Origin of the sequence: Streptomyces sp. NPDC058877, from assembly GCF_042742855.1 — a bacterium.
Classification (GTDB): domain Bacteria; phylum Actinomycetota; class Actinomycetes; order Streptomycetales; family Streptomycetaceae; genus Streptomyces.
On sequence record NZ_JBHYMF010000049.1, the window covers coordinates 1 to 43,153 of the forward strand.

The 43,153-nt window shown below is 70.5% G+C and carries 49 protein-coding genes; 8 read left to right on the plus strand and 41 right to left on the minus strand.

Annotated features, from left to right (window positions below):
- Positions 1-81: 81 nt before the first annotated feature.
- Complete coding sequence (locus ACFW2Y_RS14310) at positions 82-1,527, plus strand: acyl-CoA synthetase (RefSeq protein ID WP_384877763.1); 1,446 nt, start codon at positions 82-84, stop codon at positions 1,525-1,527.
- Between the two features lie 67 nt (positions 1,528-1,594).
- Here ACFW2Y_RS14310 and ACFW2Y_RS14315 read toward each other — a convergent pair whose 3' ends face one another.
- From ACFW2Y_RS14315 to ACFW2Y_RS14325, 3 genes are all read right to left on the minus strand, one after another.
- On the minus strand, positions 1,595-2,845 hold the full coding sequence (locus ACFW2Y_RS14315; RefSeq protein WP_384877767.1) for an MFS transporter: 1,251 nt from the start codon (positions 2,843-2,845) through the stop codon (positions 1,595-1,597).
- A complete protein-coding gene (locus ACFW2Y_RS14320; RefSeq protein WP_384877770.1) occupies positions 2,842-3,294 on the minus strand; it encodes a GNAT family N-acetyltransferase in 453 nt (150 codons plus the stop codon). Before ACFW2Y_RS14320 ends, ACFW2Y_RS14315 begins: the two co-directional genes overlap by 4 nt.
- Before the next feature lie 135 nt (positions 3,295-3,429).
- The gene (locus tag ACFW2Y_RS14325) at positions 3,430-3,921 is read right to left on the minus strand and encodes a MarR family winged helix-turn-helix transcriptional regulator (RefSeq protein ID WP_384877773.1); all 492 of its coding nucleotides are present in this window, start codon (positions 3,919-3,921) and stop codon (positions 3,430-3,432) included.
- A 150-nt stretch (positions 3,922-4,071) separates the two neighbouring features.
- On the opposite strand from ACFW2Y_RS14325, the gene ACFW2Y_RS14330 reads away from it, so the two are divergent.
- From ACFW2Y_RS14330 to ACFW2Y_RS14340, 3 genes are all read left to right on the plus strand, one after another.
- A complete protein-coding gene (locus ACFW2Y_RS14330) occupies positions 4,072-4,488 on the plus strand; it encodes an organic hydroperoxide resistance protein (RefSeq protein WP_384877776.1) in 417 nt (138 codons plus the stop codon).
- A gap of 258 nt (positions 4,489-4,746) precedes the next feature.
- On the plus strand, positions 4,747-6,804 hold the full coding sequence (locus tag ACFW2Y_RS14335) for a phosphocholine-specific phospholipase C (protein WP_384877779.1): 2,058 nt from the start codon (positions 4,747-4,749) through the stop codon (positions 6,802-6,804).
- Positions 6,805-6,877: 73 nt separating this feature from the next.
- Positions 6,878-7,372 (plus strand): hypothetical protein, encoded by a 495-nt coding sequence (locus tag ACFW2Y_RS14340; RefSeq protein ID WP_384877782.1) that lies wholly within the window; start codon positions 6,878-6,880, stop codon positions 7,370-7,372.
- Positions 7,373-8,136: 764 nt separating this feature from the next.
- On the opposite strand, the gene ACFW2Y_RS14345 is transcribed toward ACFW2Y_RS14340, so the two are convergent.
- The 21 genes from ACFW2Y_RS14345 to ACFW2Y_RS14445 all read right to left on the minus strand — a co-directional run bounded on the left by ACFW2Y_RS14345 (position 8,137) and on the right by ACFW2Y_RS14445 (position 22,675).
- Positions 8,137-8,934 carry a hypothetical protein gene (locus tag ACFW2Y_RS14345; RefSeq protein WP_384877784.1) on the minus strand — a complete coding sequence of 266 codons (798 nt, stop codon included), beginning with the start codon at positions 8,932-8,934 and terminating at the stop codon, positions 8,137-8,139.
- Between the two features lie 90 nt (positions 8,935-9,024).
- Complete coding sequence (locus ACFW2Y_RS14350) at positions 9,025-9,852, minus strand: hypothetical protein (protein WP_384877787.1); 828 nt, start codon at positions 9,850-9,852, stop codon at positions 9,025-9,027.
- A gap of 88 nt (positions 9,853-9,940) precedes the next feature.
- A complete protein-coding gene (locus tag ACFW2Y_RS14355) occupies positions 9,941-10,264 on the minus strand; it encodes a hypothetical protein (protein WP_384877790.1) in 324 nt (107 codons plus the stop codon).
- Complete coding sequence (locus ACFW2Y_RS14360; protein ID WP_384877792.1) at positions 10,251-10,751, minus strand: hypothetical protein; 501 nt, start codon at positions 10,749-10,751, stop codon at positions 10,251-10,253. The genes ACFW2Y_RS14355 and ACFW2Y_RS14360 overlap by 14 nt, the downstream gene beginning before the upstream one ends.
- Before the next feature lie 72 nt (positions 10,752-10,823).
- Positions 10,824-11,522 carry a hypothetical protein gene (locus ACFW2Y_RS14365; protein ID WP_384877795.1) on the minus strand — a complete coding sequence of 233 codons (699 nt, stop codon included), beginning with the start codon at positions 11,520-11,522 and terminating at the stop codon, positions 10,824-10,826.
- Entirely contained in the window at positions 11,519-12,514 is a 996-nt protein-coding gene (locus tag ACFW2Y_RS14370) for an N-6 DNA methylase (RefSeq protein WP_384877798.1), read from the minus strand. The genes ACFW2Y_RS14365 and ACFW2Y_RS14370 overlap by 4 nt, the downstream gene beginning before the upstream one ends.
- Positions 12,511-13,164 (minus strand): hypothetical protein, encoded by a 654-nt coding sequence (locus ACFW2Y_RS14375; RefSeq protein WP_384877802.1) that lies wholly within the window; start codon positions 13,162-13,164, stop codon positions 12,511-12,513. The genes ACFW2Y_RS14370 and ACFW2Y_RS14375 overlap by 4 nt, the downstream gene beginning before the upstream one ends.
- Positions 13,165-13,228: 64 nt before the next feature.
- On the minus strand, positions 13,229-13,672 hold the full coding sequence (locus tag ACFW2Y_RS14380) for a hypothetical protein (RefSeq protein WP_384877805.1): 444 nt from the start codon (positions 13,670-13,672) through the stop codon (positions 13,229-13,231).
- An 83-nt stretch (positions 13,673-13,755) separates the two neighbouring features.
- Complete coding sequence (locus ACFW2Y_RS14385; RefSeq protein WP_384877808.1) at positions 13,756-14,298, minus strand: hypothetical protein; 543 nt, start codon at positions 14,296-14,298, stop codon at positions 13,756-13,758.
- Between the two features lie 5 nt (positions 14,299-14,303).
- A complete protein-coding gene (locus tag ACFW2Y_RS14390; RefSeq protein ID WP_384877811.1) occupies positions 14,304-15,029 on the minus strand; it encodes a hypothetical protein in 726 nt (241 codons plus the stop codon).
- A 26-nt stretch (positions 15,030-15,055) separates the two neighbouring features.
- Positions 15,056-15,805 carry a hypothetical protein gene (locus ACFW2Y_RS14395; protein WP_384877814.1) on the minus strand — a complete coding sequence of 250 codons (750 nt, stop codon included), beginning with the start codon at positions 15,803-15,805 and terminating at the stop codon, positions 15,056-15,058.
- A 34-nt stretch (positions 15,806-15,839) separates the two neighbouring features.
- Complete coding sequence (locus ACFW2Y_RS14400; RefSeq protein ID WP_384877817.1) at positions 15,840-16,523, minus strand: PP2C family protein-serine/threonine phosphatase; 684 nt, start codon at positions 16,521-16,523, stop codon at positions 15,840-15,842.
- Positions 16,524-16,614: 91 nt separating this feature from the next.
- On the minus strand, positions 16,615-17,310 hold the full coding sequence (locus tag ACFW2Y_RS14405; protein ID WP_384877821.1) for a hypothetical protein: 696 nt from the start codon (positions 17,308-17,310) through the stop codon (positions 16,615-16,617).
- 59 nt (positions 17,311-17,369) lie between these two features.
- Entirely contained in the window at positions 17,370-17,684 is a 315-nt protein-coding gene (locus tag ACFW2Y_RS14410; RefSeq protein WP_384877824.1) for a hypothetical protein, read from the minus strand.
- Between the two features lie 98 nt (positions 17,685-17,782).
- Entirely contained in the window at positions 17,783-18,052 is a 270-nt protein-coding gene (locus ACFW2Y_RS14415; RefSeq protein ID WP_384877827.1) for a hypothetical protein, read from the minus strand.
- A gap of 78 nt (positions 18,053-18,130) precedes the next feature.
- Positions 18,131-18,916 (minus strand): helix-turn-helix domain-containing protein, encoded by a 786-nt coding sequence (locus tag ACFW2Y_RS14420; RefSeq protein WP_384877830.1) that lies wholly within the window; start codon positions 18,914-18,916, stop codon positions 18,131-18,133.
- Positions 18,913-19,248, minus strand: coding sequence for a helix-turn-helix domain-containing protein (locus ACFW2Y_RS14425; RefSeq protein ID WP_384877833.1), 336 nt, complete (start codon positions 19,246-19,248; stop codon positions 18,913-18,915). Before ACFW2Y_RS14425 ends, ACFW2Y_RS14420 begins: the two co-directional genes overlap by 4 nt.
- Before the next feature lie 2 nt (positions 19,249-19,250).
- Complete coding sequence (locus ACFW2Y_RS14430) at positions 19,251-19,862, minus strand: hypothetical protein (RefSeq protein ID WP_384877836.1); 612 nt, start codon at positions 19,860-19,862, stop codon at positions 19,251-19,253.
- Positions 19,863-19,949: 87 nt separating this feature from the next.
- Complete coding sequence (locus tag ACFW2Y_RS14435; RefSeq protein ID WP_384877839.1) at positions 19,950-21,044, minus strand: PD-(D/E)XK nuclease family protein; 1,095 nt, start codon at positions 21,042-21,044, stop codon at positions 19,950-19,952.
- A 35-nt stretch (positions 21,045-21,079) separates the two neighbouring features.
- Complete coding sequence (locus ACFW2Y_RS14440) at positions 21,080-22,198, minus strand: recombinase RecT (RefSeq protein ID WP_384877842.1); 1,119 nt, start codon at positions 22,196-22,198, stop codon at positions 21,080-21,082.
- Between the two features lie 81 nt (positions 22,199-22,279).
- The gene (locus ACFW2Y_RS14445) at positions 22,280-22,675 is read right to left on the minus strand and encodes a hypothetical protein (protein WP_384877845.1); all 396 of its coding nucleotides are present in this window, start codon (positions 22,673-22,675) and stop codon (positions 22,280-22,282) included.
- Positions 22,676-22,875: 200 nt separating this feature from the next.
- Between ACFW2Y_RS14445 and ACFW2Y_RS14450 the strand changes: the two genes are divergently transcribed.
- The gene (locus ACFW2Y_RS14450) at positions 22,876-23,184 is read left to right on the plus strand and encodes a hypothetical protein (protein ID WP_384877848.1); all 309 of its coding nucleotides are present in this window, start codon (positions 22,876-22,878) and stop codon (positions 23,182-23,184) included.
- Between the two features lie 3 nt (positions 23,185-23,187).
- Here the strand turns inward: ACFW2Y_RS14450 and ACFW2Y_RS14455 are convergent, their stop codons facing one another.
- Positions 23,188-23,838 (minus strand): hypothetical protein, encoded by a 651-nt coding sequence (locus ACFW2Y_RS14455; protein ID WP_384877851.1) that lies wholly within the window; start codon positions 23,836-23,838, stop codon positions 23,188-23,190.
- Positions 23,839-23,924: 86 nt separating this feature from the next.
- Positions 23,925-24,461, minus strand: coding sequence for a hypothetical protein (locus ACFW2Y_RS14460; protein ID WP_384877854.1), 537 nt, complete (start codon positions 24,459-24,461; stop codon positions 23,925-23,927).
- 349 nt (positions 24,462-24,810) lie between these two features.
- On the opposite strand from ACFW2Y_RS14460, the gene ACFW2Y_RS14465 reads away from it, so the two are divergent.
- Positions 24,811-25,422 carry a hypothetical protein gene (locus tag ACFW2Y_RS14465; protein ID WP_384877857.1) on the plus strand — a complete coding sequence of 204 codons (612 nt, stop codon included), beginning with the start codon at positions 24,811-24,813 and terminating at the stop codon, positions 25,420-25,422.
- Between the two features lie 129 nt (positions 25,423-25,551).
- On the opposite strand, the gene ACFW2Y_RS14470 is transcribed toward ACFW2Y_RS14465, so the two are convergent.
- The 3 genes from ACFW2Y_RS14470 to ACFW2Y_RS14480 are packed head-to-tail and all read right to left on the minus strand — an operon-like array spanning position 25,552 to position 26,990.
- A complete protein-coding gene (locus ACFW2Y_RS14470) occupies positions 25,552-25,797 on the minus strand; it encodes a hypothetical protein (RefSeq protein WP_384877859.1) in 246 nt (81 codons plus the stop codon).
- Between the two features lie 17 nt (positions 25,798-25,814).
- Positions 25,815-26,081, minus strand: a complete 267-nt coding sequence (locus ACFW2Y_RS14475; RefSeq protein WP_384877862.1) for a hypothetical protein — start codon at positions 26,079-26,081, stop codon at positions 25,815-25,817.
- Between the two features lie 33 nt (positions 26,082-26,114).
- A complete protein-coding gene (locus ACFW2Y_RS14480; protein ID WP_384877865.1) occupies positions 26,115-26,990 on the minus strand; it encodes a peptidoglycan-binding protein in 876 nt (291 codons plus the stop codon).
- Between the two features lie 503 nt (positions 26,991-27,493).
- On the opposite strand from ACFW2Y_RS14480, the gene ACFW2Y_RS14485 reads away from it, so the two are divergent.
- Entirely contained in the window at positions 27,494-27,979 is a 486-nt protein-coding gene (locus tag ACFW2Y_RS14485) for a hypothetical protein (protein ID WP_384877868.1), read from the plus strand.
- 24 nt (positions 27,980-28,003) lie between these two features.
- Here the strand turns inward: ACFW2Y_RS14485 and ACFW2Y_RS14490 are convergent, their stop codons facing one another.
- From ACFW2Y_RS14490 to ACFW2Y_RS14545, 12 genes are all read right to left on the minus strand, one after another.
- Positions 28,004-30,193: a hypothetical protein gene (locus tag ACFW2Y_RS14490; RefSeq protein ID WP_384877871.1), complete on the minus strand. Its 2,190-nt coding sequence runs from the start codon at positions 30,191-30,193 to the stop codon at positions 28,004-28,006.
- An 8-nt stretch (positions 30,194-30,201) separates the two neighbouring features.
- A complete protein-coding gene (locus ACFW2Y_RS14495) occupies positions 30,202-31,290 on the minus strand; it encodes a hypothetical protein (protein ID WP_384877874.1) in 1,089 nt (362 codons plus the stop codon).
- Positions 31,291-32,223 carry a hypothetical protein gene (locus ACFW2Y_RS14500; RefSeq protein WP_384877877.1) on the minus strand — a complete coding sequence of 311 codons (933 nt, stop codon included), beginning with the start codon at positions 32,221-32,223 and terminating at the stop codon, positions 31,291-31,293.
- 23 nt (positions 32,224-32,246) lie between these two features.
- Positions 32,247-33,140: a phage distal tail protein gene (locus ACFW2Y_RS14505; protein ID WP_384877880.1), complete on the minus strand. Its 894-nt coding sequence runs from the start codon at positions 33,138-33,140 to the stop codon at positions 32,247-32,249.
- Positions 33,140-38,194, minus strand: a complete 5,055-nt coding sequence (locus ACFW2Y_RS14510; protein WP_384877883.1) for a phage tail tape measure protein — start codon at positions 38,192-38,194, stop codon at positions 33,140-33,142. Before ACFW2Y_RS14510 ends, ACFW2Y_RS14505 begins: the two co-directional genes overlap by 1 nt.
- A 9-nt stretch (positions 38,195-38,203) precedes the next feature.
- Positions 38,204-38,635, minus strand: coding sequence for a hypothetical protein (locus ACFW2Y_RS14515; protein WP_384877886.1), 432 nt, complete (start codon positions 38,633-38,635; stop codon positions 38,204-38,206).
- On the minus strand, positions 38,566-39,090 hold the full coding sequence (locus ACFW2Y_RS14520; RefSeq protein ID WP_384877889.1) for a hypothetical protein: 525 nt from the start codon (positions 39,088-39,090) through the stop codon (positions 38,566-38,568). The genes ACFW2Y_RS14515 and ACFW2Y_RS14520 overlap by 70 nt, the downstream gene beginning before the upstream one ends.
- The gene (locus tag ACFW2Y_RS14525; RefSeq protein WP_384877892.1) at positions 39,090-39,596 is read right to left on the minus strand and encodes a hypothetical protein; all 507 of its coding nucleotides are present in this window, start codon (positions 39,594-39,596) and stop codon (positions 39,090-39,092) included. Before ACFW2Y_RS14525 ends, ACFW2Y_RS14520 begins: the two co-directional genes overlap by 1 nt.
- 76 nt (positions 39,597-39,672) lie before the next feature.
- Positions 39,673-40,098 carry a hypothetical protein gene (locus tag ACFW2Y_RS14530; protein ID WP_384877895.1) on the minus strand — a complete coding sequence of 142 codons (426 nt, stop codon included), beginning with the start codon at positions 40,096-40,098 and terminating at the stop codon, positions 39,673-39,675.
- Positions 40,095-40,523 (minus strand): HK97 gp10 family phage protein, encoded by a 429-nt coding sequence (locus ACFW2Y_RS14535; protein WP_384877898.1) that lies wholly within the window; start codon positions 40,521-40,523, stop codon positions 40,095-40,097. Before ACFW2Y_RS14535 ends, ACFW2Y_RS14530 begins: the two co-directional genes overlap by 4 nt.
- A complete protein-coding gene (locus tag ACFW2Y_RS14540; RefSeq protein ID WP_384877901.1) occupies positions 40,523-40,939 on the minus strand; it encodes a DUF6093 family protein in 417 nt (138 codons plus the stop codon). The genes ACFW2Y_RS14535 and ACFW2Y_RS14540 overlap by 1 nt, the downstream gene beginning before the upstream one ends.
- Positions 40,929-41,291, minus strand: coding sequence for a hypothetical protein (locus ACFW2Y_RS14545; protein ID WP_384877904.1), 363 nt, complete (start codon positions 41,289-41,291; stop codon positions 40,929-40,931). Before ACFW2Y_RS14545 ends, ACFW2Y_RS14540 begins: the two co-directional genes overlap by 11 nt.
- Before the next feature lie 206 nt (positions 41,292-41,497).
- On the opposite strand from ACFW2Y_RS14545, the gene ACFW2Y_RS14550 reads away from it, so the two are divergent.
- Positions 41,498-43,090, plus strand: a complete 1,593-nt coding sequence (locus tag ACFW2Y_RS14550; protein WP_384877907.1) for a hypothetical protein — start codon at positions 41,498-41,500, stop codon at positions 43,088-43,090.
- Positions 43,091-43,153 lie beyond the last annotated feature (63 nt).

The following is a 43,153-nucleotide window of genomic DNA, read 5'->3' on the forward strand; positions in this document are numbered from 1 at the left end:
GGGCCCGACGCTCCCCGGACGGGACGCGGGGCAGAATGCGTCCCGGCAGGTCCACCCCCGACGCCCCCAGGAGTACGCCCGGTGAGTGCGCTCTTCCCCGCCCTGACGAACCCGTCCGACCGGCCCGCGCTGCGCTTCGGTCCGGACGTCCTGACCTACGCGGAGCTGGGCCGTGCCGCCGGCGCCCTCGCGGACCGCATCGGCGGCGCCGGCCGGGTGGCCGTGTGGGCGACGCCGACCGTCCGTACGGCGGTGGCGGTGGTCGCCGCCCTGCTCGCCGGGGTCCCCGCCGTGCCGCTCAATCCGCGCACCGGCGAGCGGGAACTGGCGCACGTCCTCGGCGACAGCACGCCCGACGCGGTGCTCGCCGGCCCGGAGGACGAACTGCCCGCCGGGCTCGCGGGGCTGCCCCGGATCGCCGTGGAGCTCACCGGGTCCGCCGCCTGCCCGCCGCCCGCACCGGTCGATCCGGAGACCCCCGCCCTGGTCGTCTACACCTCGGGCACCACCGGCGCCCCGAAGGGCGTCCTGCTCTCGCACCGGGCCGTCGCCGCTTCCCTCGACGCCCTGGCCGAGGCCTGGTCCTGGACGGCGGACGACGTCCTCGTGCACGCCCTCCCGCTGTTCCACGTCCACGGGCTGGTGCTCGGCGTCCTGGGCCCGCTGCGGCGGGGCGGCGAGCTGCGGCACCTGGGCACGTTCTCGACGGCGGGCGTGGCGCGGGAGCTCGGGGACGGCGGCACCCTGCTGTTCGGCGTTCCGACCATGTACCACCGGCTCGCGGACGCGCTCGCCGGGGACGAGCCCCTGGTGCGGGCCCTGGCGGGAGCCCGGCTCCTCGTCTCGGGGTCGGCCGCGCTGCCCTTGCACGACCACGAGCGGATCACGGCCGCGACGGGCCGGACGGTGGTGGAACGGTACGGGATGACCGAGACCCTGATGAACACGAGCGTCCTGCCGGGCGCGGAACCGCGCCCGGGGACCGTCGGCGTCCCGCTGGCGGGCGTGGAGCTGCGACTGGTGGACGAGGACGGTTCCGTACGGGCGGAGCGCGACGGGGAGACGGTCGGCGAGGTGCAGGTGCGCGGGCCGAACCTCTTCTCCGGATACCTGAACCGGCCGGAGGCGACGGCCGCCGCCTTCGACGGCGACTGGTTCCGCACCGGTGACATGGCGGTCCGCGAGGAGGACGGCGGGGTGCGTCTGGTGGGGCGGAAGGCGACGGACCTCATCAAGAGCGGCGGCTACAAGATCGGCGCGGGAGAGATCGAGAACGCGCTGCTCGACCACCCCGGGGTGCGGGAGGCCGCCGTCACGGGAGAGGCGGACCCGGACCTGGGCGAGCGGATCGTGGCCTGGGTGGTGCCGCTGGAGGGGCGGAAACCGCCCGCCGAGTCGGAGCTCGTCGACCACGTGGCGGGGTTGCTCGCCCCGCACAAGCGCCCCCGGGTGGTCCGCTACCTCGACGCGCTGCCCCGCAACGACATGGGCAAGGTGATGAAGAAGGCGCTGCCGACGACGGGATGAGTGCACGGCGGGCGCCGTCGGGAGCGGCGGTGCCCGGGGCGGGGGTCCGCACCCGTCGCACCGCGGTTCACGGGGTCGGATCGAGTGCGTCGTAGCGGCGGAACCCCCGGCCGTACAGGGCGAGCAACCCGACCGCGAGGACACAGGCTGCTCCGCCCCCGACGACGGCGACCGCCGGAGAGGTCAGGTTCGCGACGGAGCCCGCGAGGAAGTCGCCGAGCCGGGGCCCGCCCGCGACGACCACGATGAAGACGCCCTGGAGCCGGCCGCGCATCTCGTCCGGCGCGGCGACCTGCATCATCGTGTTCCGGAAGATCATCGAGACGGTGTCGCAGTAGCCCGCGAGGGCCAGCAGCAGCAGCCCGAGCCAGAGGTTCCGGGTCAGCCCGAAGACGGTGATGGCGGTGCCCCAGCCGGCGACGGCGAGCAGGATCGCCTGCCCGTGGTGGCGGATGCGCCCCTGCCAGCCGGACAGGACGCCGCCGAGGAGCGCGCCGAAGGCGGGTGCCGCGACCAGGAGTCCGGCGGTCTTCGCGTCTCCGCCGTACCAGAGGACGGCGAGGGCCGGGAACAGGGCGCGGGGGTGGGCGAGGATCATCGCGCAGAAGTCCGAGAAGAACGTCATGCGGAGGTTGGGGCGGGTGGCCAGGAACCGCAGTCCGTCGAGGACCGAGGCCCGCTTGCCCCCGGCCCGCTCGGGCAGCATGGCCGGCAGCCGCCACATCGCGTAGAGGCTCGCGGAGAAGGCGACGGCGTCCACGAGATAGGCGGTCTGGTAACCCGCGAGGCCGACGATCAGACCGCCGAGGCTGGGCCCGACGAGCGTGCCGAAGGTCATGACCATCGAGTTGAGCGCGTTGGCCGCGCGCAGCTGCTCGGGCGGGAGGAGCCGGGGGATCATCGAGCTGCGGGCGGGCGAGTTGAGTGCGGCGCACACGGCCTGGAGGGCGACGGTCCCGTACAGGAACCAGACGTGGTGGAAGCCGGCGAACGCGGCGGCGGCCAGGGCCGCGGACAGCACGGCGGAGCCGCTCGCACTGACGAGGCCCAGTTTGCGGCGGTCGACGGTGTCGGCGATGGCGCCGCCGTACAGGCCGAAGACGACCAGCGGGACGAGGGAGAAGAGCCCGACGAGGCCGACCGAGAAGGACGAGCGGGTGATGTCGTACACCTGGAGGGAGACGGCGAGCGCCGTCATCCCCTGCCCGACCCAGGAGACGGTGCTCCCGAACCAGAGGCGGCGGTAGTGCGCGGAGGTGCGCAGCGGGGTGAGGTCGGCCAGGACCTTGCGACGGTCCTGCTCCTGGGCTGCGGTCACGCGAGGTCGTACCGCAGCTCGGGGCGCTCCCAGTGGATGCCCCCGGCGGCCGGCACGGTTCCGGTGCGCACGGCGCCGGTCCGCAGGTAGAACTCCTCGGCGGGCGGGTGGGCGACGACCCGGACGGATCGGAGCCCGGCGGCCTTGGCCTGTGCGGTCATGTGCTCCATGAGGAGCCGTCCTATGCCGAGGCCCTGGGCGCCGTCGGCGACGAAGGCGAGGTCGAGCTCGGCCTCGTCGACGAGGAGCGCGTAGAAGCCGAGGACACGGCCGTCGTCGGCGTCGTCCGCGGCGACGAAGACGGGGTGGTGCTCGATGTACGGACCGCCGACCTGGTACCCGGCGACCATGGCGGCGTAGTCCCCCCGATAGGCGCCGGATTTCCGGACGAGCCGGGTGAGCCGCTGCGAGTCGACGGCGGTGGCGCGTCGGATGGTGATGTCGGGCATGGAGCGAGTATAGGGGCGGGCCTGGCTAGTGGTCCTTACCCCCCCTTGAGGGGCATTCGCCCGTCCGGGGCCGCGCGGCGCGCCGGACGTCCGCCCCCCTTGCGACACCCCCGGGGACGGGTGCGCCGCGGCGGGTCAGCGGGGGGTGGCGCAGGAGGCGAGGTCCTCCGGCGTGACGCCGTCGAGGCGGGCGGCGAGGGCGTCGAGCCTCGCCCGCAGTGCGCGGATCTCGTCCAGGCCGAGGCCGGTCGCCGCAGCGATCCGGCGCGGAACCCCGAGCGCCGCCCCTCGCAGGGCGGCCCCGTCGCCGGTGAGGCGCACGGTGACCGACCGCTCGTCCTCGGGACTGCGGTGCCGCTCGACGTATCCGGCCGCCTCAAGGCGCTTGAGCAGCGGCGACAGGGTTCCCGAGTCGAGCCGGAGCCGCTCGCCGATGCCCTTCACGGACAGTTCGCGGTGCTCCCAGAGCACGAGCATGACGAGGTACTGGGGATACGTGAGCCCGAGTTCCTTGAGGGCCTCGCGATAGACGCCGTTGAAGGCACGGGTCGCCGCGTGGAGCGAGAAGCAGATCTGGTGGTCGAGCCGGAGGAAGTCCTCGTCCGGGACCGTGTCGAGCGTCTCCATGGCTCCAGGATACGCGAGCCCCTTGATGCGCGATTAAGTTGTGCACAATCAAATTGTGCGCTATCAATGAACGCAGCCGCACCGGACCCCGGCGCGGCCACACCGGGACGCCTCGGGACCGGGACCCAGAAGCCAGGAGGACGGAAGACCATGGACGCGATCTACACCGCTGTCGCCACCGCCAACGGACGCGAGGGCCGCGCCGTCAGCTCCGACGGCCACATCGACCTCCCCCTCGCCCACCCGCAGGCCCTCGGCGGCAACGGCCAGGGCACCAACCCGGAGCAGCTCTTCGCCGCCGGGTACGCGGCCTGCTTCACCAGCGCCATGGGCCTGGTCGCCCGCCAGGAGAAGATCGACATCTCGGAAGCCTCCGTCACCGCCGAGGTCTCCATCGGCAAGGACCCCGCGGACGGCGGTTTCGGCCTGGCCGTCGTGATGCGCGCCGAGTTCCCCGACCACCTCCAGGGCGAGGCGGGCCTCGCCCTGCTGGAGAAGACCCACGCGTTCTGCCCGTACTCGAAGGCGACCCGCGGCAACATCCGGGTCGAGCTCGTCGTGGAGTAGTTTTCTGTTGGTTCTCATCCGCCCCTGGGGGTCATCGACCCACCAGGGGCGTTCGGTTGTGAGTTTTCACGTTCGGGCACGGGGGATTCGTCTGCCGTACGACGGGCAGTCATGGGACGGCCGCCGAGCAGTGGTCCACGGGCGCTCTCCTTGGGGCGCCCGTCGGCCGGTCCGGCCGGCCACCGCGCGACCGCACCCGCACGGCACAGGCACCCGCACGTCCACCGCCCGTACTCACACCGGAGGAGAAATCCCCCCATGGTCGACCTCAATCGCCGCCGGTTCCTTCAACTGACCGGCGGCGCCGCCGCGCTCACCCTCCTCTCGGAGAGCATCGCCCGCGCCGCCGCGATACCGGCGCAGGGTTCCACCGGGACGATCCAGGACGTCGAGCACATCGTCGTCCTGATGCAGGAAAATCGTTCCTTCGACCACTACTTCGGGTCGATGAAGGGCGTACGGGGCTTCGGCGACCCGCGTCCCGTGACGCTGCCCAGCGGGAAGTCAGTCTGGAACCAGGCCGACGGCAAGAAGGTCACGCTCCCCTTCCGACCGTCGAGCGACCAGCTCGGCATGGAGTTCCTCCAGGGCCTCAACCACGACTGGGCGGGCGGCCACAGGGCCTTCAACGGCGGCAAGTACGACCAGTGGGTGCCGGCCAAGACCAAGGCCACGATGGCGTACCTCACCCGCGAGGACATCCCCTTCCACTACGCACTCGCCGACGCCTTCACCATCTGCGACGCGTACCACTGCTCGTTCATCGGCTCCACCGACCCCAACCGCTACTACCTGTGGAGCGGGCACACCGGCAACGACGGCACCGGCGGCGGCCCCGTCCTCAACAACGCCGAGGCGGGCTACGGCTGGACCACCTACCCGGAGCGCCTGGAGTCGGCCGGGATCTCCTGGAAGATCTACCAGGACATCGGCGACGGCCTGAACGCCGCCGGTTCCTGGGGATGGATCAACGACGCCTACCGGGGCAACTACGGCGACAACTCGCTCCTCTACTTCAACGCCTACCGCAACGCCCAGCCCGGCAACCCCCTGTACGACAAGGCCCGCACCGGCACCAACGCCAAGGCCGGCGAGGGCTTCTTCGACATCCTGCGCGCCGACGTCCAGGCCGACCGGCTGCCCAGGATCTCCTGGATCGCGTCCCCGGAGGCCTTCACGGAGCACTCCAACTGGCCCTCCAACTACGGCGCCTGGTACATCTCCCAGGTCCTGGACGCACTGACCTCGAACCCGGACGTGTGGGCGCGGACCGCCCTGTTCGTCACCTACGACGAGAACGACGGCTTCTTCGACCACGTGGTCCCGCCGTACGTGCCCGGTTCGGCGGCCCAGGGCCTCTCCACCGTCCCGACCGCACTCGACCACTTCCCCGGCAGCATCGGGTACACCGCTGGTCCGTACGGCCTCGGCCCCCGCGTCCCGATGATCGTCGTCTCCCCGTGGTCCACCGGCGGCTACACCTGCTCCGAGACCTTCGACCACACCTCGGTCATCCGCTTCATGGAGAGCCGCTTCGGGGTGCACGAGCCCCAGATCTCCCCCTGGCGGCGGGCCGTCTGCGGCGACCTGACCTCGGCCTTCGACTTCACCCGCAGCCAGACCCAGCCGGCAGCGCTGCCCTCGACCGACGGGTACTACCCGCCGGACCGCAACCGCCACCCCGACTTCCCGGCCACCGCACCCAAGGTCGGCACGATGCCGCGCCAGGAGCCCGGCGCCAAGCCCACCAGGCCGCTGCCGTACGCCCCGTACGTGGACGGCGCCGCCGACACCTCGGCCGGCACCTTCCGCCTCTCCTTCAGCGGCGGCCCCGACGCGGGCGCCCAGTTCTACGTGACCTCGGCGAACCGCACGGACGTCCCCTGGACCTACACGACGGAGGCGGGCACGTCGATCGCCGACACCTGGAACACCAAGTACTCCAAGGGCCTCACCGACCTCACGGTCCACGGCCCCAACGGCTTCCTCCGCCACTTCCGCTCCCCCGGCAGGACCGCGGTCCCCGAGGTGACGGCCCGCCACGACGCGGCCACCGGAAACCTGGACCTCGTCCTCACCAACGCGACGAACACGAGCGCCGCACTCACCCTGACCCACGCCTACGGGGCCGCCCCCCGGGCGATCACCGTCCCGCCGGGCGCCACCGTCACCCACACGATCGAGCTGACGGCCTCGGCCCGCTGGTACGACGTGACGATCACGACCTCCTCGCACGGCGACTACCTCCGCCGCCTCGCGGGCCACGTGGAAACGGGCGCACCTGGCATCACGGACCCGGGCATCCTGACCTACTGAGCCCCCGTCCGGTCCCGGCCCTCCCCGGGGCGGCCGGGACCGGACGGCACGGAGCCCCCTAGGGTGGAGCACCGTGAGCACCTGGCAGATATCCGAGGCAGAGGGCGGCGGCCTGGCCGCACGGTGGTGGCAGTGGGCCCTGTCCGCCCCCGACGACGCGAGCCCGGTCGCCGACCTGACCGGCGAACACGCGGGCTGGCGGCAGGCCGAGGACGTGTGGTTCCTCGCCGGCACCTACGGCGGGCAGGTCGTCCGCCGCTGCGAGATCCCCTCCGACCGCCCGGTCTTCTTCCCGATCGTCAACGTCCAGCACACCAAGCTGCACTCCCGCACACCGCTGACCCTCGGCGTGGCACGGGCCGACGCCCATCTGAACGGCGTGCCCCTCCCCCTGCGCGAGTTCACCGCCCCGCCGTTCCGCGTGGGCCTGCGCATGCACCTCGCCTGGGGCATCTGGACGGGCTTGGGCCCCCTGACCCCGGGCCAGTACGTGCTGGAGATCAAGGCCAGGACTACGAGCGGCTTCTGGGTGGACACGACCTACCACCTCACGGCGGTGACCGGCTGACCCGGCACCACCGAAAAGCCCCGAACCGCCGGGCCGCCGGGTCGGCCCGGCGAGCAAGTGTGCCCTGCTCCTCCGCCGTCATCGACCGCCCCAAAGGCCAGCCCGGCCTCGAACTGCACGACGGCAGAACCCCCGCCGGAGTCTTCGCCCGCACCGGACGACGACTCCTCGCCCTCGGCACGAAGGAGCGGTCCAGGCAGGGGATCGACGGAGGGAACGGCAGCCGTGCGCCCGATGTGATGCGCTCGGGTGACCTCGGCGTGTCGTTCCCCTGCCGTAGGTCCCACCGGCTGCACCGTGGAGGCGATCGAGGGAAGACAAAACCTTCCTGCCTCCACGGCACCGTGGTGGGGCGGGTGGGACTCGAACCCACGGCCGACGGATTATGAGCCCGATCAAGATCGCGGGGCGCGCACGCTGGGTGACCAGTGGTGGAGCGGGTCGCGGGGCCGGCGGGTGGCGAATGGCGTTCGACCTGTGCTGTTTCTCGTGTCAGGTTGTGTCACTCCATGCGTGGACCATGCCGGACGGTTACAGACAGTCCTTCCCCAGAGCTTCCTCGGGACGCCCGAATCGGCCCGGTTTCCTCGCCGCTTCCTCGGGCTCCCGCCCTGAGCGCGGCTGGGCGGAGCAACGTCGATTCTGGTCGAGGCGGATGCACACGTCACGGGCTTGAGCGCGAAAGTGGCGAGCATCGGAGTCCGCTTCCCAGGAATACGGAGAGCGGCCCTGCGGGCACTGACCCGCGACACCCTGCCGCGGGTTCAGAAGGTGATCACCGGCCGGATGGAGAAGTCCTCGTAGAGATCTTCACCGTCCGGGCTGTACACGAGCTCAGCCATGGCGGGGTTGCGGTTGGCGGTAGCCAGGGGAAGCCAGGCCAGCACGCTGCCGTACCCACCGCACACCGACTCGCCGCCGTCACCGCCGTGCACCGCGGTGACGTCGCTCGTCAGCTCCGCGTCGTACGTGTCGTGAGCGATGCGCAGGCCGAAGGCGTTGAGCTGGTTCTGCGGTCCGGTGCGATCCCCGTAGGGAATGCGGTCGAGGGGGCATTCGTCGCCCCAGCGGAACAGGGTGCCGGCGGCGGCGCCGCAGGCGTGCTCCCACTCATCAGAGCTCGGCATACGCAGGCCGCGCGCCGTGAGGACGGCCGGCATGTCCGCAGGCGGCTCGGTCAGGTTCTCAGCCTCCACGGCCATGAGCACGGTAGCCAGGGTGACATTCCGGCGCGGGCTGAGTATCTGCGCGAGGTGAGCGCGCAGATCGGGGCCGTAGCCGAAACCCTGCTCCAAGCTTCTTGCGAAGTCAGCGGTCTGCTCGGGAGTCGGCTGCCACGTGTCGAGGTCGAATCCGACCGTCACAGTGCCGCCGGGAATCAGAGCGAACTCCTGACCCTCCCGCTCGATTCGGACGCGGTGCAGCGGAGCCCCAAGGTGCTCGATGGTCTCGACGGAGGTCACGTGACCCTCCACCAGGTCAGCGGCCTCCTGGGCGATGCGACGTGCGGAGGGCAGGTCGAGGGACCGCCACTGGTCGAGACTGAGATCAGCGAGAGACATGGGCCGAAGTGTTCCACCGAGGTCCGACATTCCTTCGGGCACCAACCGCTGAGCGTGCTTCGGTCTCCCCCGAAGTGGATCGACTTTCGGTCAATTGCTTCCGGTGATGGGGGCATTCCCAGTGGTGACAGGGGGTGATGAGAATGGAGCCGTACACCGCCATGCGTCCCACCAGCGGGGCGCATCGTCGTCGGGCTCGTCCGGGCTGGCGAAGTGGAAGGGAACGCCGCAGCGTTCAGCGAGGGCGCTGCCGATGGCGGAGGCTTCCTCAGCCTCGGGCCATGGCGGGACCTGCCCGTTGAAGACGCGGATGTCCGTGCCGTGCCGGTAGACATCGAGCGTGACTTCGCCCTGTGGGTTCTTCAAGATGGCCTGAAGGAGGACCATCCAGCCCGTCGTGTCGCCGTCCCAAATCGCTTCGATGGCGGCGAGGCGTCCCGGCACGCGGTGGGTCAGGGCGATGCCGAACGCCTCGACGCACACGTCACGATCGATCTCCTGGGCGGTGCGATCGCCGTACTCAAGGGTGTCGTACTCGTCATCGAGTTCGGCGAGCCGCGCCACCAGCGGCAGTCGGTGGCTGAAGACCGTGTGAACGCGCCAGGCCAGATCTCTGGGCGTCATTCGCTTCCGCAGTGCGTCAGCTACGACGGCGACTGCCGCAGCGTCGTCGCTGGCGTCGCTCTGTGGCGCGGGTTCGGGCAGACCGAGCTCCGAGGTGACTGCCGGCAGAAGTTCGCGTACCTCGTAGTCTGCCTCTCGCACCGGTACACCAGCGAGGATCTGAAGTGTTGGGCTGTCCAAGCCCTCTACGAGAGCCGTGCATGCCGCGTCCACGACCTCGGTCGCGCTGGCCTCCCCTATGCCCCACAGGGCGATGACGTCCTGGAACCGGTCGCGCGGCGAGTCTGGTATCACGACCGCATCATGGCACCTGGGATAAGCGGAAGGGCGGCCAGGACAGGGAGTCCTCGCCGCCCTCGCAGGTGGGTAGGTCAGTCGCCGCTCAGCGCCGGCGAAGCAGCCGGTCTTTCCATTTGCGGCGCCGCGCGCGGGCGAGCTGCGCACGGAGATCGGCTACCTCGTCCAGGAGGAGGTCGACGCAGGTGCGGGCCTCGGCGATGAACTGGGCGTCCGCCTCGGCGCCGGCCAGCGCTTCGGCGTCTCCCTCGTGGGCGACGTCCACGGAGGCGACACGGTCATCGTTGCTGTCGACGATGAGCAAGCTGGTCACGCCGTCCTCAATGTCGATCCTGATGACGCCCCAGGGGCCGGGGAGGGCATTGTCGCGCAGGGCGGCGATGGCGGCGAGCTGTTCAGCGGTGAGCACCGTCGGCCTCCTCGCCAGTGTCGGACGCGGTGGGCGCGACGTAGCCCCGGCAGCCGCAGTACTCGTAGCACCCGGAGTCCTCAGGGGCGGTGCGCGGAGTGGTCTGGTGGACGCCGCGGGCGTGGCCGCAGCCGGGGCGGGCGCAGTGGGGGTGGTGCTGGTTGTCGTGGCGGTGGGCGGAGAGGCCGATGTCGTGGATGGCCTCGCCGGTGGCGCGGGTGGGTTCGGTGTCGGCGTAGCAGCCGGCCCAGCCGCGGTCGTGGTTGAAGGCGAAGGTGCCAGCGAAGACGAGGGCACCGCAGCGGCCGCAGCGGTACCGAGGGTGGCCGTGTTCGTCGGGCGGGATGGGCTCGCCCGTACAGCAGTCGATCTTCAAGGACTCGCGATAGGCGGCGTGGCGGGCGGCTCGGGCGTCGCGTTCGGTCTCGCGGGCGGAGCGGCGGTCCATGGCGGCCTGCCTCTCTCCGAAGAGGTCGAGTTGTGTCATGACAGATCTTGAGCTTTCCAACAGGTCAGAGGCGCGGGGCGGTCCGTTGATCGCCCCGCGCCCCGAGGTTGATCAGTTACTGGGGGCGGCTTCGGCCGTCTTCTGCGCCTGCGTCGTCTTGACGCGGCGGGTCCGGCGTGCGGGCTCCCGCTTCTTCGGCTCGGGGGCTGTCGTGGACGGCTGGGCCTTCTTGGCCGTCCGGCTCGCGGTCCGCTTCGGCGGGGTCTCGGCAGCCGCTTCGCTCGGCGTCGCCTCGGTGGCCGCCGCGCGGTCGGGCTTCTTGGGAAAGGCGCGCAAGGCCGGGCGCTTGCCGCCGAAGGCCGACAGGAGCCGGGTGCGGATGTCCTGCGCCGTGGTCTCGGCGGGCGGCTTGTCGGTGAAGCAGACGCCGACGTTGTAGCGGATGCCGGGGGTGAGGAACGTGAGGGAGTCGGCGTACGACTCTGCGTCCCTGTCGCCCTCCTCGAACTCGCGGCGCGGCACATCCAGCGCCCAGGTCTGGACGGCCTCGCCCCGCCAGAGGTACCTGATGCCGATGCGGCGGCCGTCGGGGTGCGCGAGGTACGCGGACGGACCCGGGTCGGGCTTGCTGTCGGTGTCGACGGCCCAGTCGTCGCCGAGTCCGCCGGCGGTCGCGGCGGCGAACTCGGGGAAGTCCGTGGGAGGGAGGCGCCGCTTCTTCGGCGGCTCCGTGTCCTTGGGGTTGGTCGGCTTCGTCGAGCTCACGTGATGTCGTCCTTCCTGATGGTGTGCGGTGAGTGCGGCGTTCATGCCGCGGCTCCTTCGAGGAGCTGGTCGAGGGCGCCGAGGAGTCGGCGGGCCTTGCGCTCGAACAGGGCCTGTTCCACGACCGCGTTGCGGTGCTGGATGACGGCGGTGCGTTGGGCGAGGGCCTCGGAGAGGCCGGCGTCCTCGGTGGCGAGGGAGTTCGCGCACCAGATCGCCGTCTTGGGGCCGAGGTCCCAGACGATCGCGTTGACGGCGGCGCAGGCGGTGGCGAGGCGGTCGATATCGTTGCCGAGCCAGGTGTAGTCGTGCGGGTTGAGGCCGCGGTCGCGCAGGGCCTGGGCGACGGAGCGGAACATGCCGCCGCTGCCGAGAGCCGGTTCGCGGATGGTGAGTCCGTGGGTGGTGTCGCGGATGAGGATCTCGGCCATGAGGTCGGAGACGGACGCTGGGGTGTGGTACTCGCCGCGCCACTTCTTGTCGCTCTTGTGGCGCAGGCCCGTCAGGAGCGGGCTGAGGACGTCAGCCTCCGACCGCTCGTACGGGTCGTCGTCGGCGGTGAGGTCGAACAGCCCGTTGTAGATCGCCGTGTGGATGACGGCCTGGACGGCACGGAGCTGGTGTTCGTCAGGGTCCTCCTCAACCCAGTCGTGGAGCGGGCGCGCGACCTCGATGAGGTCGGGGCGGCTCAGCCACTGGGTGCCCCAGATCTCCCGGAGGAGCTGTGGGAGTTGGGCGAGTTCGAGGGTGAGGAGCCAGTCGGCGACGAGCGGTTCCCGGAAGAAGGACAGCGCGGCGATGGTGCCGATGGGGACGTCCATGCGGTTGCCGCCGTAGTGGCTGAACCAGGCGGCGATGACGTTCTCGGCGACTTCGACGGCGTGGCGGTGTGGGTCGCCCGGGAAGGTCTTGCGCTTGCGGCGTTGGGCGGCGGTAGTCGGGCGCGGCCGAGTAGCTTCCTGCGCGCGCTGCCTGGTGCGCTCTTGGAGCTTCTGCTCCACCTCGCCGAACAGATCGAACTGGACCACGTCGCTCACCGCCCCGCCGCGAACGGGTGCGAGGGCGCGCCAACGGGTGCGGGAACGGGGCCGGCCTGGAGGATGGTCGTGGCTCGGTCGGCGCGCTCGACGTAGAAGGCGCGGTCGGCTTCAAGGCCCCGCATGCGCTCCTCGTGCTGGGCGATGAGTTCGCCGTACCGGTGCAGGGCCTGTGGCGCGCAGAGGTGTTCGTGGGCGCGGCGCAGGTCCGGGGTCCAGGGTTGGGCGAGCCAGTGGCGGGCGAGGGCCGACACGATGGCGGTGGTCCGGCGAGCCACGCCGTTCGGTACGCGCACGGGGGCGCTGATGACGAGGCGGTACGGGCGCAGTCGTAGTGCGCGGGCGTCGAGGACGGTGCGGGTGAACGTTTCAGCGCCGGCGAGCGTGAGGCCGAGGACGATGGGGGCCTCGTCCATCCGGAAGCCGATCGATCCGGCGCCGTACGCGACATGGAGGAGCTCTTCGGTGGGGTCCTGGTCGGCGTCGGGATGGTGGTCGGGGTCCCAGCCGAGGGTGAAGGTGCCGATGTCGGTGACGCGGTAGACCGCGTGGCCGGTGTCGAAGTCGGCGTACTCGGCGACCTCGAGGGCCGGTCCGCTGCCGACGGTGAAGGTGAGCACGAGGGTGCCCTTTCTGACGGTTTCAGGCATGAGTGGGTCAGGGGCCGGCCGATGTCGTGTGCTCGGCCCCCTGGTGTGGTGCGGGTGGCTGCGGCTATCCGTGCTCGGCGCGCCAGCCGTCGACGTACGTCCCGACCTCCTCGACGAGGGGTTCGAGGGACATGTCGCCGGGCGGCTCGCCCTCGGGCGTCGTGGTGTCGTAGACGACCCGGCTGGTGCCGTAGGCGTTGTCGATGTGCACGGCCTTCCAGCCGCCGAGCTCGCCGCGGTCGTCGTGCCACGGGAGCGAGTAGCGACCGGCGATCGAGACGTACTGCTCGCCGTCGTCGGTGAGGGGGACGGTCACGGTCAGCTCGTTGCCGGGCCAGTCGATGCCGACGTCAGAGCAGTGCTGTTCGAGGGCTTCGATGACGTCGGCGTACAGGGCGCGGGCCTTCTCCTCATCGGCGCGGCGAAGGAGTTGGACGGCGCTGAGGTAGTGGAGAGGCTTCGCTCTGCCTCCCCCGAGGCCGAGGGTGGTCGTGGCGTTTCCGCTCATGCTGAAGGTCTCTTTCGCTTGTGGATGGGCGTTTCGTGGTCGTCTCCGGTGGCCGTCTCGCACACGGCGCCGGAGGGGTGTGGCTACTCCTCGGCCAGGCACACGGGGCCGTTGAGCGGGCCTCGGTCGAGCTCGTCGGCGATGTGCGGGGGAACGCGGGTCGCCTGGGTGGCGTGGAGGGTGAGTTCGCCGCTCACGAAGTCGACGGCGACGGTGCCGTCGGGCTCGACGCGGGTGACGCGTCCGTACAGCGGCTGCTCGGGGTGTCGGACCCAGTCGTGGACGGCAAGTGGCGGGAGGTGCAGCGGGCACCGGCCCCGGTCTCGGAGGGAGAGATGCGGGGCCGACGGGTGCCAGCAGGGCTGGCCGTCGGGGCGGGGGTGCTCGCAGCCGCGGGCGATGTGGCCGTAGCCGTCACAGCGGATCAGGGCCGGGCTCGGCCACGGTTCGCGGGCGCGTACGACGGCGAAGGTGACGGCGCCGTGCGGACCCTGGTCGTGGTGGGCGACGTACTCGATGGTCAGGCCGATGACCATGGGCCAGGTCTGGAGCACGTTCGCGGCGATCGTCTGGGCGTGTACGGCGGGGACGGCGGGCGCGGGCACGCCAGCGATGGTCAGGGGCATGACACTCACTCCTCGCCGGTGCCGGTCTTCGGGAGCAGCAGGTACGCGCTCTCCTCCGAGGGGCCACCGAACCGCGTCAGGTACCGCGCCCGCAGGTGCGGCAGGCAGTGGATCTGCCAGATGAGCCCCTGGATGATCCGCCCCGTCTCCTCTGGCCACAGCGGCTGGTCGGGCTCGACATGGACTGTGGGACCGATCCCCGTGGGGCCGACCGCGGTCACGCCGGCGACGCGGGGTCGGATGGGCGAGAGGTCGACGGTGAGCAGGCCCGCGTCGGGGTGGTGCGCGCGGACGAGGTCGGCGATGCGCGCGGCGCGGTCGGCGGGCGGGATGTCGAGGACCCAGCGTTTGCCGGGCAGTGTCTGGGGTCGTACGGCGCTCGAGGCGACCGAGTCGAGTCGGTCGAGGGCGTACGTGAGGTCGTCGCCGATCTCGCCCGGGTCGAGCCCGGCGATGGTGGCGCCGCCTCCGCGTACGTCCAGGAACAGCTCCTCGGTGCCGCCGTCGTGGGTGACCCACAGGCCATCCAGCTCGATCAGACCGTCGGGAGTGGCGTGGACGAAGCTGAGGTGCGTGGTCTGGGGGTACGCCTCGACGACGCGCGCCGCGATGTAGTCAAGCATCGCGACCTCGTACCGGGCCTGGACGTGGTCCATCGCACGGACCGCGTGGTCGAGGTGGCGCCGGGCGTCGGTGGTTCGGGGCTCTTCGTTTTCGGTCGTGTCGGTCATGGAGATTCCTTGAAATTCCTCTGCGGTCAGGACGCGTACGGGAAGACGAGCTGCCACAGCTGGCCCTCGTGCTCGGAGGCGAGGTCCACGCACGGGGTGAGGTGGCGGCTGCGCAGGTGCGGCAGGGCGTAGAGCTGGCCGAGGTGGCGGGCGAGTTCGTGGGAGACCTCGTGCGGCCACGGGTTGTCCTCGTTGTCCGGCTCGCAGCGGGGGCACGGGATGCGGAGCGTCTCGCCGTCGCTGAGCACGAGCTGCTCGAAGCCGACGCCGATGCGCCCGTCGCGCGACTCGAAGCGGCAGATCAGCGACTCGGCGGCGGGGACGTGGCCGCGGACGGTCGTGGCGATGGTGCCCGCGCGGTCGGCGGGCGGGAGGACGAGCCAGCGTCGCCGGTCGCGGTACTCGGGGACGGGGTGCGGCTCGACGACGCCCCAGTGCTGGAGGAACGAGCCGGTCATCGCGCGGTCGAGGTCGCTGACGAGCTCGTCGATGTCGAGCGGTCCGTCCCGCCACGCCTGCTCCGTGTCCTCGTACGGGTCGTACAGGAGCCGGCAGGTGCCGATCGCGGACTCCTGGTCGCCCCAGACACCGTGCAGCTCGACGTCGCCGTCGGCGTCGAGGCCGATCTCCAGGTACGCGGCCTCGGGGTGGGCCAGGCGTACGCGGGCGGCGATGTCGTCGTGGATCGCGAGGAAGAGGGTCTGACCCGCCTCGACGTAGGTGGTGGCGAGTTCGTTGAGCGGGAGCTCGGTGGGGCGGCGTTGCTGGTCGGTCATGATCGCTCCTTACGGGTGGGGTGGATCGGGTGCGTCAGCGGGTGCGACGGCGCAGGACGATGGCGGTCGCGTTGTCCGGGCCTTCGGTGCTGGCGGCGGCGAGGAGTTCGGCGCCCTCGTACGGGTCGTCGCACTGGAGCGCGGCGACGAGGGTCCGGTGCTTGGCGATCCGGCTGATGCCGTCGGTGCAGAGCAGGACAGCGGTGGTGCCGTGCACGGGCAGGGAGGTAGTCACGAACTCGTGGCGTGCGACGGTCCGCGTGACCCTGCGGTCGTAGAGCGGCAGCGGGGCGCGCTGCCTGGTGTGGCGGCGGATGTGCTCGCCGAGCGAGTGGTCGTATGTGACGCGCTGGAGTTCGCCGTCGGTGGTGAGGGCGTAGGCGCGGCACAAGCCGGCCCAGGCGAACCGGATACGGCTGTGGGCGGGGTCGAAGAGCGTGGTCACGATGGACGCGTCCGCGCGGATGCCGCTGGCGACGAGCTTGCTGCGGGCGGCGAGGCAGCCGAACTCGGGCATGGACGCGAGCGCGGTGGTCGCGGCCGTGTCGGCGGTGAGCTCGGCGACCTCGGACGCCGCGCCGGTATCGCCGATCCCGTCGGTGACGGCGACGGCGAGGCGGCCGGTCGCCCGGTCGCCGCCGACGGAGAACGCGTCCGCCTGCACTTCACGGCGCCCTTGTCGTTGCGCGCCGCCCACGCGCCAGAGCGTTCGGGGCATGGTGAGACTCCTTCTGCGTATGGGGATGTTGGGGAGCGATCCGCCCGGGGCCGGCCGCTCGCACCGGCGCGGCCCCTGGCGGGGTGCGGTGTTATGGGGCGGCGGGGACGGTGACGGCCTGGGCGACGGTGAACTGCCCGCAGGAGCCGAAGCGTTCGTGCAGGGTGTGCTCCCGTTCCCACTGGCCGCAGCGGAGACAGGTCGGCTGGACGTGTCCGGGCGCGGGCCTCGCGACGTACGCGCCCGGCCGACGCCCGTCGGTGAAGACGACGACTCCGGTGGCCTCCTCCAGGCTCGCGGCGCCGCCGCGACTGGGCCGGGTGGCCTCGCCGAGGGCCCGGCGCAGCAGGGCTCCGGACCAGTCGAAGCCGGGGCCGCTGCTCTCGGCGCGCGGGTCCTCGTGGCTGACGCGGTACGCGGGGAACCCGGCCTCCTCGGGTTCGGCGAGGGGGCGGGCCCAGAACTGGACGGGGCGGTCGTCGTCGTGCCGCTCGGGGGTCGGGGCGACGGCGGAGACGACGCGCACGATCGTGTCGATGTCGATGTCGTCGCCGCCGAGTCCGGCCTGGCGGGCCGCGCGGCCGCAGAGTTCCTTGAAGCCGGAGACGCCGTAGGCGGCGAGCCATCGGTCCGGCGTGAGCTCCCGGCCGAAGCTCGCCCGGAAGTCGTCGCGGTCGCGGCGCTGGACGGCGGCGATGACGCCGACCACGCGGTCGATCACGTCCGGGGCGATGCCGTGTTTGGCGGCCTCGTCGTGGAGTAAGCGCTCACGGGTGTGCTGGTCCACTTCTCTCTCCTTCGTGGATGCCGGGCCCCGGTGGCGCCAGGGCCGTGGCGGGTGGGGCGCTACGGGGCGACGACCGGGCGCCGTTCGGCGAAGTGTTCGGCCGCGATGCCGTGCAGGACGTCGAGCCGGGCCGACAGGCGCCGACCGAGCGTGCGGTCGTGCACGTCGACGCCGCTGTCGTGGCTGACGGACTCCAGGCACCAGCGGCGGTGGCCGTCGCCGAGCGTGAAGTCGTACAGCTCGCCGGGGCGGGGGCCGCGCAGGGTCAGGACACGCACGCGCCTGCCGTCGCAGGAGGCGCGGAGGGCCGGCGGGCCCTGGACGCGGGCGGCGACGACTATCGCGACGATGTCGGACAGGGGGATGCTGCTCACTGGTTTCCTCGCACTCTGGTCGGGCGGTTCGAGAGAACCGCCACTAGCAAACGTCTGTCACCACACATGTCAGCGGGACAAGTGAGCCCCACTCGCCATCAGACGTCCCGATACAGGTCCCGACGGCCGGCGACCTCGCGCAGGGCGTAGACGACAAGCCGGCCCGCACCCTCGACGCCGAGGACCTCTTCGATGAACTCGACCGGGGTGACACTGCGCCCGGTCACATCACCGCAGGCGCGAGCGAGAGCGCCACTCAGGGTGCGCGCCAGCTCTTGAGCCTTGGCGAACTGCTGGGGCGTGACGCCCTGGACGGCGAGCCGGTCGGCGAGGACCTGCCGCTCGTCGGGGGTGAGTTCACGGAACATCGACCGAGACCTCCAAGGTGGGTTTTGATTGGTGACATTGATAACATTTTATCAATCTTGATCACTTTGCGTCAAGTGTCATTTATATCGCTTCCGGGGTCCGCTCCGTCTCACGGCCTCGCGCGCCGCCGAACGCGGACCGTCCATGGCACCCCGCTCCTCGAGTTCAGCGGCGCGAGCGCGCTGCGCCCGCTGCTCCTCGAACCACTGGCGATCCCGATCGCGTGCGCGCTGCTCCCTCTCGCGCTTGTCGCTGGCTGCAGCGGCAGCGCGACGGGCGCGCGGACTCGTGCCGCAGGAGCGGCAGTTGGCCGCTGGGGAATCCGGGTGCGCCGTGCAGCCGCCGGCCCCGTGGCGGCGGTCGCCATCCGCCGGGGGTAGGGGGTTGTTGATCTGGTGGTTACCTGACGGTTCCCCGGCCACTTTGGCCGGTTCCCCTGCCTGATCTGGCCGCAGGTCAGATTGACCGTCGGCCGATTTGGCCGCCTGCTTCGTCCGCTTTCCGCCACCACCCGTACTCCGGCGTTTCGCCGTTCCCTGTGGCGCGGGGCTGCCGCCGCTGGGGGTCGCCGTGGCCGACCGTGGTGGCGTCTGCGGACGCGGGGCGTGAATCGTGTAGCGGTTGCTGGTGCGCCGCCCGTTCGAGAACCGGGCGTGGGACACGATGTACCCCTCCTGCTCAAGCCACTCCAGGTGCCGGCGTACAGTCCGCTCCCCCTGGCTCGTCTTCACCGCCAGGGTCTCCTGCCCCGGGAAGCAGGACCAGGACTCGTCGGCGAAGTCGCAGAGCGCGAGCAACACCAGCTTCGCGCCAGGCTTGGAGATGTTCTGGCGGAAGGCCCATGCCATGGCCTCGATGCTCACCTGTCGCCCTCCTCCACTCCCGTCTTCCAGGCCGCTCGCCAGCGGGTGACGGTGCGGGGCTCCATGCGAAGCCGCTCGGCGATCTCGTCGGCCCCGAGTCCGCTTCGGGTCATCAGCCGTGCGGCGAGGTGCTGCTCGGCCTCGTTGAGGAGAGGGAGCGGCAGGTCATCGTTCACGACCCGCTCGACGGCGAGGAAGTCGACTCCGGGCACGCCGGTGGCCGTGGTGCTGACGTAGACGCGGCCAGCGGCCTCGCGGGCGGGGGCGGTGCCGCCGATGCGGTACGAGGAGGCCACGGCGCGCAGCCGGGGGTGGATGTGGATGGTGGGCACGCTCACTCCTCGTCCCAGGTGCCGCTGGGCGGAGTGAACGGCCCGCCATCACCTTCCAGAACGGACAGGGCCTGTCCTGCCAGTCCGTCGCACAGGAGGCGGGTGGCCTCGGCGTTGATCTGCTCCAGGGCGGCGGCGAGCGATCGAGCGCGGTCGCGGTCGGCGATGGCGTGGGCGGCCTTGGTCTGCCAGCCGGTCGTCTCATCCCGCAGCTGGGCGCCGATGGGCAGGATGACCTTCATGACGGAGTCGGCGACGTCGGCGGCGTGATCCGCGTACGCCATGCGCGGCCAGTCGGTGGTGAGCGTGTCGATCAGCCGCTGCCTGACGGCGTCCGCGGTCAGCGGGCGGGGTGGCTCGTCCGGGCCGGTGATCTCCACCGGCCCGTCCAGAATGGCCACGAGGTGGAGCAGCAACGCGATGACGTCGGTGTCGATGGTGTCGTCGGTCGTGAAGCCCGCAATCGCGTGCAGCGCCTCCTCGATACGCGCCCAGGCGCCGAGCAGGGCCGCGCTGGACGCCTCCTGGTTGGTGATGTCGGGCAGGGCGACGCGATCGCCGTACGCGTGGGCCGGGATGTCCGCGAGGCACTCGCGGGGCATGGGTGTGAACACGGTTCCCCCTCCATGGGTGTGTCCGGGTGAGCAGGTACGTCGGGCCGGAGCCACCAGCGGGCTGATGGCCCTCGGCAGGTGGCCGGGTCAGTCCGCCTCGGGGACGCGGGAGACGCCGATGGTGCGCGAGGTCCGCCCGCCGGAGCGCATCGGGATGTCGACGCCGAGTCCCTCGAGAATCCGGGTCATCGCCTCGGGGTCGGGCTCGGGCGGGCGCGGCTTGTCGCCGGACCAGGAGAGCTTGAAGGCGCCGTACGTGCCGGGATCGGCGGCGTCCAGCGTCTTGCGCGCCTTGGCCTTGCGCTTCTTCGCGGCACTCTCCACCTCCGCGGCGTCCGCGTAGGCACTCAGCGCCTCGGTGATGGCCGCGGAGTCCTCGGCGAGGATGGTCTGCGGGGCGCGGTCGTCGGAGAGCCGGTCGAGGCTCCAGCAGGCCGTCTTGAACGGGCAGTTGTCGCAGATGATCGAGAGCCCGGGGCCGTCGAGGTCGCGCGGCATGGCCTCGGGCTCGGCGCTTGCCAGGACGTCCTCGGCCCACGCCAGGGCCTGCTTCGTGACGTCCTCGTCGTACGCCCGCTGCTGGACGACGACCTGCCCGTACTCGCGCCCCACGTACCGGAGCCGTACGACGTCGACCGGCAGCGGCTCGCCGGCGGGCAGATCGGGGTGCTCCTTGAGCCCGCCGGTGCGCAGCAGGTGCGCGTACAGGTGCACCTGGAACCACTCGGCCTGGCTGGGTCCTTGGCGTACGACGACGTCGAGGGCGCGGGTGCTCTTGGTCTTCACGTCCTCGACGACGCCCACGTCGGTGGCCGGCCTCGCGGTGCGGTGCGGCTCGGCCGCGAGCTTCACGTGGTCCGGCGCCCAGTAGGCGTCGGCGTGTCCGAGGATCACGCCGTCGGTCAGTTCCAGCTCGGTCCAGGCGCCGTACTGCTCACGCAGGACGCGGAGGATGCCCTCGTGCAGCCAGGTGCCGAGGATGGCGGCGTGCATGTTGTCGGCGAGGTCCGTCGGCCAGGTGCCGTGGACCTCGTACGCGGCCCGACACCGACACAGCCCGATCGATGAGGGGCCGAGAAGGCGCTGCCGCGAGCGCGGACGGGCGCGGTCGTCACGGTGCGCGCCCTTCCAGAGGTCGGGTACGGGGACGCCGACGCGCCCCGTGATGCTGTCGGTGGTCATGTTGTTCTCGCACTCTGTTGGAAGGCCGGGAGGCCCTACGGGGCCGAGTCGGCCTTGCTCCGGGCGGACTTGCGAGGTGCCGGTTTCGCGGCGGTGGTCTTGCGCGCCGTGGTCTTCTTCGCGGCGGCCTTGCGCGGCGCCGCCTTCTTGGCCGGGGCTTCGGTGCTGGCCGGGGCGGGAGTACCGTCGCCGGACCTGAGCGCGTCGCGGAGGGTCCTGAGCTGCTCGGCGGTGGCGTCCTGGTAGGAGACGCCGAAGTCGTCGAAGCACCGGTCGTTGACGGCGTCGAACCCCATGCCGAGCCGGCTGGCCAACCGCTGCACTTCGGCGCGTACGGTGTCGAGTTCGGCGCGCGGATCGACGGGCGGCGCCCCGCTCCCCTCCGCTGGGGCGGCATCGATCGAGTCCTCAGCGGTGCCTTCGCCGAGGACCTCCGCGTCGGCCACGTCGCCGGTCGCCCCCGTGCCCGCCTGCTGGGGCCGTTCCGGCTGTGCCGCCGCCCCGTTCGTCAGCCGGGTGACGGCGGTCTCGACGCGCTCACGGGACTCCGCCGCGTCGGCCGCGTGCATCTCCTCGTCGACGTGGAGTCCGGACAGGTCCGCGGGGCAGGCCCGGCGCAGGGCGAGCGCCTCCGCGACCTTGCTCAGCTGGCTGGCGGGCATCTGCGGCCACAGCCCGCCGAGCTTGTACTCCTGGGCCTCGTAGTCCCACACCTTCGGCGCGTACTCCCGCCAGTGCGCCACGGCAGGGAAGCGAGCGTCGCCGCGCCAGACGACGACCCGGCACGCGGCCGGCGGCTCGTCCCGCAGCCACACCGCGTGCTCGCCGCCCTCGGCGTCGTACCAGACGAAGTCCTCGTACGCGATGGGCTGCGCGGCCCGGTCGGCGGCGCGGCGCGCGATCAGCCGGTAGCCGTCGATGCCGGTCTGGATGGTCCAGCGAATCTCGCCGCGCGACTTGCGCTTGATCATGTAGATCTGCCGGCCGAACGGGTCGAGCCCGGACGCCTTGCAGTAGTGGAAGAAGATCCCCAGCTGCGCCGGACTGGCCTCGGCCAGATCCGGGAACGCCGCGCGCAGCGCGCGCAACTGCTGGTCCTCGAACGCCTTCTGGTCCTCGCGGATCGCGAGCCAGGTGACCGGAGCATCGGCCACATCCCCTCCAAGCACTAAATTCCCTCCGATGACCCTCAACTGTCGCAACATATGTCACGATCAATTGAAGTTAATCAAAATCTATTTCACTTGATCGCGACCGTCAAGTTCTGAATATCGTTCACCATCGCCCGTACGCAGGCTGCGCAGCTGGAACACGCCCACCCACTCCGGATGCCGCGCACACAACAGCCGCGCATAGCGCGACGTGAAGTTGTTGTTCAGCCGGAACGGCTCACCATCCGCGACTTCCGGCGACGACCACCGAAGTTGCTCGAACAGCGCCTTCACACCGATACGCCCGCCGCCGGCCCCGATCCACTGAATCGCGAGTTCCTCAAGCGCCTCAAGAACCCACGGATTCGAGGCATGAAAGTCATCGAACCGCTCATCGATCGCGGAGCCGCCGCGCGGCCGATCCTCCGAATCGGAGCCACGCCGAGCTATCCCGAACGGCAACTCGGGCTGCTGGTACACGCGCCTCACCCCCATTTGCGACAATGCATCGTCTGAACACATGTCGACCCCAACCCTAGAGGTAAGGATCAAGGAGTGCGCGTCCGGGTCGGCACGATCGACCTCGTGACGGCGTGACGCACGGGGTGAGTAGCGACACCAGAACAGGTTGAGTACGCCCTCGGATGTCCGCGGCGGACAGCGGTGATGAGGTGGAAGACATGAGCACGCACAGCAGCAGCGCGCCCCTGACCGCCCATCCGACCTGGTGGAAGGCGCCCCTCGTCGCGACCCTGCCGGGACTCCCGCTTCTGGTCGGGGAGTTCGCCCTCTTCTGGACCGACGGCTACACCAGCGGCTTCGAGACCATGCTCGTCATGGCCACGATCCTGCTGGCCACCTCATGGGTTCTGCCCCACCGCAGGTCCATGCGGATCCCGCGCCTACTGGCCGCCGGCGCGGCCCTCGCCGTGACCACGCTCCCGCTGATGCTCGCGTTGCTGATGGGCCTGGCCATGGCCTCGGGCTGACGCCTACCGCTTGGGCCGTACGGTCAGGGAGAAGCCGGCCTCCAGCAGCTCGGCCGCGAACGCGGCCACGTCCTCGGCGGTGTGCTCCCCCGGCGTGAACGTGCGCGCCTCCGGCATCGGCGGAGGCGTCGGCTTCGGCTCCGCCGACGGCTTCCGCCCGCGGGGCTTGATCTGCTCCCGCTCTCCCGCCCGGATCCGGTCGATCCCCTCCTGAACGGTCGCCCGCCCGCGGTCCTCCGCGTCCGCGAGGACGGTCTCCAGCAGCCAGAGTGGCGACCCCGAGACCAAGGCGTCCTCGGGAGCGAAGCTCTTACGGACCCGCCACTGGTAGACGTCCATGTACTTCTTGCCGAAGATCCAGGGGATCTCCTTCAGGCCGACGACGTCCGGCAGGTCGGCAGGATTGTCGACCTGGTAGCCGCTGGCGATCTGGGCCTTGTACTCCTTCAGCCGCTGGGCGTCCACCTCCCGGCTGCCGTCCTCGGAGAGCCCGAGGACCGTGGGCAGCAGCCAGTACGGGTTGCCGGAGATGACCGCGTCCGGCTCGCCCAGCACGCCGCGCGTCTTCCAGAGCTGCGAGGTCTGCCGCTCCACTCCGTAGAGAAACGCGATCTCCGCGTGCCCCAGGAGATAGGGGAACCGCTTCTTCGCCACGACGACGCCTCCGTGCCTGCGCAGATATAACGAACTTGATCCATCAAGCATAGTTGCCCAGCGGACAGGGCCGATCTCGGAGGGAACTACGAGGGGTCGGGCTGGCCCACGACGAGCGCCTCCAGGGCCTCGGCAGACTCCGGGGCAAGTCGGTAGATCCCGTGCACGCTCACCGCGCTTCTCAGCTCGCCGTCGACGACGTGCTTGATCTGCCGCTCGCTGCGCCGTGACCGGTACGTGAGCGTGGAGAGGACATCGCCGGGGACAGCTGTGCCGAAGTCCAGCGGTGTCCCAGGCGGACCGACCAGGACCTCGCTGACGCAGCCCGCCTTGAGCGGCTTCCAGTGAACCAGCCGGAGGTAGTCCTCCATGTCCAGGTCGTCACCGACGGTCTCGTACTCCAACAGGCGGGCGACCTCCATGGACCCGAGCACCCACATCTGCTTGCGGAAGACGCGTATGGGGTACACGCGGTCGCCCGGCCGAACGCCGGCGCGCACGAAGCTGGGCAACGATTGATGCAGGCCACCGAACAGCACCGTCAGCCGCTCCCCCTCGAAGCCGCCCTTGATGAGTTCCCTGCACAGGTCATTGGTCCACAGGGTGGTGTACGCGTTCGCCATGGGCGGAAGCTATCCGGCTCCACTGACATCAGCCGCGGGCGATGCCAAGCCGGGACCTTCTTGTCCGACGTGGCGCCGCACTCTAGGCTGAGCTCCTCTTTCCTTTGTGGAATGGCGCCCCGGGATCTGACTCGCACTCTGCCCGGGGCGCTGCCTCACCTCGCGAACGGCAGGCTTGAGTTTGGCCCTGCTGACCCGCTTTCGCGCGGCCTGCCCGCGCGATTTGCCTACGCTCAATCTGCGGCAAGTTGTTCCGCTACGTAGAGCCATAGCTCTCCCAAACAGGATGAAGCTCCCCCTCGCGAGCTTCCTGTGTCGGGAGCCCTGAGGCCCCCTTCACACTGGGAGGGTGACGACTTCGAACAGCCTCTTCCACTACACCAGCGCCCCATGCTGGGACGAGATCCGCAAGTCTGGCTTCATCGCGCCTACTTCCCAGGCAGCAGACCACATGTACGGCCGCCGCAAGCACGTGTGGCTCACAGACAGCTCCCCTGAAGCCACCGGGTTGCGAGACACGAATCGAGTCATCATCAGGATCTCCGTCGCCCCGATAGCGTCTGCGCTCTACTGGCCTCTGTGGAGCGAGTTGTGCAGCAACCGGGAAGCGGTGGAGGCGGCAGGCGGTGACGCGGCGACCTGGTACGTGAGCGACCAACCCATTGCCGTGGAGCATTGGGGTCAAGTAATCCGCATGGACACCGGTGACGTGCTACTCAACCCAGACGTGGCGCCAGCACATGTTTCAGCATGGGGCACGATGCCCAACCCGCCGCGGATCGCTGAGGCGGTTCGCCGCCTAGACCAGCTCAGGCCGCAGGACGGATTTCGCGCCCTGCGCATAGATGCGCAGATCTCGCGCCTACGGAATATGGCAGACCTCGGCGAGACAGAGCAGCGGCAACGGGCCGCGTGGCGAACGCTAAAGTCTGAAATCGCCGCATTCCAGGCACAGTGTTGAAACACTCCCCGCGGCCAAGCCGCCCTGGAACGCCTGGCACTCATCTTCGCATCGGACGCCTTGATCGCTCACCGCGCCTAGAGACCTCGTGTCCGATCGACTATCACTTCCGCTCGGGCCGATCTCTGGTCAGCGGCCCAACGCGGACCAGCTGGCCATGCCGAGCGCCGCGAGGCCGGTGAGCGTACCGATAGCGGGGAGCGGCCAGCGGGATCGTTCGAGAGCGGTGACGCGGGTGTCGAGCTCCTCGACGGCCTTGTCGATCTGGTCGGAGCGCTGGACCAGGAGGGCGAGTTGGCCGTCGATGCGTGCCAGCCCGACTTCGAGGGCGCGGCGGAGTTCGGCGAGCTCCAGGGCGATCTCTCCGTCGGGCACGGCTACATCTCCTGCTGTCAGTTGATGGTGGACACGGCTGCCGGGTCACTCTTGGCGAGGAGCCACGAGGCGGTCCCGACGCGGCCGAGCAGAGAGCCGATGGCGCCCTTCACGACTGCGAGACCGGCCGGGATCGCGGCGATGGCCGCCGACTCGAGTGCGGACAGGGTGACGAGGTTGGTCGTGCCGGAAGCGAGGAGGAGGCCGAGGAACGCCTCGACGTACGTGAGGACGGCGCGCTCGGCGATGTCGGCGAGGAGCTTGGGGGTGCTGGTGGTGGCCATGGTGTCGTGGAACCTCTCGTTCGAGGGGACTGGTCAGGGCCTGGGGACGCGGAGCTTGGCCCAGCTCGTCGGGCCCGGAGTGCCGTCGGCGTCGTCCCCGGAGTAGCCGAGCTTGCGCTGCCAGGCGGCGTACGAGCGGCGGTCGGCCTCGGTCCAGCGCGGACCGGGCCCCTTGGAGTACCGGCCGCAGCCCTCGGCGACGAGGCGCTTGCCCATCGCGGTAATCAGGGCCGAGCGTCGACCGGTACGGAAGAAGTCGGCGCCGGGGAACAGAGCGAGGTCGGGCTCGTCGTCCGCAGGCTTCGGGCTCGCCGGCTTGCTGTCGAGGAGCTTGGCCACGGCGGTGCGGAAGTCGTCCATCGCGATGCCAGCGGGGTCCGGCTTGCCAGGCTGCCACTCCTTGTGGGCGATGACCGAGCGCTCGGTCCAGCCGTGGGCCCGGCACAGCGCGGCGCTGACCTTGTGCATGGCGTCGAGCTGGGCCTGCGGCCACGGCTGGCCGTCGCCGGTGTTGATGCACTCGAAGCCGTAGAAGTGGGCGTTGCCGTCGGTGTCGGCCTCGTTGTCTGGCGGCAGCGGCTTCTCCGCGATGACCGCCTTCAGGACGTCGCCGTCGCCTGCTCCGGCGTGGTTGGCGCGCCCGTAGCCGACGAGGTGCACGGTGCCGGAGCGGTCGATCACCCCGTGGCAAAGCGGGCCCGGGAGCGAGGTGTAGCCGGTGCGGCAGAGTTCCACCATGCCGGCCTCGGTGGAGTATGGGCCGGTGTGGTGGACCATGACGCCGTGGACCGGGCCCCAGGCGCCCTTGTGGTTGCGGTTGTGGGTGCGCCAGCTGCCATGCTCGACGACGCGGACGCCGGACTGTTTCAGGACGGCGAGGAACTGCTCTGCGGACAGGGACTGTGCCACGTTTGGCGCCTTCTCCCCCGCGCCTCCGCATGCTTAAACGCCGCCAAGGAGCCACTCGGCGGTCCCTCGCGTATTGCGGAACGTTCCGCAGATGGAGGGTCATCGTAATCCACCATACATGCTGCCCACTTCACGCATATCATTGCTTTCAGCGGGTGATGCCGGCATGAAGCAGCGACAAGGCGGACCAGGGGGAACCGATGACCTCTACAGGGCATGAGCTGATCGACACTCAAATTCTCTCATACGCCATGAAGCGACGGTGGCCCCACGGCGTGTCTCCCCGCTCGGTTGAAGGAGCCACAATCTCGTCAGTAACGGCTCATGAAGTACTGCGCGTCAGGGGGAGCGCTCCAGACGCGATCCGCTACTACCTTTCAGCACCTTCCCCAATTGAGGTCATTGGGATGCAGGCCGCCCGATCCGACTGTGAGAAGCGTCCCCAGCGCACTCGCCGACGAGTGACCGATCGACTGATATGTGACTTCGGACAGGAGTATCCGTTGGTCGTAGAGTACGGGCACATCATGATGGGATGGCTCATCCGGAACCAGCGAGAAGACATCTACGCCCGTCGCGTATCACATCTGCCACGTCAGGAACAGCGAGCCCTGCGCAAGTCGTTTGCATTCATTCTCGAGCAGGACATCCGTTGCGTTTCCCTCGACAGCAAGAAGGCACAGAAGGGCGTTGACCTCCTTTTCGCCTATTCACGAACCGAAGGAAGCAACCTCAAGGGTGACTTCCGGAACAGCTTCAATGACATGCTGATTCTTGGCACAGCCATGGACTTGGGATACGACTTGGTTACCGAGGATCGCGAGCTCTGGAAGTTCTCCCGACGCATGCTTCCGATCACCTGTGAGCTTGACGGACAGCTCGTCCGTCTCAAGACGCAACGAGAACAAGGCGGTCGCCAACACTCTCAAGAGAGCCGCGGGTATGTGAACCGCAGTTGGCAAGTTCGAGCCCGTGCGGCATGGACCTGAACGGAGAGGCGCTGCACGGCGTCGTTATTTCGTATAGGTAACCCGCAGCTTGGGCGGGTACGTCTGGCCGACGCCCTGGGCTCGCCCGTAGTACGTCCTGTCCGAGTTGTTCGGGTCGAGGGCGATGCCGCGCCAGCTCGTCGAGTCGAAGACCGCGGTGATGTCGACCCACTTGCCGACGTTCTTGCCCCAGGTGATCGTCTGGGCCTCGCCGTCGGAGCTGAAGGTCGAGGGGCGGGAGGCGTGCTTGTGGGCCTTGATGACTGCCCTGCCGCCGCTGTTGTAGTACCAGTGCTCGAAGTACAGGTAGATCTCCGCCTTCTGGATCACGGCGCCGGAGAGGTCCGTGGCGAGGGACGAAGGGAAGCCGATCAACGCCGCCTGCATGCCGTTCGTCGAGCTGTAGTAGCCCTGGAGGCACTGGTTTCCGTAGTATGAGTTGTACGCGCCCCGGTTGGCGTACGAGCCGGACCAGGAGGCCGCGTAGGTCTTGGTGTAGGTCTTCTTGGGCGGGGTGGCTGTGCCGCCGCCAGTGTTGTACTGGCCGGTCTCCGGGATGTACGGGCCGACGTCCTCGATGTACATGAGGCCCGGGTAGTTACCGCCACCGAGCAGGCGGACGGTCTGGCCGGACGGGCCGTACTGGACGCGGAAAGTGGTCAGCAGACGGTGCAGGCCGGCGCCGAAGGACCAGCCGCTGCGGATGGTCTCCAGGTGGACCCGGTGGTAGCCGGCGCCGGCCATCGGGTAGATGCCGGACTGAATCTGCGTCGAGGAAATCGTCGGGGCGTTGGCGCCGCCGTCCCTCAGCACGAGGACGAGTTCGCCCCCGGCCACGGAGGGGTCGGCGTAGCAGTCCACGACGACGCGGTACATGCGACTGGTGTCCGCGTCGAAGGACAGCTCGACGAAGCCGTAGTCGGTGGTGCTGGCGGACACAGCGCTGGCCTGGTAGTCGACGGCGACCAGGCCGCGGGCGAAGCCGGCCAGGTACGACTCGATCGGATCTCCAGCGATGGTGAGGCGTCCCGCGACGGCGAGGTCCGCGAAGGCGGCGTTGCCGGACTGGTCAATGGTGGCGACCGGGGTGCCGTCCGTGCGGAGGGTGAGGTAGTTGGGGGCGCCCGTGATCAGGGAGACAGCTTCGTCGCCGTCCTCGTCGTACAGGCGCAGACCCAGCGGGGAGACCTCCGAGCGGGCCCCGTTCCGAGCAGTGCTGAGGACGGGGCGGCACTCGATGTTGTCGAACCAGACCTTGCCCGCGGTGCCGGCCGTGGCCTGGAGGCGGACCTGTCCGTACGCGGCGGAGGGTGGGGCCTGAAGGAGTGGGCCCGTAAGGCGGCGCCAGGTGTCGTTCGGCGTCGGGGCGGTGGTTGAGATGACGCCGGAGCTGAGCCACGTGCCGTTCGCGTCGTACCAGCGCAGAGCAAGCAGGACGCCGTTCCCCGCGTAGTCCGCGGAGACCTTGTAGTCGGCGGCGAGCCAGAACCGGTCCCCGGGGGTGACCGGAAATCGGTCGTAGTAGAGGGAGCGGGAGGAGCCGGAGGCGGCGTTGTCGATCCGCAGGGCGTGTGCCGAGTCGTTGCCGCCCGCCTCGACGGCGATCAGGTTCTGGCCGGCGAGCTGCCCGGCGACAACGCCGGTCTCGAAGCTGGGGTCGGGCACCAGGTTGCCGTTCGCGCCGATCTCCAGATCGTCGGCGCCGACAGTCCCGGGCGCGCGCGGCCCGGCGGTCGGCGAGGGGACGGAGGCGGCGCCGGAGGTGTTGCGGGCGAGGAGGCGTACGTACACGGGCGCGGTCGCGGTGACGATCAAGGTGCCGCCCTGCGGGGACTCCAGAGTGCCGCGCAGGGTTGGCGCACCCGGGGTGAAGTCGGCTTCGGTGGAGGTGTGGACCTCGACGCGGGCCCAGTCGAGGGGCGGGGTAGCGGCGTCGGTGAAGGTGCCGTTCCAGGTCACGGCGATGCCGCCGATCGCCGGAGCCAACACCGGGGCGGTCGGCTGGGGCGGGGGTGGACCGTTAACGACGTTAACGGCGGTGGTGCCGTCGGGCTGCTGGCCGATGACGGCGCGCAGGGAACCGTCATCGTCGTACACGTCGAGCGCCCCGTTCTCGATCGAGGAGTACGCGAGGCGGGACGTGCGGTTCTGCTGAGCGAGGCGGCGCTCAAGGGCGGCGATGCGGGCAGCCAGGCGCGCCAGGTCGTTGGACATGGTGGGGATCAGCTCCCGTACGTGAAGCGGTCGACACGGGCCAGAGTCAGGGTTACGCGCTCGGGGGCGTCGCCGTGGGGTGGGCGCAGGGTCCAGCCGGTGATGCGGCACCAGCCGTCGAACTCGCTCCATTGGTCGTGGAGGGTGACACGGACGTCGTCGCCGATCTGCCAGGAGCCGATCGGGGCGGCCGGGTGGTCGATGACCTCGATCTCCGTGACCTCGCCGAGCACCTGGCGAGTGGTGCGCTCGGCGCGAGCGCGGGCGGCGAGCCGATCGTTCGCCTTCTCCGCCGGTACGTCGAGGACCTGCTCCAGGCGGAGCCGGCCGTCCCGTACGGCGTCGATGGCGCGGCGGCGGCCACGCCCTTCCCCCGCGCCGAAGGCGATGACGACCTGGGCGTACGCGTCAGCGTCGTACGCGACGGGGACCGTCGTAGCGACGTTGGTGCCAGAGGCGAACGAGATGTCCGTGCGCCGGGTGCCGAGCCGCGGCCAGCCGAGGCGGATTCGTCCAGCCGGACGGCCGGGTCCCGGCTCGGTGGTCTCCGTCCACTCCGGACCGCCCGCGACCTGCGTCATGTCGTCGACGACCTCGCCGAGGACGGGTGCCTCCCACCAGTCGGTGCGGTACGGGTCCGCCGGGGTACCGGCCGTGGCCCTGCTGGTGGTGGGGTCGACGACGACGCGGAGGTCGCCGTCGGGCTGGGACTGCGCGTACGCCCAGGCGTCACGGATGACTCGGCAGGGGTCGGCATACGTGTACGGGCCGCGCCCGCCCAGGTTGCCGTGGACGTCGTGGCGGCGGTGGAGGTAGCTGCCCCAGCCCGCTGCCTCGATGGGGTAGGCGGGGCCTTCCGGCTGGGCGCGCCAGACGATGCCGCCCCACAGCAGGGTGCCGTCCCGCTCGGCGGTCAGCAGCGTGTTGCCCGGGTCGAGCTGGGCGGGGAGAAGGTGGGCGAAGCGTGGCGCGAGGGTGCCGGAGAAGTCGCCCGCAGCGTTGAGGGCGAGGCCGAACTCGACGTCGGACAGAGGCAGATCGGTGGCGAGGAGCTCGCCCGTGAGGGCGTGCCAGCTGCGGAAGCGGTACGTGGGCATCTACAGCACGCCCTCCTCGAACTCCACGTCGGCGATGGCCGTCGTGGCGACGTCGGCCTGGAGGACGCCCGCGTTGTCGGAGTCCAGGGCGATCAGCGCCGTGAGCTGCTGGGTGGTGCCGCGCATGGTCGCGGGGAGGGCCCGTGTGTCGGCGGAGATGAGGTGAATGCGCTCGGAGCCGTCGGTCTTCCCGGTGTCGGCGGTGACGGACTGGCCCTGGACCGTACCCAGCTTCCACGCCGAGTGCGCCCAGATCCCGCCCGTGAGGACCTGTGCACCGGCGATGTTCATCACGACACGGACGGTCGCCGCCCAGGTCGGTACGGGAATGCTCCACCGCGCCACAGGTGGCCACGCCACAAACGACCCCGCCGGGTTTCCGGGCCAGTTCTGGTCGCCGGACGGCGAGGCCGTGTACAGGGTCCGCTCGCGACGCGGGTTGGCGATCCGGCGTACGTCCTTGACCATCGCGTCCGTGATGACGGCGGTGTTCGCCGGGATGTCCAGGCGGGCGAGCGGGACCGCCGTCATGCCGGGCGGTGCGACCGTGGACGTGGCCGGCACGTTGCTGACCACGTGGAAGTAGCCGATCTGGTCGGTCTCCGGATTGCGTGTGCCCTCGTACTCCGGGTCCTCAATGCGCAGGACGACGAGGTCGGAGCGCGGGCTCGCGCCGGTCGGGGCGACGGGGACGACGGCGTCGCCAACGTTGTACTGGGTGTACGAGCCCTGGCCCCAGGTGGCGCCCCGGACGACGGCGGAGCCGTCCCCGACCCGCACCCCGGCGCCGGGCGTGGCCAGCTGGCGCACCCTGAGGTCGTCGCCCTCGGTCACGCCCTGCGAGCCGCGGGCGAGGTCGCGGACCATCATGCGGAAGGCGCGGGCGGCGTGGGTGCCGCCGTGGGTGAGCAGCGGCGGATTGATCAGCGTCACGTCTCTTCAGGGCTCCTTGAACGTCAGAGGGCGGCGTAGGCCGCGCGCCAGGTCACGGCCAGGCGGGTGGCGTTGGTGTGGTCGCGGGCGGTCCACCACAGCTCGCTACGGCCGGGCGGGATGGTAAAGGTGTCCAGGCGGGAGGCCGGGGAGAGGGCGGGGGCGAGGTTGCCGGTGCCGTTGCGGAGCACCCAGCGGGTGCCGGGCCGGGTCTCGATGTCGATGTGCTCGCCGCTCCGCAGGGTCACAGACAGCTCGATGACCCGTCCGGACTCCACGTGCCGGATACGCGGGTTGGTGCACGGGCCGGTGATCCGCAGGGACGGCCACGCCGGAAGGTCGCCTTCGTTGTGGACCCAGCCGCGCCGCTCGTCGGGGATAGCAACGCCGGTCGTGAGCGGGGCGACCAGCGGGGCGCGGAAGCCGCCGAGGCCGTCGGCGGACAGGGCGAGGGTGAGCGCGGAGACGTCGTCGGCGTGGAAGCGCGGGTCGAGCGCCGCGAACTCGATGTCGAGCGGGATCCAGCCGTGCAGCGTGCTCGCCGTGCTGGTGGCCTCGACGCGGCGCAGCCGCCCGTACAGGCGGCGCGTCGTACGGCCGGGCCAGCGCAGTCGCAGTACCGTCTGCGCGCCGGAGTCTGTACGGACCGCCGGGTCGTCGGCGGCGCGGTGGAGGCGTGCGAGCAGGTCAAGGGCACGGGCCGGGTCGCCGGCTGTGCGGATGCCGGCCTCGATGCGGACGGTGCGCGACCCGTAGAGGTCGACGCCCGGGAAGGCGCCGTCTCCGGCCGGGTTGTCCACATCCTGTGTACGCAGGTCCGGGACGCCGAGCCCCTCGACCTCCGCGACCGGGATGTCCGTACCGGGGCCGAGCAGGACACCGGCGATATCGATCTGCCAGTCGGCGAGTTCGGGCATCAGACGCGACCTCCTCGCTGGGCGTTGCGCAGGCGGCGCATGACCTCGGCACCGATCTGCTGCGGGGTGGCCTGGGCCGAGGTGACGGTGACCGGCATGGTGCCGATGAGCGGCTGGCGTTCGCGTACGACGACGACCTGGACCGATCCGGCCGGGCGGGCGTCGACGGTGTGGACCGGAGCGGGGGCGGCCGCCGGGGCGCCGAGCTGGAGGCCGAAGCGCTGGGCCACGTCGGCGAGGACGGTCGTCGCGGCGGCGCGCTTGGCCGGTGCGAGCGGGATGAACGCCTCCCCGCCGGTGCTCGCCTCCGCGAACTTGATCAGCCCGGTGGGCGAGGAGTAGACGCCGGGCTCCCAGACGCCGCCGTTCGCGTACGCCAGGCCCTTGTTGGCCTTCGCGAGGTCGGTGAGGAACCTGTTCGCGCGGGCGGCGAGCGCGGCGCGGATCCGGGACTGGCCGACGTTGCCGACCTCGACGATCCGGTCCTCCTCCAGGCCGGTCGTGGCCGCGACAGCGTGGATGCCGGTGGTGCTCGTACGGATCGCGCTGATGACGGTCAGCAGGTCGGCGAGGTCCTCGGCCGCGAGGGTTCGGGCGGCGGCCTTCGCCGTGTCGTTGGCCTGCCGCGCCTTGCTCGGGTTCTTCACGGCCTCGGCGGCCAGCTGCTCCGCCGCCTCGTCGCCCTGTTCGGCGAGGCGCGCGGCGAGATCGCCGTAGCCGAGGGCGGCGAGCTTGGCCAGGTTCTGTTCGAAGGCGCTCTGGTCCTTCACGGCCTGCCGGAGCTGGGTGGTGAAGTCACCGAGGGTCGCCTTCGCGACCAGGCCGAGCCGCTGGAGGTCGGAGGCCATCTCCTTGAGGTACTTCGACGAGCCGGTCGCCATCTTGTGGGTGAGCTCGACGCCGTCCTCGCCCATCGCGGCGAGCGCGTCGGCCACGTCCTGGCCGGCGCGCCGGGCGACGGTCACGAGGTCGCCGCGCCAGCGCTCAGTACGGCGTACCGCCTTGTCGAGGTTCTTCTCGAACTTCGAGAGGTCGAAGACCTCGACCTCCTTGCCCTTCCTCTTCACGGTGCGCATGGAGTCGGACCGGAGCGTCGAGACGGAGAAGAGCTCGTTCGGGTTGCTGGTGGGGCTGTAGGACCAACCAGACAGGCCACCGCCCGCGTACCAGGTGACGTCGCCGCCGAAGCGCCGGACGACCTCCTCGACGATCGCCTTGCTGCGGGGGCGCTTGCCGGTGGCGAGCGGTACGTACGCCTCGCCGCCGGTCTCGGGCTCCGCCCACACCCGCCAGGACCCTGCCGGGGCGATCTGTGCGACGTGGCTCTCGCGTCGTACGCCACCGTCCGCGAAGTAGTCGACGACGGCGCCGGCCGCGCGGGCCTGGATGGCGTCGGGGATGCCGTTGGCGTCCTGGTCCCAGGCGGTGGCCTTGAGGAAGACGCCGACACCGACGCTCCGGCCGGCGATGTTGTCGATCGCGCTCTGAATGGTGCCGACGGAGGAGAGGGCGGACCCCGTCGGTACGGTGACCTCGGCCTGGCCGTCGGGCAGCGTACGGAGCCGGAATCCGAGGTCCTCAAGGGCCTGGCGGGCGGCGGCGGTCGGCGCGCTGATCGTGACGGTCTTCGCGTTCGGGGTGGTGCGCAGCTTCTCCCGCATCTCCTGGAGGGAGGCGAGAGCGCCCTGAGTGGCGGCGCTGACCTTGATGTTCTTGCTGCCGGGGACCGCGCCGAGCTGGTCGGTGAGCACCTTCAGGGCGCCGCGCGCGCCCTTCGTCGGGGCCGTGATGGTGATCTCCCGTGTGCCGGGGACGGTCTTCACGGCGAAGCCGAGGTCCTTCAGCTTCTTCTGGGCGTCCTCGCTGAGCGAGTCGACTCGGATCGTGGTCGCCTTCGGCAGCCGGTCGAACTCGGCCTGTACGGCGAGGAGATCGGCGAGCGTGGAGTCCATGCCTTCGGTCTCCAGGAGCAGCGACACCTTCGACGGCAGCAGGCCGAGGCTGTCGGCCACCCGCTCGGCCTGCTCGGGCAGCAGCCCGTACCCCCGGGCGGCGTTGATCGCGGCGGTGCGGGCCTTGTCCATCTGGGCGCGGGCGGCAGCCAGGGATTCGGGCAGCGTCGCGCCGTTTCGCTGGGCGAGGGCGTACGCGGACACGGAGGCGTCGGCGGCGGCGTCGCTCAGGGAGGTGAGGGACTGGTAGAGCCGCTGACCGTTGCGGGTCGTGGTGTTGATCGTCCCGTTGTTGTTGAGCAGGGCCTTGCCGAAGCCGTCGGCCTTGTCGATCCCGCTGCCCAGCGCCTCGTTCAGGTCGAGGACGGCGTTGTTCACGCGGGCCTCGGCGGCCTGGAGGGAGATGCTGCCGCCGGAAAGCAGGTCGAGGGCGTCCTTGAGCGCGCGGGTACGGGTGTCGGCGTCGGCGGTCCGGTCGGCGAGGGCGCCTACGGCGGTCTTGAGCCGGTCGTACGCGGTGAGGCCCTGCCCGGTGCCCCGCTGGGCTTCGGCGAGGTCCTTGGCGCGCCGGACGGACTCGTCCATCTCGCCCTTGACACCGTCCAGGCCGTCGGCGGCGTCCTGCGCCTTACGGCCCAGGACGTCGTAGCCCTGCCAGGTATCGCCGAACTCGTTGGTCTGCCACACGTCGTCGTGTGCTTCGGCGACCGCTCGCAGGTGACCCTGGAGGTCCTCCAGGGTCAGGCCCTGCCCGAGGTAGGCGTCCGTGAGCTCGGACAGCGAGACGCCCGCGTTCTTCATGACCTCGACCAAGCGCTGGCTTCCGTCGGCCGTCCTCGTGTCCATAAGGACCTTCGCGGCCTGGGCTCGGACGTTCGCGTCGATGGCGCCGTTGGAGGCGAGCAGTGCCTCGGTCAGGTCGCTGATCCGCTGTTCGTGCGCGGCCGCCCTCTCGGCGGCCTTCCGCTGCTGGTCGGCGAGAAGGCCGAGGCCGACAGTGACACCGGTCAGGGCCAGCCCCCATGGGCCTCCCATGACTCCGACCAGACCACGCATCGCGCTGGTCAGGCCGGTGCCGGCGGCCCGGGTGATGCCGCTGAGCGTGCCCCGGAAACCGGATCCGGCCGTGGAGGCGGAGCGGAACGAGGCCGTCATCGCGCCGATGACGGGGACCCGGGTCTGCAGGACCGCGAAGGCCGCCCCGTAACGCGTCACCGACTGCCCCGAGGCCGTGGCCAGAGCGCGCTGCACGGCCATCTGCTGGTTGAGGGACTGGAACGCCCCCGTCACCCGGCCACGGACAGTGGAGGCCAGGTTGGACATCACCGGACCGACGCGGCGGGCCAGCAGCATGGCGAGGATCGCCGTCTGGACAGGGCCGGGCAGGGAGCCGAACCCAGAGACCAGGTCGCCGATGATCGTCCCGATCGGAACCAGGACGCCGGAGAGGTACGCGACCGCCGAAGCCGCGGCGTCCAGCACCATCACGACAATGTCGAGGGAGCCGGCGGCGCCCTCCGACCCGTCAGCCAGCTCGGCAAGCGCTCCGCTGATGGGGCTCACCCCGTCCGCCAGGTTGTCCAGCACCGTCATCAGGGCCTTGCCGGCGTTGATGAGGACGTGCAGCCCGTCGGCGAGGGCTTCTTCACCCAGAGCCTTCAGCGGTCCGAGGAGCTGCTCCGCCTCGTCGATCAGGCCACCGAGACCCTCCTGGGCCCGTTGCCTGAGCTCGGGGCCGTACAGGGTCGCGAGGTCACGCCCGTACTCGATCGCGGCGACAAGATGCGGCGTGGCGCCGGACATCCCTCGGGTCATGAGCCGGGTCACGTACTCCAGGCCCGGCGCCATCGCGTCGTACAGCGCGAGCCCGGTCTGCCGGGTCTGCTTCCGCAGTAGCGTCATAGCGCCCGCGAGGCCCTGGCCGCGGGCGGCGGTGATCTGCGCGGCGGCACCGGTCTCCCGTACGGCGAGGCTGAGCGCGTCGAAGGACGTGATGCCCTGGTGCGCGAGCGCGATGGCGCCGGACATGGCGGGCTTGCCCATCGACTTCTTCACGGCGGCCGTGAAGTCCTGCTGGGTCATCTCGTGCTGGGCGCGGCTCAGCTCGCCGATGACGTACCGCAGGCCCCTGAACCGGCCCTGCGCGTCCCACGCCTCGATGCCGAGGTCCTTCAGGCCGTCGCGCATCTCCGCCGTGGGCGCGGCGAGGTTGGCCATCATGCCGCGCAGCGCCGTTCCGGCGGTCTGGCCGAGGATGCCGGCCTTGCCGAGCATGCCGACCGCGGCGGCCGCGTCCTCCATGCTGACGCCGAGGCCGGCGGCGACCGGTCCGGCGTACCGCATCGCGTAGTAGATGTCGATGATGCCGCCGGAGGCGTTGTTCGCGGTGGCGGCGAGGATGTCGGAGGCGCGGGCGGCCTGGTCGGCGCCGAGCCCGAACTGGTCCATGATGTCGCCGAGATAGCGCGCCGAGTCGGCCGCGTTGACCCCGGCGGCGGAGGCGAGCTGGAGGGAGGCGCGGGTCGCGGTGATGGCCTGGTCGGTACGGAAACCGGCCTTCGCCAGCTCGACCATCGCCTCGGTGGCGTCGGCCGCGGTGGTGGCGGGAAGGGTGAGGTCCTCACCGAGCTGGTTGGCCATCCAGGCGGCGCGGCGCATCTGCCCGGCGGTGGCTCCGGTGACCGCCTGGAAGAGGTTCATCTGCCGCTGGTAGCGGTTGCCCTCCTCGATGAGCTGCCCCGTACCGAGGACGAGGGCGCCTCCGGCGAGGAGTCGCGTGAGCGCGCCCGCCTGCCTGCCGGCACCCTTGAGAGAGCGTTCCAGTACGCCAGCGTCGCCGCCCGCGCGGCGCAGGCGGTCGCCGGTCTGGCCGCCGCGGGCGCCGAGCGTGCCGAGGCGGGCTGCGGTGTCCCGCGCGCGGACGCCGAGGGCGTCGAACTGTCGGGCGGCACGCCGGCTGGCGGCGTCGAGCGTGGCGAGCCGACGGTCGAGCTCGCGGGTACGGGTGCCCAGGTCGCGGGCAGCGTCGGCGGCCGAGCGCAGCCCGGAGATCAGGCTGTTGGCCCGTGCCGTCAGCTGGACGGTGAGGTTGTACGTCGCCATCCGGCCGGGTCACCCCGCCTCGGCGGCGTCGCGGTGCAGCGCCTCGTACGCCGCGCGCGGGAGGAGGGTGATCTTGACGCCGTAGCCGGCGCGGCCCTCGGGGACCTGGTCGCGTTCCTGGGCGATCAGCTCGCAGCCCGGGCAGCGCACGGTGTCGGTGACGTACGCGTGCTGGTGACCGCCCTTGGCCGGATCCCACTCCTCCGTGCGCGTACGGCAGTCGGGGCACAGCGTGCGCTGCCAGTGCCACCAGGCCAGGGCCTTCGCCCGGTCCAGGTCGGTCCAGCGGCCGTCCCCGCCGAGGAGCCGCGAGTGCGGGATGCCGTACCGCTCGCACAGCTCCAGCTCGGCCCGCAGCCGCGGGTCGGCCGTCAGCCTTTTCCCAGGTCGGCTGCCTTGTCGGTCCGGCCCTCCTGCTGCACCTCCCAGGCCGCCTCCCACAGGGCGTTCGCGTCCGGCGCCGACCAGGCGTCCAGCAGCTCGCGGGCCTCGGCCTCTGTCATGCCGTCCGTGCTGGAGGCGGCGATCAGCGCGGCGGGGAAGGTGTCGGGATTGAAGGCCGCGCCGTCGGCGGCCTGCTCGTCGGTCGGCGGGTGCGCGTGGATGAGCTCCTCGAGGACGGGGCGGGGCAGGGCACGGAACGTGAGGTGGACGGACGCCTGGCGCAGGGCCTTGGCCGCGGCCTCGTATCGCCGGGCGGCTTCCGCCGCCCGCTCGGCGAAGACCCCGTTGTCCGCGTCGCTCTCGGCGAGCAGCCGGGCGCGGTCGGCGGCCCGCCGGGCCTCGTCGTGCTCGGTGCGCAGGGCGGGGACGTCGCAAATCCGTAGGACGCGTTCGGGCAGGGAGCGGCGACGCAGGCGCTCCATCTTCTCTTCCCACGTGCTCTTGCCCGCCATCAGCTGCCTCCCGTCGAGCCGGCGGATGCGGCCGGGACGGCGGCGTCGAGTGCCGGCGGGGAGGCGATGGAGAAGGTGGCCTGGAACTTGGCGGCCTCGTTCCCCGCGTTGTACTGCGCGGTGCGCGACGCCACCTGGACGGGGAAGGTGTCCATCGACTTCGAGCCGGGGATGTCGCCCTTCCGCAGAAAGACGACGAAGCCGGTCGCGCCCTTGGGCAGCAGCGTCTCGACGGCGTCGTTGAGCTGGTCCTCGTAGAAGGTGATCGAGGAGTTGTCGGCCTTGTCGTTGCCGGGGATCGAGGACGAGAACGTCGAGGCCATGTCCGGCGTCTCGATTGCCTCGTTCGTCAGCGACCAGCCGTCGACGTCGCTGATCGCCTCGGTGAGCTCGGTCGCGTTCGGCGCGGACAGCTCGGGGCGGGTGGGGATCTTGGTCGCGGCGGCGACGTTCTTCAGCCAAAGGATCTTGGTGATGCCGCGCCGCATGAAGCGCTGCTGAGCCACGGGGCACTCCCAGAAGGGTGCTGCGCCGGGCTCGTGGGCCGGGCGTCCGCGTGGCTCCGCGGTGAGGTTTCTTCGATCAGGCGGCGGGCGTCACGGTGACCGTGAACCGCTGCACGTAGGTAACGATACTGCCCTGCGAACCGTCAACCGGTTCCCCGTCGGCGTCGTACGTCATCTCCCGGTCGATCAGCCGCATTCCGGGTACGACCAGGCCCCGCAGCCGCTCGGCGACCACCACCCGCACCCGATCCCCAAGCCACTGCGTCTGGTCGGCCCTCTCCCCCACGCTGGTCACCTGGTACGTCCAGGTCGCATCGGCCTGCCAGTCGGCGAACGACGGACCGGAGAACTCGCCCGGCAGGCTGTCCAGGATGAGGTACGGGAAGCCAGCAGGCTGCCCGTCCGCCGCCCTCGGCAACACCCCGAGCCCGCACGGTCGGCCGGTCCCAGCCGCGAGCACGCCGACGAGCGCCCTCGTCAACGGCAGCCGAGGCGGGCTCACCGCGGCAGCACCCGTGTGCGCAGGGCCTCCAGGAACCCGGGCTCGGTCTGCCGGTAAGCGGGCTCGATGTGCGAGTACGGCGGCTGCCGGTACTGCCGCCCCAACCGGTCGACACCAACGAACCCGTACTCGAGCCGCCGGGATTGCGGCGCCTCCGTGAACACCACGGCGCTCACCCGGCCGCCGGCCGTGGTCACCCTCACGTCCCACGACGCCCGGTACTGCCCCGTGATCACATTCGGCCCCGGCCGCCCGGAGGCGTTCTTCTGAATCCGGACCCGCAACAGCATCGCGTGGTGCCGCGTGATCGCCCGCGTCCGCGCCCGCACCGCCGGCCCGAGCCCCGCCAGCGCCGCCGCCAGCTCGATCGGGTCCCAGAACGCGGTCGCGTCGGGATGGGCGTTCGAGTGCGGATTCGCCACCATCACTCGATCACCTCCAAGCGCACGACGCGCACAACCGCGTACGTCCCGACCGCGGCCTCAGCCACCCGGAACCGGCGGCCGACGAGGTGTTCGTCGCGCACGGACCGGGTGACGCTCAGCACGTCGTCGGCCAGCACCGCTGGCGCGGACAACGGCAGCAGCGCCTGATACGCGGTCGGAGCGGGCAGCGAGGCCGCGGCCCCGTCGAGCGGGGGTACGGGCAGCAGCTGTCCGGGCCGAACGATCGCCCCTGCCCCCTCCCACAGCGGAACCGCTGCCCCGCCACCGGGTCTCAGCTCTCCTGTCTCTTCGTCCAGTACGTCGCCAGATACTCCGTCCACGTCCCGCCACAGCCGCACCTCGTCGTCGAGCATCCCCTCCACGACCCGCCGCACCCCTGACAGATCAAGCGCCACGGGCCCACTCCACCAACTGCCGCAGCACCGCCGCAGTCCCCCCGCCCGGCACGTTCTCCAGATCCATCCGCGCGAGCGCCGCCCGCTCCACCTCCACCGGGTCCATCGCCTCCAGGAACGCGGCGGCGGCCGGGCCGGGGTCCGGCGGCACACCCACCTCAACCCTGGCGAGGGTGTCCACGACCGCCGGCCATGCGGCGGTCGGCCGGAGATGCAGCACAACACGCGGCAGGTCGCTGGAGTCGGCATGTACGTGGACAGCAGAGACCTGCTTGCTCAGGTCAACCCCGTCGACGCTGACGGCATACGCGCGGCCGTCGAAGGTCATCCGGAATCGAATCGGTGTCATCACCGGCGGAGCCTAAGCCCTGTCTGGGTACCCTCATGTCCTCGGCTGCTGCCACGATTCCTTAGCCTCAGCAGTCACTTCGCGACTTCGGTCAGGGGGATCGGAGTCAGGACGTAACGGTCGGGGGGACCTTGCGGTGCTGGTGCGCGGAGCATCCCTCCAACGCGTCGATCAAGCAGGAGGTCAGCTTGAGACCCACTCCGTTGGCGATGCCCAGCCGCAAGCCTGCGTCGCCGCCTCCGACATGGGGAAAGGCCAGGTTCGTCCGAGACGAGCCGCGCGCTGAGAACCCGCTCGTCTACCGGTCGGTGTTGCCGGTCCCCGAGAACGAGCAGGAACGGATGTTTGCCGGGGCTCGCTCGTGCTTCACGTCCTGGCTGGAAAGCAAAGGGCTCGCAACTCAGCTCTCGTCTGGCGTCCACCGGCTCACAGACACCTACACCCTCACCGTAACCGACTCCTATGACACAGAGGGCCATCAGACCGCACTTCGGCTCCGCCTGCGCGAGAACAAGGAGGACAAGCATGAGGGCACCTGGCAGACGACCCTCACGTCCGCTCTCGACCAAGAGTCGGGTGCGGCGTACGTAGGAGTCGACCTGGAGCACTACCCCAGTCCGGGCAAACGGCAGTTCACGCCGATCCCGCCTCGGCTCGTGCGGGAACTTCTCGATCAGTTCACCGTGACGGATGGGGCGATCCGTCTCTCCACTGCACCTCACTCAATCGGCGCCGACTCGGTTGGCTTGCTCGTGTCAGCCCTCACCGATCCTGAGCGAGGGCTGCCGTTGATCCTCGCGGCGGAGCCGTCGAACGACGATCCGACCTGGGAAAGGCTGCTTACCGGGGTCGTTAGGAATCTCTTTGGAATCGCCTCGGTGTTCCGGCTGGAGCGAGAGGCCATCCCTGTCTTCCGGGAAGCAGCTGGAGACAGACACGACGTGTTCTCCGGTCAGATACGTACCTACCTTCCGGATGTGACCCTAGGCTCGGCTGAAGATGGCCGTCGGCACCGCTTGCTGACGTACCGGCGGCTCAGCGATCCGAAGTTCCGTAACGCAGACATCCGGATCTCCAGGTACCCGCGCCAACATGCCGTCACGACACCGCAGCCGACTCTGCTAGCCGAGGCCGCGTTTCCAGGGATCGAGGAGGTTCTCAAGGATCTGCGCGCGGCGCGGTCCCAGACCGCTGAGCCCCTGGGAAACGAGACCATCGACTCCCTGCGCACCCAGCTGAACACGGCGAACGAGACAATCGACAAGGCGCTGGAGGAACTAAGCGAGGCCGCCAGCGCCCGGGACCTGGCGGAACGCAGCAGGCGTGCACTCGATGAGCAGCTGCGCGAGGCGACCGACCGTTACGAGTACGAAATCGCCGACCACGACGCAACCCAGTCGGAGTTGTCCGCCCTGCGTCACCAAGTGGCCGTACTGCAGCAACGGCTGGTGAAGGCCGGGCGGGCCGAGGACGCTTACACGCCTCCGGCCGAGGAACCGGCACCGATGTCCTTCGTCGAACTGAACGAACGCGTTCGCGACCGGCTGAAGCATCTCATTCTGACTTACGACAAGAGCAAGGCAGAGGACCTCGACGACGACATGAAGAGCTCCACATGGGCGTCGAAGGTTTGGGACGCCCTGCTGGCACTAGATTCCTACAGCGCCAGCAGTGCCAGCGACGAGGGATTCGACGGAACCTTCCGGGATTTCTGCGAGGATGCGCCACAGGGCATGCGCACCTATCCGGTGACACGTTTGGCCATGGTTGACCTCGATCCTTCAGCCGCCTTCCGGGTGTGATCGTCGCGGCGGTTCGCCCGTAATGTCCTCGGTGCCGGTGAGGCGGGCCGTCGCATGACGCTG

Bases quoted from the DNA above. Each gene is read 5' to 3' on its own strand.
- ACFW2Y_RS14320 (WP_384877770.1), bottom strand. From the start codon at position 3,294: ATGCCCGACATCACCATCCGACGCGCCACCGCCGTCGACTCGCAGCGG.
- ACFW2Y_RS14325 (WP_384877773.1), bottom strand. From the start codon at position 3,921: ATGGAGACGCTCGACACGGTCCCGGACGAGGACTTCCTCCGGCTCGAC.
- ACFW2Y_RS14330 (WP_384877776.1), top strand. From the start codon at position 4,072: ATGGACGCGATCTACACCGCTGTCGCCACCGCCAACGGACGCGAGGGC.
- ACFW2Y_RS14335 (WP_384877779.1), top strand. From the start codon at position 4,747: ATGGTCGACCTCAATCGCCGCCGGTTCCTTCAACTGACCGGCGGCGCC.
- ACFW2Y_RS14345 (WP_384877784.1), bottom strand. From the start codon at position 8,934: ATGTCTCTCGCTGATCTCAGTCTCGACCAGTGGCGGTCCCTCGACCTG.
- ACFW2Y_RS14360 (WP_384877792.1), bottom strand. From the start codon at position 10,751: ATGACACAACTCGACCTCTTCGGAGAGAGGCAGGCCGCCATGGACCGC.
- ACFW2Y_RS14365 (WP_384877795.1), bottom strand. From the start codon at position 11,522: ATGAACGCCGCACTCACCGCACACCATCAGGAAGGACGACATCACGTG.
- ACFW2Y_RS14375 (WP_384877802.1), bottom strand. From the start codon at position 13,164: ATGCCTGAAACCGTCAGAAAGGGCACCCTCGTGCTCACCTTCACCGTC.
- ACFW2Y_RS14380 (WP_384877805.1), bottom strand. From the start codon at position 13,672: ATGAGCGGAAACGCCACGACCACCCTCGGCCTCGGGGGAGGCAGAGCG.
- ACFW2Y_RS14385 (WP_384877808.1), bottom strand. From the start codon at position 14,298: ATGCCCCTGACCATCGCTGGCGTGCCCGCGCCCGCCGTCCCCGCCGTA.
- ACFW2Y_RS14390 (WP_384877811.1), bottom strand. From the start codon at position 15,029: ATGACCGACACGACCGAAAACGAAGAGCCCCGAACCACCGACGCCCGG.
- ACFW2Y_RS14395 (WP_384877814.1), bottom strand. From the start codon at position 15,805: ATGACCGACCAGCAACGCCGCCCCACCGAGCTCCCGCTCAACGAACTC.
- ACFW2Y_RS14400 (WP_384877817.1), bottom strand. From the start codon at position 16,523: ATGCCCCGAACGCTCTGGCGCGTGGGCGGCGCGCAACGACAAGGGCGC.
- ACFW2Y_RS14415 (WP_384877827.1), bottom strand. From the start codon at position 18,052: ATGTTCCGTGAACTCACCCCCGACGAGCGGCAGGTCCTCGCCGACCGG.
- ACFW2Y_RS14435 (WP_384877839.1), bottom strand. From the start codon at position 21,044: ATGACCACCGACAGCATCACGGGGCGCGTCGGCGTCCCCGTACCCGAC.
- ACFW2Y_RS14450 (WP_384877848.1), top strand. From the start codon at position 22,876: ATGAGCACGCACAGCAGCAGCGCGCCCCTGACCGCCCATCCGACCTGG.
- ACFW2Y_RS14460 (WP_384877854.1), bottom strand. From the start codon at position 24,461: ATGGCGAACGCGTACACCACCCTGTGGACCAATGACCTGTGCAGGGAA.
- ACFW2Y_RS14475 (WP_384877862.1), bottom strand. From the start codon at position 26,081: ATGGCCACCACCAGCACCCCCAAGCTCCTCGCCGACATCGCCGAGCGC.
- ACFW2Y_RS14490 (WP_384877871.1), bottom strand. From the start codon at position 30,193: ATGTCCAACGACCTGGCGCGCCTGGCTGCCCGCATCGCCGCCCTTGAG.
- ACFW2Y_RS14495 (WP_384877874.1), bottom strand. From the start codon at position 31,290: ATGCCCACGTACCGCTTCCGCAGCTGGCACGCCCTCACGGGCGAGCTC.
- ACFW2Y_RS14505 (WP_384877880.1), bottom strand. From the start codon at position 33,140: ATGCCCGAACTCGCCGACTGGCAGATCGATATCGCCGGTGTCCTGCTC.
- ACFW2Y_RS14510 (WP_384877883.1), bottom strand. From the start codon at position 38,194: ATGGCGACGTACAACCTCACCGTCCAGCTGACGGCACGGGCCAACAGC.
- ACFW2Y_RS14520 (WP_384877889.1), bottom strand. From the start codon at position 39,090: ATGGCGGGCAAGAGCACGTGGGAAGAGAAGATGGAGCGCCTGCGTCGC.
- ACFW2Y_RS14535 (WP_384877898.1), bottom strand. From the start codon at position 40,523: ATGGTGGCGAATCCGCACTCGAACGCCCATCCCGACGCGACCGCGTTC.
- ACFW2Y_RS14550 (WP_384877907.1), top strand. From the start codon at position 41,498: ATGCCCAGCCGCAAGCCTGCGTCGCCGCCTCCGACATGGGGAAAGGCC.